The sequence below is a fragment of the Alkalimonas mucilaginosa genome, assembly GCF_036327005.1.
Taxonomy (GTDB): Bacteria; Pseudomonadota; Gammaproteobacteria; order Enterobacterales; family Alteromonadaceae; genus Alkalimonas; species Alkalimonas mucilaginosa.
The window spans coordinates 57,672-115,342 of record NZ_JAUGZK010000006.1; the positions used below are offsets into that span (position 1 = coordinate 57,672).

The 57,671-nt window shown below is 50.7% G+C and carries 51 protein-coding genes and 4 tRNA genes (2 of these 55 cut by a window edge); 18 read left to right on the top strand and 37 right to left on the bottom strand.

Going from position 1 to position 57,671, the window contains the following annotated elements:
• The 6 genes from tig to QWF21_RS09735 form a co-directional block, all read right to left on the bottom strand.
• Positions 1 to 163: the beginning of a trigger factor gene (tig, locus tag QWF21_RS09710; protein ID WP_330087856.1), read on the bottom strand. The gene continues 1,151 nt to the left of window position 1, outside the view; the window shows 163 of its 1,314 coding nt (coding positions 1–163); it begins with the start codon at positions 161 to 163; the stop codon falls past the left edge of the window.
• Between the two features lie 235 nt (positions 164 to 398).
• Positions 399 to 1,661 carry a glutamate-5-semialdehyde dehydrogenase gene (locus QWF21_RS09715; RefSeq protein WP_330087857.1) on the bottom strand — a complete coding sequence of 421 codons (1,263 nt, stop codon included), beginning with the start codon at positions 1,659 to 1,661 and terminating at the stop codon, positions 399 to 401.
• Positions 1,658 to 2,785: a glutamate 5-kinase gene (gene proB / locus QWF21_RS09720; protein WP_330087858.1), complete on the bottom strand. Its 1,128-nt coding sequence runs from the start codon at positions 2,783 to 2,785 to the stop codon at positions 1,658 to 1,660. Before proB ends, QWF21_RS09715 begins: the two co-directional genes overlap by 4 nt.
• A gap of 296 nt (positions 2,786 to 3,081) precedes the next feature.
• On the bottom strand, positions 3,082 to 4,101 hold the full coding sequence (locus QWF21_RS09725) for a malonyl CoA-ACP transacylase (RefSeq protein WP_330087859.1): 1,020 nt from the start codon (positions 4,099 to 4,101) through the stop codon (positions 3,082 to 3,084).
• The gene (locus QWF21_RS09730; protein WP_330087860.1) at positions 4,098 to 6,323 is read right to left on the bottom strand and encodes a thiamine pyrophosphate-dependent enzyme; all 2,226 of its coding nucleotides are present in this window, start codon (positions 6,321 to 6,323) and stop codon (positions 4,098 to 4,100) included. Before QWF21_RS09730 ends, QWF21_RS09725 begins: the two co-directional genes overlap by 4 nt.
• A 46-nt stretch (positions 6,324 to 6,369) precedes the next feature.
• Complete coding sequence (locus QWF21_RS09735) at positions 6,370 to 7,545, bottom strand: acyl-CoA dehydrogenase (RefSeq protein ID WP_330087861.1); 1,176 nt, start codon at positions 7,543 to 7,545, stop codon at positions 6,370 to 6,372.
• Positions 7,546 to 7,646: 101 nt separating this feature from the next.
• On the opposite strand from QWF21_RS09735, the gene QWF21_RS09740 reads away from it, so the two are divergent.
• Positions 7,647 to 8,522: a LysR family transcriptional regulator gene (locus tag QWF21_RS09740; RefSeq protein WP_330087862.1), complete on the top strand. Its 876-nt coding sequence runs from the start codon at positions 7,647 to 7,649 to the stop codon at positions 8,520 to 8,522.
• Positions 8,523 to 8,943: 421 nt separating this feature from the next.
• On the opposite strand, the gene QWF21_RS09745 is transcribed toward QWF21_RS09740, so the two are convergent.
• From QWF21_RS09745 to QWF21_RS09760, 4 genes are all read right to left on the bottom strand, one after another.
• Positions 8,944 to 9,020, bottom strand: a tRNA-Pro gene (locus tag QWF21_RS09745).
• Positions 9,021 to 9,035: 15 nt separating this feature from the next.
• Positions 9,036 to 9,111, bottom strand: a tRNA-His gene (locus QWF21_RS09750).
• Positions 9,112 to 9,139: 28 nt separating this feature from the next.
• Positions 9,140 to 9,216: transfer RNA gene (locus tag QWF21_RS09755), tRNA-Arg, on the bottom strand.
• A gap of 30 nt (positions 9,217 to 9,246) precedes the next feature.
• A tRNA-Pro gene (locus QWF21_RS09760) sits at positions 9,247 to 9,323 on the bottom strand.
• Between QWF21_RS09760 and QWF21_RS09765 the strand changes: the two genes are divergently transcribed.
• Positions 9,296 to 9,529, top strand: coding sequence for a hypothetical protein (locus QWF21_RS09765; RefSeq protein WP_330087863.1), 234 nt, complete (start codon positions 9,296 to 9,298; stop codon positions 9,527 to 9,529). The two genes, QWF21_RS09760 and QWF21_RS09765, sit on opposite strands and share 28 nt — an antisense overlap.
• Positions 9,530 to 9,556: 27 nt before the next feature.
• Entirely contained in the window at positions 9,557 to 10,417 is an 861-nt protein-coding gene (gene folD, locus QWF21_RS09770; RefSeq protein WP_330087864.1) for a bifunctional methylenetetrahydrofolate dehydrogenase/methenyltetrahydrofolate cyclohydrolase FolD, read from the top strand.
• 60 nt (positions 10,418 to 10,477) lie between these two features.
• Here the strand turns inward: folD and QWF21_RS09775 are convergent, their stop codons facing one another.
• Positions 10,478 to 12,049, bottom strand: coding sequence for a methyl-accepting chemotaxis protein (locus QWF21_RS09775; RefSeq protein WP_330087865.1), 1,572 nt, complete (start codon positions 12,047 to 12,049; stop codon positions 10,478 to 10,480).
• A gap of 166 nt (positions 12,050 to 12,215) precedes the next feature.
• Positions 12,216 to 13,616 carry a cysteine--tRNA ligase gene (gene cysS / locus QWF21_RS09780; RefSeq protein ID WP_330087866.1) on the bottom strand — a complete coding sequence of 467 codons (1,401 nt, stop codon included), beginning with the start codon at positions 13,614 to 13,616 and terminating at the stop codon, positions 12,216 to 12,218.
• Between the two features lie 121 nt (positions 13,617 to 13,737).
• On the opposite strand from cysS, the gene QWF21_RS09785 reads away from it, so the two are divergent.
• Together QWF21_RS09785 and QWF21_RS09790 are read left to right on the top strand one after the other, a co-directional pair.
• Positions 13,738 to 14,232, top strand: coding sequence for a peptidylprolyl isomerase (locus QWF21_RS09785; protein ID WP_330087867.1), 495 nt, complete (start codon positions 13,738 to 13,740; stop codon positions 14,230 to 14,232).
• On the top strand, positions 14,225 to 14,962 hold the full coding sequence (locus QWF21_RS09790) for a UDP-2,3-diacylglucosamine diphosphatase (RefSeq protein WP_330087868.1): 738 nt from the start codon (positions 14,225 to 14,227) through the stop codon (positions 14,960 to 14,962). Before QWF21_RS09785 ends, QWF21_RS09790 begins: the two co-directional genes overlap by 8 nt.
• 58 nt (positions 14,963 to 15,020) lie before the next feature.
• Here QWF21_RS09790 and QWF21_RS09795 read toward each other — a convergent pair whose 3' ends face one another.
• Together QWF21_RS09795 and miaE are read right to left on the bottom strand one after the other, a co-directional pair.
• Positions 15,021 to 15,191, bottom strand: coding sequence for a hypothetical protein (locus QWF21_RS09795; protein WP_330087869.1), 171 nt, complete (start codon positions 15,189 to 15,191; stop codon positions 15,021 to 15,023).
• Positions 15,192 to 15,291: 100 nt separating this feature from the next.
• Positions 15,292 to 16,065, bottom strand: coding sequence for a tRNA isopentenyl-2-thiomethyl-A-37 hydroxylase MiaE (gene miaE / locus QWF21_RS09800; RefSeq protein WP_330087870.1), 774 nt, complete (start codon positions 16,063 to 16,065; stop codon positions 15,292 to 15,294).
• A gap of 228 nt (positions 16,066 to 16,293) precedes the next feature.
• Between miaE and QWF21_RS09805 the strand changes: the two genes are divergently transcribed.
• Entirely contained in the window at positions 16,294 to 16,893 is a 600-nt protein-coding gene (locus QWF21_RS09805) for a Yip1 family protein (RefSeq protein ID WP_330087871.1), read from the top strand.
• A gap of 60 nt (positions 16,894 to 16,953) precedes the next feature.
• On the opposite strand, the gene purF is transcribed toward QWF21_RS09805, so the two are convergent.
• The 10 genes from purF to fabB all read right to left on the bottom strand — a co-directional run bounded on the left by purF (position 16,954) and on the right by fabB (position 29,163).
• Positions 16,954 to 18,471, bottom strand: coding sequence for an amidophosphoribosyltransferase (purF, locus tag QWF21_RS09810; protein ID WP_330087872.1), 1,518 nt, complete (start codon positions 18,469 to 18,471; stop codon positions 16,954 to 16,956).
• Positions 18,472 to 18,515: 44 nt separating this feature from the next.
• The gene (locus QWF21_RS09815; protein WP_330087873.1) at positions 18,516 to 19,004 is read right to left on the bottom strand and encodes a CvpA family protein; all 489 of its coding nucleotides are present in this window, start codon (positions 19,002 to 19,004) and stop codon (positions 18,516 to 18,518) included.
• A 58-nt stretch (positions 19,005 to 19,062) separates the two neighbouring features.
• Entirely contained in the window at positions 19,063 to 19,716 is a 654-nt protein-coding gene (locus QWF21_RS09820) for an SPOR domain-containing protein (protein ID WP_330087874.1), read from the bottom strand.
• Positions 19,713 to 20,999 carry a bifunctional tetrahydrofolate synthase/dihydrofolate synthase gene (gene folC, locus QWF21_RS09825; RefSeq protein ID WP_330087875.1) on the bottom strand — a complete coding sequence of 429 codons (1,287 nt, stop codon included), beginning with the start codon at positions 20,997 to 20,999 and terminating at the stop codon, positions 19,713 to 19,715. Before folC ends, QWF21_RS09820 begins: the two co-directional genes overlap by 4 nt.
• A gap of 19 nt (positions 21,000 to 21,018) precedes the next feature.
• Positions 21,019 to 21,879 carry an acetyl-CoA carboxylase, carboxyltransferase subunit beta gene (gene accD / locus QWF21_RS09830; protein WP_330087876.1) on the bottom strand — a complete coding sequence of 287 codons (861 nt, stop codon included), beginning with the start codon at positions 21,877 to 21,879 and terminating at the stop codon, positions 21,019 to 21,021.
• Between the two features lie 138 nt (positions 21,880 to 22,017).
• Positions 22,018 to 22,812 carry a tRNA pseudouridine(38-40) synthase TruA gene (truA, locus tag QWF21_RS09835; protein ID WP_330087877.1) on the bottom strand — a complete coding sequence of 265 codons (795 nt, stop codon included), beginning with the start codon at positions 22,810 to 22,812 and terminating at the stop codon, positions 22,018 to 22,020.
• Between the two features lie 129 nt (positions 22,813 to 22,941).
• The gene (locus tag QWF21_RS09840; RefSeq protein WP_330087878.1) at positions 22,942 to 25,467 is read right to left on the bottom strand and encodes a FimV/HubP family polar landmark protein; all 2,526 of its coding nucleotides are present in this window, start codon (positions 25,465 to 25,467) and stop codon (positions 22,942 to 22,944) included.
• A gap of 242 nt (positions 25,468 to 25,709) precedes the next feature.
• Complete coding sequence (locus tag QWF21_RS09845) at positions 25,710 to 26,729, bottom strand: aspartate-semialdehyde dehydrogenase (RefSeq protein ID WP_330087879.1); 1,020 nt, start codon at positions 26,727 to 26,729, stop codon at positions 25,710 to 25,712.
• Between the two features lie 30 nt (positions 26,730 to 26,759).
• On the bottom strand, positions 26,760 to 27,875 hold the full coding sequence (locus tag QWF21_RS09850) for a 4-phosphoerythronate dehydrogenase (RefSeq protein WP_330088012.1): 1,116 nt from the start codon (positions 27,873 to 27,875) through the stop codon (positions 26,760 to 26,762).
• 73 nt (positions 27,876 to 27,948) lie between these two features.
• Entirely contained in the window at positions 27,949 to 29,163 is a 1,215-nt protein-coding gene (fabB, locus tag QWF21_RS09855) for a beta-ketoacyl-ACP synthase I (protein ID WP_330087880.1), read from the bottom strand.
• 169 nt (positions 29,164 to 29,332) lie between these two features.
• Here fabB and mnmC point away from each other — a divergent pair, with 169 nt between their 5' ends.
• The 4 genes from mnmC (at position 29,333) to QWF21_RS09875 (ending at position 32,712) form a co-directional block, all read left to right on the top strand.
• Positions 29,333 to 31,195, top strand: a complete 1,863-nt coding sequence (mnmC, locus tag QWF21_RS09860; protein ID WP_330087881.1) for a bifunctional tRNA (5-methylaminomethyl-2-thiouridine)(34)-methyltransferase MnmD/FAD-dependent 5-carboxymethylaminomethyl-2-thiouridine(34) oxidoreductase MnmC — start codon at positions 29,333 to 29,335, stop codon at positions 31,193 to 31,195.
• A 62-nt stretch (positions 31,196 to 31,257) separates the two neighbouring features.
• Positions 31,258 to 31,887 carry a response regulator gene (locus QWF21_RS09865; RefSeq protein ID WP_330087882.1) on the top strand — a complete coding sequence of 210 codons (630 nt, stop codon included), beginning with the start codon at positions 31,258 to 31,260 and terminating at the stop codon, positions 31,885 to 31,887.
• On the top strand, positions 31,880 to 32,281 hold the full coding sequence (locus QWF21_RS09870; protein WP_330087883.1) for a response regulator: 402 nt from the start codon (positions 31,880 to 31,882) through the stop codon (positions 32,279 to 32,281). The genes QWF21_RS09865 and QWF21_RS09870 overlap by 8 nt, the downstream gene beginning before the upstream one ends.
• Before the next feature lie 83 nt (positions 32,282 to 32,364).
• Positions 32,365 to 32,712 (top strand): hypothetical protein, encoded by a 348-nt coding sequence (locus QWF21_RS09875; RefSeq protein ID WP_330087884.1) that lies wholly within the window; start codon positions 32,365 to 32,367, stop codon positions 32,710 to 32,712.
• Here the strand turns inward: QWF21_RS09875 and QWF21_RS09880 are convergent.
• On the bottom strand, positions 32,709 to 33,584 hold the full coding sequence (locus QWF21_RS09880) for a flagellar protein MotY (RefSeq protein WP_330087885.1): 876 nt from the start codon (positions 33,582 to 33,584) through the stop codon (positions 32,709 to 32,711). The genes QWF21_RS09875 and QWF21_RS09880 overlap by 4 nt on opposite strands.
• A gap of 115 nt (positions 33,585 to 33,699) precedes the next feature.
• Between QWF21_RS09880 and rnt the strand changes: the two genes are divergently transcribed.
• Positions 33,700 to 34,371, top strand: a complete 672-nt coding sequence (rnt, locus tag QWF21_RS09885; protein ID WP_330087886.1) for a ribonuclease T — start codon at positions 33,700 to 33,702, stop codon at positions 34,369 to 34,371.
• Between the two features lie 38 nt (positions 34,372 to 34,409).
• Here rnt and QWF21_RS09890 read toward each other — a convergent pair whose 3' ends face one another.
• Entirely contained in the window at positions 34,410 to 34,754 is a 345-nt protein-coding gene (locus tag QWF21_RS09890) for a Grx4 family monothiol glutaredoxin (protein ID WP_330087887.1), read from the bottom strand.
• Positions 34,755 to 35,000: 246 nt separating this feature from the next.
• On the opposite strand from QWF21_RS09890, the gene sodB reads away from it, so the two are divergent.
• From sodB to QWF21_RS09910, 4 genes are all read left to right on the top strand, one after another.
• A complete protein-coding gene (gene sodB / locus QWF21_RS09895; RefSeq protein WP_330087888.1) occupies positions 35,001 to 35,585 on the top strand; it encodes a superoxide dismutase [Fe] in 585 nt (194 codons plus the stop codon).
• A 206-nt stretch (positions 35,586 to 35,791) separates the two neighbouring features.
• On the top strand, positions 35,792 to 37,714 hold the full coding sequence (locus tag QWF21_RS09900) for a PrkA family serine protein kinase (RefSeq protein ID WP_330087889.1): 1,923 nt from the start codon (positions 35,792 to 35,794) through the stop codon (positions 37,712 to 37,714).
• 19 nt (positions 37,715 to 37,733) lie between these two features.
• The gene (locus tag QWF21_RS09905) at positions 37,734 to 39,002 is read left to right on the top strand and encodes a YeaH/YhbH family protein (RefSeq protein ID WP_330087890.1); all 1,269 of its coding nucleotides are present in this window, start codon (positions 37,734 to 37,736) and stop codon (positions 39,000 to 39,002) included.
• Between the two features lie 20 nt (positions 39,003 to 39,022).
• Positions 39,023 to 40,537, top strand: coding sequence for a SpoVR family protein (locus QWF21_RS09910; protein WP_330087891.1), 1,515 nt, complete (start codon positions 39,023 to 39,025; stop codon positions 40,535 to 40,537).
• Here the strand turns inward: QWF21_RS09910 and QWF21_RS09915 are convergent.
• Both QWF21_RS09915 and QWF21_RS09920 read right to left on the bottom strand, forming a co-directional pair.
• Complete coding sequence (locus tag QWF21_RS09915; protein WP_330087892.1) at positions 40,532 to 41,524, bottom strand: sensor domain-containing diguanylate cyclase; 993 nt, start codon at positions 41,522 to 41,524, stop codon at positions 40,532 to 40,534. The genes QWF21_RS09910 and QWF21_RS09915 overlap by 6 nt on opposite strands.
• 2 nt (positions 41,525 to 41,526) lie before the next feature.
• A complete protein-coding gene (locus tag QWF21_RS09920) occupies positions 41,527 to 42,546 on the bottom strand; it encodes a response regulator (RefSeq protein ID WP_330087893.1) in 1,020 nt (339 codons plus the stop codon).
• A 117-nt stretch (positions 42,547 to 42,663) separates the two neighbouring features.
• Here QWF21_RS09920 and tpx point away from each other — a divergent pair, with 117 nt between their 5' ends.
• Positions 42,664 to 43,275: a thiol peroxidase gene (gene tpx, locus QWF21_RS09925; protein WP_330087894.1), complete on the top strand. Its 612-nt coding sequence runs from the start codon at positions 42,664 to 42,666 to the stop codon at positions 43,273 to 43,275.
• Positions 43,276 to 43,333: 58 nt separating this feature from the next.
• Here the strand turns inward: tpx and adk are convergent, their stop codons facing one another.
• The 8 genes from adk to QWF21_RS09965 form a co-directional block, all read right to left on the bottom strand.
• Positions 43,334 to 43,978: an adenylate kinase gene (gene adk / locus QWF21_RS09930; RefSeq protein ID WP_330087895.1), complete on the bottom strand. Its 645-nt coding sequence runs from the start codon at positions 43,976 to 43,978 to the stop codon at positions 43,334 to 43,336.
• A 234-nt stretch (positions 43,979 to 44,212) separates the two neighbouring features.
• Positions 44,213 to 46,147: a methyl-accepting chemotaxis protein gene (locus tag QWF21_RS09935; RefSeq protein WP_330087896.1), complete on the bottom strand. Its 1,935-nt coding sequence runs from the start codon at positions 46,145 to 46,147 to the stop codon at positions 44,213 to 44,215.
• Positions 46,148 to 46,308: 161 nt separating this feature from the next.
• Positions 46,309 to 48,231 carry a molecular chaperone HtpG gene (htpG, locus tag QWF21_RS09940; RefSeq protein WP_330087897.1) on the bottom strand — a complete coding sequence of 641 codons (1,923 nt, stop codon included), beginning with the start codon at positions 48,229 to 48,231 and terminating at the stop codon, positions 46,309 to 46,311.
• 141 nt (positions 48,232 to 48,372) lie between these two features.
• Positions 48,373 to 48,975, bottom strand: coding sequence for a recombination mediator RecR (recR, locus tag QWF21_RS09945; protein WP_330087898.1), 603 nt, complete (start codon positions 48,973 to 48,975; stop codon positions 48,373 to 48,375).
• Between the two features lie 14 nt (positions 48,976 to 48,989).
• Positions 48,990 to 49,316 (bottom strand): YbaB/EbfC family nucleoid-associated protein, encoded by a 327-nt coding sequence (locus tag QWF21_RS09950; protein WP_330087899.1) that lies wholly within the window; start codon positions 49,314 to 49,316, stop codon positions 48,990 to 48,992.
• 54 nt (positions 49,317 to 49,370) lie between these two features.
• Positions 49,371 to 51,458: a DNA polymerase III subunit gamma/tau gene (gene dnaX / locus QWF21_RS09955; RefSeq protein ID WP_330087900.1), complete on the bottom strand. Its 2,088-nt coding sequence runs from the start codon at positions 51,456 to 51,458 to the stop codon at positions 49,371 to 49,373.
• A gap of 24 nt (positions 51,459 to 51,482) precedes the next feature.
• Positions 51,483 to 52,031, bottom strand: a complete 549-nt coding sequence (gene apt, locus QWF21_RS09960; protein WP_330087901.1) for an adenine phosphoribosyltransferase — start codon at positions 52,029 to 52,031, stop codon at positions 51,483 to 51,485.
• A 50-nt stretch (positions 52,032 to 52,081) separates the two neighbouring features.
• Positions 52,082 to 52,213: a hypothetical protein gene (locus tag QWF21_RS09965; protein WP_330087902.1), complete on the bottom strand. Its 132-nt coding sequence runs from the start codon at positions 52,211 to 52,213 to the stop codon at positions 52,082 to 52,084.
• A 226-nt stretch (positions 52,214 to 52,439) separates the two neighbouring features.
• Here QWF21_RS09965 and QWF21_RS09970 point away from each other — a divergent pair, with 226 nt between their 5' ends.
• Together QWF21_RS09970 and QWF21_RS09975 are read left to right on the top strand one after the other, a co-directional pair.
• On the top strand, positions 52,440 to 52,802 hold the full coding sequence (locus tag QWF21_RS09970; protein WP_330087903.1) for a TraR/DksA C4-type zinc finger protein: 363 nt from the start codon (positions 52,440 to 52,442) through the stop codon (positions 52,800 to 52,802).
• 241 nt (positions 52,803 to 53,043) lie between these two features.
• On the top strand, positions 53,044 to 55,908 hold the full coding sequence (locus QWF21_RS09975) for a TonB-dependent receptor domain-containing protein (protein WP_330087904.1): 2,865 nt from the start codon (positions 53,044 to 53,046) through the stop codon (positions 55,906 to 55,908).
• 99 nt (positions 55,909 to 56,007) lie between these two features.
• On the opposite strand, the gene QWF21_RS09980 is transcribed toward QWF21_RS09975, so the two are convergent.
• A protein-coding gene (locus tag QWF21_RS09980; RefSeq protein ID WP_330087905.1) for a 2OG-Fe(II) oxygenase family protein crosses the window boundary here: on the bottom strand, positions 56,008 to 57,671 show its 3' portion. It continues 148 nt past the right edge of the window; 1,664 of the gene's 1,812 nt are visible here — the last part of the coding sequence; the start codon falls outside the window, past its right edge; the stop codon is at positions 56,008 to 56,010.

Here is a 57,671-nt window from a genome sequence, read left to right on the forward strand (position 1 = left end):
GAATGATGGATACAGGCGCTTTGCCTGGACGGAAGCCGTCGATGCGCTGGCGCTTAGCCAGATCACGCAAACGGTTTTTAACTTCAGACTGAATGGCATCAGCCGGTACGGTAATGGTTAAACGGCGCTCTAAACCCTGAGTGGTTTCCACAGAAACTTGCATCTTGTTACCTCAAAATCAAATTCAGGCGCTTGATGTCACGCCGAAAAAATCGAGTCTGATTCTCGCCTGAGCCGCAGCTCAACAGACTTGTAGTTAAATAGGACGCGGCATTATAGCGAGCGTAAAACAGCAAGTCGAGCCCCCTGCTCCAGTTTCGTCATTTGCCCCTAAAATCAGTGCTTGCAGATAGCAACAAGCCGCCCGTAGGCGGCTTGTTGTAACTGAGCTCAACCTGTTAACGGGTCTGGCCCTGGCCGGTGACCACAAAACGCTCTGTGGTCAGCGCTTCCAAGCCCATTGGGCCGTACGCATGCAGCTTGCTGGTCGAGATGCCGATTTCAGCACCAAGGCCAAGCTCGCCGCCATCGGAGAAACGGGATGAGGCATTGTGCATCACCACGGCCGCATCGACCTGATTGATAAAGGTATCGGCACTGGCCTGATCCTGAGTACAGATCACCTCGGTATGGTAACTGCCAAACTGATCGATATGCGCCATGGCCGCATCCAGATCATCCACCACCCGGATAGCAATTTCCGGTGCCAGGTATTCCTGGCCAAAATCACCAGCGGCAATCGGCTCGGCACCATCAAAGTAACCAATGCTACGCTCACAGGCATGCACTTTGACCTGATGAGCACGGAAGGCTTCAGCCACCATTGGCAAAAAGTCGGCCGCCTGATGCTTATTGACCAACAGGCATTCCAAGGCATTGCAGACGCCAGGACGCTGCACTTTGCCGTTTAACAGTAATTCCAACGCCATATTCAGATCGGCACTTTGATCCACGTACAGGTGGCACACGCCTTTAAAATGCTGGATCACCGGTACCCGACTGTTGTCGGTGACAAAGCGGATTAAGCCTTCACCACCGCGCGGGATCACCAGGTCAATAAACTGATCTTGCTGAATCAAGTCCAGCATCAGTTGCCGATCCGGATCCGGCACTATGGTGATCACCTCTTCGGGTAACGAATGCTCGGCCAGTGCCTGATGCATGGCTTTGGCGATGGCCAGGCTGGTTTGAATAGCTTCACGACCACAGCGTAAAATGACCGCATTGCCGGATTTAAAACACAGCGCGCCGGCATCGGCGGTGACATTGGGCCGGGCTTCGTAAATCATACAAATCACGCCTAAAGGAATGCGGCGTTTCTCAATGCGAATGCCATTGGGACGTTCTTCAATAAAACGCTTGTTGCCTACCGGATCGGGCAAATGAATAATCTGTTCGATGGCCGCTGCCATCGCATCAATCCGATCAGCAGTCAGTGTCAAACGATCCTGCATGGCTGCACTGGTGTTGTTGGCTTTGGCCGTTTCCAGCTCAACTGCATTAGCCTCTAAAATAGCCGGGGTAGCAGAGCGAATGGCATTGGCCATGCTCTGCAACACGTAATTCTTTTGCTCTGTTGATAAATGCGCAACGGCTTTGGCTGCTTTGGCTGCCTGAGCGGCAAGAGTCGCCGCACTGGTTCCCAAACTAAGGGTACTCATAATCTCTCCAATAATGTCATCTCATCACGGTGAATCACTTCGTAGGTACTGCCGGGCAGGATATCCCCCAGCTGCTCTGCGATTGCACTGGTCTGCTGACCTTTGATGCTAAATAGCTCACGGGCACTGTAACGACTGACGCCTTTGGCAATGGATACTTTACCACTGCCGCAACGAACAATCACCGCATCGCCGGGTTCAAATTCCCCTTGCACATGCACAATGCCACTGCACAGCAGGGAAGCCCCCTGATGACACAATGCTTTCATGCAGCCATCATCCACCCAAATTTCGCCTTTGGCGCGCAGAGTATGGCGCACCCAATGTTTTTTACCGGACATCGGGTCTGTGTGGCCATAAAAAATGGTGCCCGGATTAAAGCCATCCAGCAAACGGGTAAAGGTATCCTGCTGGTGACCATCGACAATCAGGGTATCCACACCATGGGTGGTAGCCTTTTCGGCCGCCTGTACCTTGGTCCGCATGCCGCCTGTGCCAACGCTCGAGCTGGCCCCGCCGGCCAGGCTATAAATACGCTCATCAATGGTCCGTACTTCCGGGATCAGCTGGGCTGATGGATCCTTGTTGGGATCGGCGGTAAAAAGCCCGGTAATGTCCGAACAAATGATCAGCGCATCCGCATTGGCAACGGTGGCGACCATGGCAGCCAGGTTATCATTGTCTCCTACTTTGATTTCTTCAGTGGCAATGGTGTCGTTTTCATTGACGATCGGCAACACCTGATGATCCAATAAACGCCTGAAGGTATTACGCACATTGACATGACGCACCCGATCACTCAGATCACCATGGGTCAGCAATACCTGAGCACAAGGAAAATCAAAACAGTTGGACCAGAAATTCATCATCTGGTTTTGACCAACCGCGGCCATGGCCCGTTTTAAGGCAATGGGAACCCGGTGATGATTGAAATTAAAATGATGCCTGCCTGCAGCAACACTGCCTGATGAAACCAGGATCACCTCAATATCGCGGTCACGACATTGACGGATGAAATCAGCGATGGGGCCTAAATATTTTTCACTGCAACCGGCCTGGGGATCGGGGGCAATTAATGCACTACCGACTTTCAGCACTATCCTGCGCCAGGATGGGTTCAACATAGCTCCTCCGTTTTTGAAACCGTGGCTATGATAGCAAATTTTGTAACTCGGCACCACCGGCTTTCAGAAAGCAGCTAACTTATAGACACTATAACCTACAAAAATACCTATATTAAACATGAATTTACTCATGCAAAACTGATTATCGCTTATTTTTTGGCCAAAACAGCAGTATTATCCCGCTTCATTATTCTGTAATAAAATTACAAAAACCGCAGCATCCCGACTGCGGTTCTAAAGGATAGCAGTGGTTGAACAATCTAAGGGAGTGCTCAGGCACTGCAATAAAGCAGCAGTTACAGCACCAGGCTGCGCTGCTCGGCCAGCCCCATCGAAAGCAACAACGGGTCCTGTTGCTGGCGGGCACTGAAATCGGCTTTGCTGCCAAGCCCCTGCCAGTTCAGCCGGATCAGGCTTTGTGCCACCGCGCCCCCTAAGCTGCTGCCCGGCCCAAGCAGAATAAGTGCATCAGGAGCAAACTCCTTAACCGCGACTTCAATCGCCAGGCCAAAATCGTAACAGCCCTGCACCTGGCGATCCAGGGTGTAGCGTTTGAGCGCTGCGGCCTCGGTGCTATAAGGCTGCCAGATGTGGCCACAACCGTCGATTAACGGCAGCCTGGGCCGGTCAAAAGCGCTCTCAGGGATCGCGGCCATGGCTTTGCTGGCGGCCTCTGCCATCAATGGTGAGTGGAAGGCGGCATGGCCAGGTAACAGCAGCGGGAAACGCTCATCGACTTTGGGTAACCGGCTGAGCACAGCTTGCATTGCTGTTTCACTGCCTGCCAGCACCGCATAGCCGCCAAAGCGAATCGATTCGAACAGCTCACCGGCATAGTCGGCCAGCAGCGCCTTGACCAGCGCAATTTTTTCCGCGTCGGGTTGCCAATCGCTGTTGACCAGTGGGTAAATGCACTGACCTCCTGCTGCACCAGCGGTGAGTGTAGCCATCTGGCAGACATACTGCATCGCGGCCGCCGGGTGCCAGACACCGGCGCAGCCAAGGGCCGTGTACCAGCCCATCGAATTGCCGGTAATAGCCACCACCTCGTACTCTGCCGGATTGATGCTCTGATAATCCAACAGACCGGCACTGAAAATAAGGCCGGCAGCGTTTTCTGCCTGTTGATGCAGCCGGCTGGCATAATGCGCCGCACCATCCAGCTCAGCAATGCTAGCCAGACCAAGCTCAGCCCGCACTTTATCCAGCTCAGCAAGCACAGCGGCTTTATCGCCATGCCAGCGGCCAATGCTGCCAAGCTCCGGTTTGTTGTAACTGCCCCGCCCCGGGCAAACCACCACAGCGGTTTTTTTCATGCTCTGCGCTCCTGTGGTTCTGTGTTTGCCCCTGAACCCAGCATGCGCTGGATGCTGGCCATGATCTGCTCTTTCGATGGCAACACCTGATAGGCAGCAGCCCCGAGTGGAATAAAGCTGTCTTCGCCCGTGATCCGTTCCATCTGAAACTGTCCGGGTTTGGCTTCATGCAGCAAGGTCATCAGCTCTTCACTGACTGAGCCGCGGCGACGGCACTCATCAACCATCAACAACTTGCTGCAAGGCCCGATGGCGCTGAGGATGGCATCCAGCTGCAATGGGATCAGGCAGCGAAGATCCAACAGCCGCAGTGCATAGCCTTTGGCTCGCAAATCCAACTCGGCCTGGCGTGACAGATAATAGCCATTGCCGTAGCTCAGAATGCAGAGCTCCTTGCCATCACCAAACACCGCAGGCTCGCCTAAAGCGGGCAGTGGCGTATCCGGGCTTGGGTAATCACGCAGCCAGAGGCCATCGCCCGGCTGCAGCAGATCCCGCGTCATATAAAGTGCTATCGGCTCCAAAAAAACCACCAGCCGCTTTTGCTCGTGTGCCAGCCGCACCGCCTGGCGCAGCAGCAAAGCCGCATCTTCGCCATGGGACGGGCACAGTAGAATAAGACCAGGAATATCCCGGAACACCGCAAAGGAGTTGTCGTTATGAAAATGACCGCCAAAACCTTTCTGGTAAGCCAGGCCGGCAATACGGATCACCATGCCATTGTGGTACTGGCCATTGGAGAAAAACGGCAGAGTGGCCGCCTCACCCCGAATTTGATCCTCGGCATTGTGCACATAAGCCAGAAACTGAATTTCCGGCATGGCGACAAAGCCCTGCTGCGCCAGCCCTATTGCCAGCCCCAGGATGCTTTGCTCATCCAGCAAGGTGTTGATCACCCGATTGTAGCCAAAGGCATGCACCAAATGCTGAGTCACGTTGTACACCCCACCCTTTTTGGCAATGTCTTCACCACAGAGCACTATCTCAGGGTATTGCGCCATCAGATCGTGCAGCGCCCAGTTCAGCAGCTTGGCCAGATGCTGCGGTTTGCCTTGATTGTGTTTATCAAACGCAAATAAAGCCTGGCGCAGAGCCGCATCCGGTAGCGCTGGCAATGGCTGTGCTGGCCGCTCTGGTGCGATGGACGCCATCACCGCGGCGGCTGAGTTCAGTTTTGGCCGGCTGCTGGCCTGTTCGGCAATACGCTCAATGCGCTGATCCAGCGCCTGCACCCAGTCGCTTAGCTCAGTCGGGTTCATCCAGCCCTGCTCGAGGATCTGTGCCGTGCTAAACAGCAAAGGATCCAGCTCCAGCTCATCGGCAATCCGTTCTTTTTTGCGATAGGCCACTTCCGCATCGGAGCCGGCGTGGCCAAACAGTCGTACTGTGGCCAAATGCAGTACGGCTGGTTTGCGGTAGCGCCGCACATAAACGGCGGCTTGCTGCGCCACCTGATAGGTGCCGGCAAGATCGCGGCCATCGGCATGAAAATACATCAGACCTGGTCGGTTGTTCAGGTTTTGCTGCACCCAACCGGTGGGACTTGGGGTGGAAATACCCAGCCCATTATCTTCGCAAACAAAAAGCACCGGCACCGGCACCTGCTGAAAAGCAGCCCAACAAGCGGCATTCAAAGCCCCCTGGGTGGTGGAGTGATTGAGCGAGGCATCGCCAAAGCTGCAGTAAGCAATGCTGTCATGCGGCCAGCTGCCCTGGTGCTGCAAGCGCTTGGAAAGCGCAATGGCAAACGCCGTCCCAACGGCTTTGGGCAAGTGCGACGCTATGGTGCTGGTTTGGGGCGGTATATTTAGCGCCAGGCTGCCAAGTACCTTGTGGCGGCCACCGGAAATAGGATCCTCGGCCGAGGCGGCGAATGACAGCAGCATATCGTACAGCGGTGTCTGGCCTTCCACCTGCTTGCTGCGCTGAATAAAAAAGGCACCGCTGCGGTAATGCAGAAAAGCCGGATCGGTCGGGCGAAGCGCTGCGGCAACGGCGGCATTGGCTTCATGCCCGCTGCTGCCGATGGTGTAAAAACTCTGCCCCTTGGCTTGCATCAGCCGCGAGCGTATATCCAGCAAGCGGCTTTGCAGCTGGCTTTCAAACAACTGAAACAACAAGGCTGGGGCTAAATCACCCCGACTGGCAGCAACTTCGGGTAACTGCTGCTGCTCGATACGCTGCAGATAGGCCTGCAGCCAGGGATGCTGTGAACTGGCCATCGGAACTCCTGTTGGATCGTATTGGGGCCTAAGCCCCAAGGGACTGTTAACCGAAAGCCTGTAAACCAGTTTGGGAACGGCCTAAGATCAAGGCATGCACATCATGGGTGCCTTCGTAGGTGTTAACCGCCTCCAGGTTCATTACATGGCGGATCACATGGTATTCATCGGCGATGCCGTTGCCACCGTGCATGTCGCGGGCCTGACGGGCGATGTCCAGCGCCTTGCCACAGGAGTTGCGTTTAATCAGTGAAATGGTCTCCGGTGCCAGGGTACCGGCATCCATCAGGCGCCCAGCCTGCAAACAACCCAGCAGCCCCAAGCTGATGTCGGTTTGCATATCGGCCAGTTTTTTCTGCACCAGTTGAGTGGCTGCCAGTGGCCGGTTGAATTGGCTACGATCCAGGGTGTACTGACGGGCTGCATGCCAGCAGAATTCGGCGGCGCCGAGCGCGCCCCAGGCAATGCCATAACGGGCTTTGTTCAAGCAGCCAAAAGGACCTTTTAAGCCACTGACATTAGGCAATAATGCATCTTCGGTGACTTCCACCTGATCCATCACGATTTCGCCAGTGATGGAAGCACGCAGCGAAAACTTGCCTTCAATTTTCGGTGCGCTCAGGCCCTTTAAACCTTTATCGAGCACAAAGCCACGGATTTCACCGTCCAGTTTGGCCCAGACCACAAACACATCGGCAATTGGCGAGTTGGTGATCCACATCTTGCTGCCGTTTAGCAGATAGCCGCCATCAATTTTCTTAGCCGTAGTCCGCATACTGGCCGGATCCGAGCCTGCATCCGGCTCTGTCAAACCAAAGCAACCTACCCATTCACCGGTGGCTAGTTTCGGCAGGTACTTTTGACGCTGGGCTTCGGTGCCATAGGCATGAATGGGGTGCATCACCAGCGAAGACTGCACACTCATGGCGCTGCGATAGCCACTGTCGACCCGCTCCACCTCCCGGGCAACCAGGCCATAACAGACATGGTTTACGCCAGCGCAGCCATATTCTTCCGGTAAGGTAGCCCCCAGCAGGCCGAGCTCGCCCAATTCCGTCATAATGGCGCGATCGAAGTGTTCGTTACGGTTAGCCAGCAAAATGCGCGGCATCAACCGCTCCTGACAATACTGATGAGCGCTGTCGCGGATCATCCGCTCTTCTTCGCTCAGCATGTCGGATAAATGGAACGGGTCTTGCCAGTTGAATGGGGCTCTGCTCATGGTGTGTTTTCCTTAAAAAACAGATCGGTTACTAGCCAGATTAGCCAGCCTTGGTATAAAGTTAAAATATATTATTTTGGTATCTGGTATAGATTTAAACTATGGATATACGCCATCTGAAGTATTTTGTCGCGGTGTACGAACAAGGCAGTGTCAGCGCCGCTTCGCGCCAGTGCTTTGTAGCCCAGCCTTCGCTTTCGGCCGCCATTCGCCAGTTGGAGCAGCAACTGAATGTCACTTTGTTTCTGCGCCAGCCCAAAGGGGTTACCCCGACCGAGGATGGCGAGCGGCTCTATGGTCATGCCTGCCGGTTGCTGGGGCAGTTTCAGGCGCTGCAGCGCTCTTTTACCGAACCGGTCGATAAAATTCGCTTTCGGCTTGGCTTAATACGAGCACTCGGCGTTGAGCGGATGAGTGATTTATTACGGCAGTTCAGCCTGCAATTACCCGGTCTGGAGTTGCAGCTGGTGGAACCGGATGAACCTTGTGATGCCCGTATTATCAGCCCAGAGCTGTTAAAAAGTGGCGAGCAATTTCAGCCGATGTACCATGACCACTTTCAGCTGGCCTTGCCAGCCGGCCACCCGTTAGCGCTTAAACAACAGATCCATTTGCAGGATTTCTCCGGGCTGGCCCTGATTAAACGTACCCCTTGTGAGGCCTGGCAAAAGTTGTATCCAGAGTTGGTGCGTCAAGGCATCAAACCGGATATCCGGGCCGATATTCATACCATTGAATATGCGCTTGGTTTGGTATCCGCTGGAGTGGCTTGTGCTTTGGTGCCGGATTTTGAGCAATTGCAACAACGCCAGGATCTGGTACTGCGCCCTATTGCCATAACAGGGCTGGAACGGCGGATAGGCTTGGCCTACAGCCCGGTGCAGGCCAGTGGCTCAGCACTGGAGACGTTATTAAGGCTATGCCAAAAGCTGGCAATCCCCCTTGCTGACCAAACGCTAAGTCAGAATGAGGCCTAAGGTGCAAGCGCCCGGGGTTACGGACATTTTTCCGGGACACGCTGTGAATCCATCCCTGGACGCTCTTGACACGCCGTCCGGGCGTGTCATGTTCCCGGAAAAATTCCATCCACCCCGGACTTAACCAAGTCCTGGTGTTGTATTCAAGAAAAAAAGATTGTACTACGATGAGAAATAATAGGTGATGCAGGATTTGAACCTGTGACCCGTTCGGATCGAGAGTACCCAAACCAAGTGTAGAAAAGCTGAGGGAGAAATGGTCGGTGATGCAGGATTTGAACCTGTGACCCGTTCGGATCGAGAGTACCCAAACCAAGTGAAGAAAATCTGAGGGAGAAATGGTCGGTGATGCAGGATTTGAACCTGTGACCCGTTAGGATCGAGAGTACCCAAACCAAGTGAAGAAAATCTGAGGGAGAAATGGTCGGTGATGCAGGATTTGAACCTGCGACCCCTTGGACCCAAACCAAGTGCGCTACCAAGCTGCGCCAATCACCGACATTTCGAACGAGTTGGGGTGGATGATGGGGCTCGAACCCACGACAACCGGAATCACAATCCGGGGCTCTACCAACTGAGCTACAACCACCACAATGTAAACTTGCCTTGCACCCAAATGGCGCGCCCGATAGGATTCGAACCTATGACCCACGGCTTAGAAGGCCGTTGCTCTATCCAACTGAGCTACGGGCGCACATGTCAAACGCCTACGCGGGAGAGATAGTGGTCGGTGATGCAGGATTTGAACCTGCGACCCCTTGGACCCAAACCAAGTGCGCTACCAAGCTGCGCCAATCACCGACTGTGCTGCATCGCTGCAACGGGGCGGAATATTAACGCCCGGACAAGGTATCGTCAAACCTTTTTTTTGTCCAGACAATCAATTGCTGCTTATTTATACCAGGCGGGCGACAAAAGCAAAATTAACCACAAAACATTACGCCAACACCATTCGGTTGGATCAACCGCAAGTATCTGGTCATCCGCCGGTGGGTATGAGAAAATAACAGCATTCACTTTTGCTGAGAAAAGTTATGACCGCCCAGTTGATCGATGGTAAAGCCGTCGCCCAGTCGATAAAAGCCAAAGTCGCCGCCAAAGTACAAAGCAGAATTCAGCAAGGCAAACGTGCTCCCGGCCTTGCCGTGGTGCTGGTAGGCCAGGATCCGGCATCCCAGGTGTATGTTGGCAGCAAACGCAAAAGCTGTGACGAAGTTGGTTTTCGCTCCTTTTCTTACGATTTACCCGCTGACAGCTCCGAGCAACAACTGCTGGATTTAGTTGATCAACTGAACCAGGATCCAGAGGTGGATGGCATCTTAGTACAATTACCGCTACCAGCCGGACTGGATGCATCGCTGATTTTAGAGCGCATTCATCCGCACAAAGATGTCGATGGCTTTCATCCCTACAATATCGGCCGGTTGGCCCAGCGGATGCCGGCACTGCGCCCCTGTACCCCCAAAGGCATTATTGCGCTGCTGGAAAGCACCGGTCAGAACATTAAAGGCTTGCATGCGGTCGTAGTAGGTGCTTCCAATATCGTTGGCCGGCCAATGGGATTGGAGCTACTGCTGGCAGGATGCACCACCACCATTTGTCATCGTTTTACCCGCGATCTGGAATACCATGTGCGCCAGGCTGAGCTTTTAGTGGTTGCCGTGGGCAAGCCCGACTTTATTCCGGGTGACTGGATAAAACCCGGTGCCCTGGTGATTGATGTTGGCATCAACCGGCTGCCATCAGGCAAGTTGGTAGGCGATGTTGGCTTCGCTACAGCCGCCGAGCGCGCTGCTTTTATCACCCCGGTACCGGGTGGTGTTGGTCCTATGACCGTTGCCTGTCTGATTGAAAACACGCTGGAAGCCTGCGAGCGCTATCACGAGCAGCCTTAATCTAAGTACAAAAAAACGCAGCAACTTGCTGCGTTTTTTCAGAAAAGCCTTTGCTTTACTTTAATGCAGCCGGCTAAAACGCTGCACCAAATCTTTTAAATCATGCGCTGTACCTTGCAAGCGGGACACACTGTCGGCTGCATGCTGGCCTTTGCCGGTGCTGTCCTGTGCCAGTTCAGAAATACTCACCACCTGACGGTTAATATCATCGGCCACATGCGCCTGCTGCTCGACGGCAGTCGCCATTTGCATTGCCATAGCAGCAATGCTGTTAATGGCCTGACTGATGCCATCCAGCATTTTTTCTGCATCGGCTACCATAGCGACACCTTTGTCGGCATCGCCCTTACCTGCTTCGGCAACATGCACAGCCGCTTCGGCTTTACGGGTTAGCTCGGTGATAATGCCATGAATGTCTTTGGTGGACTCAGTCGTGCGTGCCGCCAGTTGCCGCACTTCATCAGCAACTACCGCAAAACCACGGCCCTGCTCACCGGCCCGGGCCGCTTCAATGGCCGCATTCAAAGCCAGCAAATTGGTTTGATCGGCAATTTGCTCAATAATTTGCGCGGCTTTAGCAATACTGCCAGTTTGTGCAGCCAGCTCCTGCACCGAATTGCTGATCTGATTGACCGACTGCTGCAGATGCACGATGGCACCACGGGTATCACCGGCAATTTGCAAGCCGGATTGTGCCAACTTGTCGGCATCATCGGCTTGCGAAGCTGTTTCCTGTACATGCACCGACACTTCGGCAATGGTGGTGGTCATTTCATTCATCGCCGTTGCCACCTGTTCGGTCTCTTGTTGTTGCCGGCCAATCTGGGCAATGGCTTGCTCAGACGTCACCTTGGCATCGGTAGAAAAACCAGACACCCGTTCAGCAGCATCTTCAATGCGCGTCAGTACGGTAGTCAAGTGCGCCTGCTCTGCCAAAATAGCAACCTCAAAAGATGCTTCTACCCCTTTGGCGTCGGTGTAAGACAACATGGCCAAAGGGTCCCGAAAAGCTTGAGGCAAAAGAGCGTCGAGCCGGCCAAGCCGGGCAGCACACTGCCACTGCGATAGCGCATACACCAACAAAGTTGTTGCAGCCAAAGAGACGGCGGCAGCCCCCACCCCAACCAATTGCCACAAGCCAAAAGCCAGCAGCAGCGCTGTCGCCGGCACCCAGCTCACTTGCAGCCAACGCTTTGCTTTTGCCAGCCAGGTATCAGTTGACTGACCTGTGCGAATACGTTCGTACAAAGCCTCTGCCCGCGCTACATCGTCACGCTTAGGGCAAACACGCACCGACTCATAGCCGATAACTTTGCCATTCTGATGCACCGGCGTCACATAGGCATTTACCCAGTAGTAGTCGCCATTCTTACACCGGTTTTTAACCAATCCCATCCAGGGCTTGCCTTGCTTTAAATACGACCACATGGCCTGGTATGCCCCTGTCGGCATATCCGGATGACGTACAATGTTGTGCGGCTGGCCAATCAGCTCTTCACGGCTGAAGCCACTGATTTCAACAAAGGCATCGTTGCAGTATTGAATCACCCCTTTGGTATCTGTGGCTGAAATCAGCTTTTGTTCTTTAGGAAATGTCCGCTCTCGCTGTGTCACTGGCTGGTTATTGCGCATACGCCTACCTTAAAATTAGCTTTAACTTTCTTCGCCGGATCAACAGTATACCACCTTTTAGGTAGTTTGCTCTGACAGGCTTACAGGCTCCATTAAGCCTAGCTGAAATAAAACAGGCCACCAGTTTTGCTGGTGGCCTGAATCCAAGGGGCTAAGTTCTTAAAGATTAGCTACGACGCCAACTGGTAACACCATTTTTATCTTCCAGAATAATCCCCATAGCGCTGAGTTGATCACGGGCCGCATCCGCGGCAGCCCAGTTTTTCTCCGCACGGGCATTATTCCGTTTGGTGATCAGAGCTTCGATATCGGCCACATCATCCTGTTGCTGAGCACCCGCTGTGCCACCCTGCAAGAATGCACCGGCATCGCCTTGTAAAATGCCCAGCACGCCGCCCAGCATATGCAGCAGACTTGCAAGTTGGCGTGCTTTTTCTACATCAGTGTCTTTGCAGCGATTGGCTTCACGCGCCAGCTCAAACAGTACCGGCAAGGCTTCCGGCGTATTAAAGTCATCATCCATCGCTTGCTGAAAGCGATCGACATACTGCAAGCTTTCGTCATCACTCAGCTCGACTTCTTCTGCTGGCGGCAAATCACGCAGTACCGTGTACAAACGGCTGAGTGCTGCATGCGCCTGTTCGAGGTTTTCGGTACTGTAATTCAGCTGGCTGCGGTAGTGGCTTGAAAGCAAGAAATAACGCACCGACTCGGCATTGTACTTCGCCAAGACTTCACGCACCGTGAAGAAGTTGCCGAGCGACTTGGACATTTTTTCTTTATCCACCTGCACCATGCCGGTGTGGATCCAGGTATTGGCGTATTTGCTGTCATGAGCACAGGTAGACTGGGCAATCTCATTTTCGTGGTGCGGGAACTGCAAATCCGAGCCACCGCCATGAATATCAAAATGCGATCCCAGGTGGCAGGCACTCATGGCTGAACATTCAATGTGCCAGCCTGGCCTGCCTTTGCCCCAGGGAGACTCCCAGCTGGGCTCGCCCGGCTTAGCTGATTTCCATAACACAAAATCCAGCGGGTCATCTTTGTTGTCATTGACATCCACCCGGGCACCGGCCTGCAGCATCTCCAGGTTCTGTTGACTCAACTTACCATAAGCATCGTACTTGCTAACATCAAACAGCACATCGCCATCTTTGCTGACATAGGCATAACCTTTGTCTTGCAGTGTCTGAATAAGCTCAATAATCGGCTGCATATGGCCGGTAACGGTTGGCTCAATATCCGCAGGCAATAAACCAAGTGCTTCGAAGTCTTCGTGCATGGCCTTGGTAAAGCGCGCGGTAAGTGCATCGCAACTTTCATTGTTTTCTGCTGCCCGCTTGATGATTTTATCATCCACATCGGTGATATTGCGCACATAGGTGACATCGTAGCCGGAAAAACGCAAATAGCGATTGATCACATCAAAAGCCACGTAGGTGCGGGCATGGCCAATATGACAGTAGTCGTAGATCGTGATACCACACACATAAAGACCCACTTTACCTTCGACCAGTGGTTGAAAGGTCTCTTTTTGTCGGGTAAGGGTATTGAAGATCTGCACTCGTGACTCCTGCCTGCTCTTTGAACGAAAGCGCTAGTTTAGCACCGCACCGCCCTTTCGCGCTATGTCGCAACAGGCAAAAAAAGGCTACAATGGCTTTTTTTCTTAGAAGGAAAATCCCATGGTTCAATTGCATACCAATTTTGGCGTCATTACGCTGGAACTCTTCGCCGACAAAGCACCTGCCACGGTCGAGAACTTTTTAAGCTACGTGAAAGACGGCTTTTTTGATGGCACCATTTTTCACCGGGTGATCCCGGGCTTTATGATCCAGGGTGGTGGCTTTACCAGCGATATGCAGCAAAAGCCCACCAAAGCAGCCATTAAAAACGAAGCCAACAACCAGGTAGCCAATACTCTTGGCACCATTGCCATGGCCCGTACTTCGGATCCACACTCAGCCACCTGCCAGTTTTTTATCAATGTGGCAGATAACGACTTCCTGAACTTCCGGGCAGAAAACAGCCAGGGCTGGGGCTACTGTGTATTTGGCAAAGTCAGTGCAGGCATGGATGTGGTGGAAAAAATCACGGCGGTACAAACTGGTCGCCATGGCCCTCACGCCGATGTTCCTACCGAGCCGGTGGTGATTGAGCGCGCTGAGCTGAATGGCTAAGCCGCACACACTGTTTATAGCCGATCTGCATTTAAGCGCTGAGCGAGCCGATATCACCAGCGCTTTCCTGCAGTTTCTTCAGCAAGATGCGGTACAGGCGGATGCGCTCTATATTTTAGGCGATTTGTTTGAAGTCTGGATTGGCGATGATAACCCGGAACCACTGCTCAGCGAGGTTGCCAGCCAGCTAAAGCAATTAAGCCAGCAGATACCGGTGTACTTTATTCACGGTAATCGTGACTTTTTGCTACGTGAGCGCTACGCGGAAAGTGCCGGCATGCAGTTATTACCGGCGCACAAGGTCGTTGAGCTGTACGGTACCCCTACCCTGATTATGCATGGTGATAGCCTCTGTACCTTGGATCTCGACTACCAAAAGTTTCGCCGCTGGTGGGATCAGCGCTGGTGGCAAAACCTGATGTTATCCATGCCGCTCTGGTATCGCCAACACCTGGCCAAAAAAGCCCGCCGTAAAAGTGCAGCGTATAAAGCAACGTTATCCGGTGCCGCCCATCAGATTATGGATGTGACCCCGGAAGAAGTGGTGCGGGTGATGGAAGAAGCTGGAGTGCGCCATCTGATCCATGGCCACACCCACCGACCCAAAGTACACCAGGTCCCCCTGGCGCAAGGGCCTGGCCAGCGCTATGTGCTGGGTGATTGGTACCAGCAAGCCAGCTATCTGAAAGTCAGTGCCGACGACTGGCAGCTGTTCTTTCAGGATCTGTAAGGCACGAGCTGTAAGATCCTGCATACAAAGCAACCAACCGTCGGAACTGGCGGCTCACTTAGTTGTAGCCGAGGATAGCGGTTGGCTCTAACTCTGGCCGCTCACTAAAAGGTTTATTACCAGCCAATAAGGATGGCGCCTCACCAAAATGGCGACGTGCTGGTTGGTAATGGTCTTTGGGTTGATTTGAACTGCGGGCAGTCTCTTGCGGTTGTGGTAGTGCATTCATGGTGTGTCTCCTTCACCGGTAGCGTACACAAGCATCATAATCCATCGATGCTGAAGCTAAGCTTAATCGACAACTGGTTATTTATCAAGCAGCACAGCTTTTAAGCAGCTACCGGCACCCCGCTGTGAAAACGAAACTCAACATCGGGCTGTAAAATCAGCGTCGCTTCAATCGCCGCCAGTTGCTGCACCCGTCCATCAATCGGCTCAGCACTGATGTCGGCGGCCAGTTGCAGGTAGTCCTGGTAATGACGCGCTTCCGAGCGCAGCAAAGAGATATAAAAACGCTGCAACTCGTCATCCAGCAAAGGAGCCAAAGCGGCAAAACGCTCACAGGAGCGGGCTTCAATCAAAGCCCCAATAATCAGTTTATCGACCAGCATGGCCGGATCCCGGCTACGCACATGCCGCAATAAGCCCGAAGCATAGCCGGCAGCACTCAAGGGCTGGATGGCAATACCACGCTGACGGATAAAAGCCAGTACCTGCTCAAAGTGATGCAACTCCTCTTTAATCAAGCGCACCATTTTATCCAGCACTTGCTGTTGCCAGGGCTGCGTTCCCTTAGCATGGAGTTCACCTATCAGCGCATTTTTGCTTTGGGTAAAATGGCCATCTCCTACTTTCCGATAGACAAAGTCCTCGTAAGGCTTCAGCCAAGCCAGCAAAGATTTAGCAGAATCGTTATCTGTGGCATAGCGGCGAATTAACAAAGCAGCACTTTGCGCTGCTTTTAGCTCGCAATGCATATGGTCAATCAACAAAGCCGGTAATTGCTCAGGCAAGGCAGCACGCTCAAGCCAGACATCCGGCGTTCGGCAGTGCAAAAACTGGTGGATGGGAGCCAGCAACACAGCTAGTTCGGCAGTATTCATCAATGCATCTACAGCTTTGTAAAAAAACGGCATTATAACGTTTTCAAGCTCAAGCAACCAGCTATCAGGCGGCCAAAACTGATCCGGATCAAATTTTGTGCAACATAACTTGACGACCGGACAAAATTTGGCCATAACTGAACTATACCTAGGAGGTACTCTGGTATAGCCCGATTGGTACAACAGTACCAATTGCTTAAGTTATAGGCAGTGTGAAGGATAATAATTATGATATTGAACCACCTATGGGGACTCTATGCCCACCCGAAAGAAGAGTGGCATACCATCGACCAGCGCCATGAAAGTTTTCGTTACAGCCTGGCGCATATAGTGATTATTGCGCTAATTCCATCCATCTGTGCTTATTATTCGGCCGTGCATATCGGCTGGAGTATCGGCGTTGGTGATACCATTAAATTAACCTCGGACAGTGCCCTGATGCTGTCAGTTGCCATGTACTTTGCCTTGATTGCTGGCGTCTTTGCGCTGGCCTTTCTGGCACATTGGATGGCGCATACTTTTGGCTCTGAACCAACCTATACCCAAACTCTGGAGCTGGCAGCCTATACTTCCACCCCCTTGTTTATGGTAGGCTTTGCTGCCTTGTACCCAGAGCTGTGGTTTGTGATGCTGGTCGGGCTGGCTGGATTGGCGTACTCGGTGTATCTACTGTATGTAGGAGTACCCATTTTGATGCATATTCCGGAAGAGCGTGGTTTTATTTACGCCAGCTCAGTGGTGACCTGTGGTTTGATTCTGCTGGTATGTGTACTAACCGGTACTGCCATCTTGTGGAGTTCCGGCTTTGGTCCGGCCTTTACACACTAATGAACCTTTACAGATAACACAAAAGCCGCAATTGCGGCTTTTGTGTTTTGCAGCAAACGCTTAATCTGCTTCGTTGTAGGTTTCCAGATTGGTCGCCATCGCCATGGCAGCATTGCGGTGCTTTGCCCCATCACTGCGCTGTTGATCCAACCGGTTCAGGTAATCCTGATCGATGTCATTGGTGACATAAACCCCATCAAATACCGAGGTTTCGAAACGCTTAATATCCGGATTGACCGAACGAACAGCCGCAATCAAATCTTCCAGTGATTGGAAGATCAACCCATCAGCACCGATGTTTTCACAGATACTGTCAACATCATGACCATGAGCAATCAGTTCATTGGCAGAGGGCATATCGATGCCATAGACATTCGGAAAGCGCACTTCTGGCGCGGCAGAGGCAAAGTATACTTTCTTGGCACCGGCATCACGAGCCATTTCAATGATTTGCTGCGAGGTAGTGCCCCGTACAATGGAGTCATCGACCAACAGAACATTCTTACCTTTGAACTCCTGTTGAATGGCATTCAACTTGCGGCGCACTGATTTTCTGCGCTCTACCTGGCCCGGCATAATAAAAGTGCGGCCAATGTAGCGGTTTTTTACAAAACCCTGACGGTAAGGTAAATCAAGCTCCTGCGCAATTTGCAGTGCAGCATCATTACTGGTTTCAGGAATTGGGATCACCACATCAATGTCCAGATGCGACCAATCACGTTTGATTTTTTCACCCAACTTGGTGCCCATAGCCACCCGCGAGGCATAGACCGAGATATTGTCGATGGTGGAGTCCGGCCGGGCAAAATAGACGTACTCAAAAATGCACGGGCTGTAGCCTGGGTTCTCAGCACACTGCTGGGTAAACAGCTCACCGTCTTCAGTGATATAGACCGCTTCACCCGGGTACACATCCCGCATTACGGTAAAACCATCGGTATCGAGTGCAACGCTCTCTGACGCCACCATGTACTCAGTACCCGCTTCCGTATCACGCTTACCGATCACCAGAGGTCGGATACCATTCGGATCGCGAAAGGCCACCAAACCATGGCCAATAATCAGAGATACCACGGCATAACCGCCGCGAACTTTACGATGCACCGCAGTAACGGCCTGAAACACATCCTCTGCCGTCAATGATAAGGTATTGTTCTGCTGCAATTCGTGCGCAAAGACATTCAGCAAGATCTCGGAATCCGAGGTGGTGTTGATATGGCGTCTCGCCCGACGGAAAATTTCTTCGGTCAGTTGCTCTGAGTTGGTTAAATTGCCATTATGCGCCATAGCGATGCCGAAAGGACTGTTGACATAAAAGGGCTGAGCCTCGGCAGTGCTGGAGGAGCCGGCCGTTGGATAACGAACATGACCGATGCCAATATTGCCGGACAGGCGCAACATATGGCGGGTGTGAAACACATCTTTCACCAGACCGTTCGCTTTACGCAAACGCAAGGTGTTGTTATCCACCGTCACGATGCCAGCAGCATCTTGTCCCCGGTGTTGCAACACCGTCAGGCCATCGTACAGCGCCTGATTGACCGGATACTTACCAACAATACCAACAATACCACACATGGAATTTTCCTCGCCTAAGACTAATCACCCACAACAAACAGGTATTAGGGCTGTTGCATAAAACTCGAGTGATGCTGCAAATAATCGAAGAACCACTCAATGATAAATCGGAATTCAGGAATAAGTTTGGAGTTCTGCCACCAATCGGTTTTACCGGCACCGGTAAAGGCATCGACAAAAAATAACACCGCACTGACCAGCAAGACACCGCGCAGAGCCCCAAAAATAAGCCCCAGCACCCTATCGGTACCACTTAGGCCAGTAGACTGCACCAACTTGCTGATTAAAAAATTAATTAAGGCACCAAGAATAAGAGAACATACGAAAAGAATAGCGATGGCCAGGGCGTTACGGAGAATTTCATCATCCAGGCTGGTGAAATAGGCTGCCAGGTGAGGGTAATAATAACTGGCTATAAAAAAGGCAAGGATCCAGACGATCAAAGAGACCGCTTCTTTGACAAAGCCACGCACCAGACTAATCACCGTTGAAAGGGCGATAATAGCCAGAATGACAAAATCAATCCAAACCATGTAATTCCAAAGGATGCCTGATCACGGCGCGCATTCTACCAAAGTCGCTGGCCCTTGCCTAATTATTTTCCAGCGGCTGGTAGTTGCTGATCACCAGACGATCATCACGGGCAATGGCTCTCAGTTCAGCTAAGCGCTGCTCCAACGCATCGCGGCGGAGATCCGGCCCGACAAAAACACTGGTCAACTGCACTCCCTGGCTATTGGTTACTTGCCGGGTATAGGTACGAAAACCAGCATCGTTCAGGCGTTTTACCAACTCTTCGGCATTTTGCACCCGGCCAAAGCTCCCCACCCGGACCGTCCAAGCTCTTTCCGTCAGTGCCTGGGTTGTATTATTTGCTGAGCCAGAGGCAGCCGTTGACGCTGGGGGACGCTGAGTGGTGGCTGTGCTGTTGTTCGCTTCGCCAACAGTCACCTGTGCATACTGCTGAGAAGGCAACTCATCGCTGTCAGTGGGAGTTGCCGCCGCATCTGAGGGCTCCAGATCAACCTGTGGTTCCGCCAGAGCCTGCTCACGCCGGGCTAGCACAGTGGCAGTATCCAACAGTTGTTGTTCCTGCACGCCCTGAAATTCTGGCCGGGCCGGAATTTGTTCAAAGTCGTCTTTCAGCACCTGTTTTTCACCATCCAGCAAATCTGGTAAAAACACCACGGCTGCAATCATTAAAATGCAGGCACCCAATAACCGTTGTTTAAAAGCTCGTGTCATTTTGCCTCCACAGGGGGTGTTGTCTGGCTCAGTACGGCAGACACAGTAACAAAAGAGCCGAACACCAGCAATAAATCATCGTGTTGCAACTGCGTCAGTAGCTGTCGATAACCGGCAGAGACATCGTCATAGCATTGCAGACTAGTGTCCGCAGGCACTATCGCCTGCAATAATGCGCTATCAGCCCCACGAGGTCCCGGCAAACTTACCAGCGCCCAGTGATCTACCCATGCAAGCACCGCATCCAGGGCCCTTGGTTTCACTTTATCCCGCATCATACCGCACAGTGCAAAGATCCGCTTAAACCGAGGCTTTAATTGCTGCAGTTGCTCTGCCAGATACTGAATGGACTGAGGGTTATGGGCAACATCCAACAAGACTGCGGGCTGTTGTTGCAACCACTGCATACGCCCGGGCAAAGTCACTTGCGACAACGCCTGACGAATGGTTTCCGGCTGTGGCAATAAATTCAGTTGTAATAGCGCTTTTAAGGCCGTGGCAGCGTTCTGTAATGGCACTGGCACCAGCGGCAATTCAGCCAGGGTTATAGCCTCACTTTGCCAATGCCAGGCTGTTGCCTGTTGCCGCCAATGAAAATCCACTCCGGCGCATTTGAGTTCAGTTCCAAGCTTAGCAGCGACCTCGATAACACTGGCTGGTAGCTGCAGCTCAGCAACCACCGCCGGTTTGTTAGCCCGAAAAATCCCTGCTTTTTCCCGACCAATGCTCTCACGATCACTGCCCAGCCAGTCCTGGTGATCCAGGTCGATGGTGGTTAATACACTCAGATCGGGCTCAACAATATTGGTGGCATCCAAACGCCCGCCTAAGCCCACTTCGATCAGCGCTACATCCGGTTGGTACGCTTTAATCAGATAAAAAGCAGCCAAAGTAGTGAATTCAAAGTACGTCAGCTCGATGTCCTGACGCAACTGTTCAATAAAAGCCAGCGCCTTCACCCAGTCGGCATCCGCGACATCCTGCTGGTTCACACGCAAACGCTCATTAAACCGCAACAAATGCGGCGAACTGTACACGGCTACAGTATGACCCTGCGCCAATAACAATTGTTCCATACAACGTGCGGTAGTGCCTTTGCCATTGGTACCCGCAATCAATACCACCCGGCCAGGTAACTGTTGCAAAGCAGCCCGCTCAGCAACCTGCCGCACACGGTCCAGACCAAGCTCGATCTGATGCTGCGGATGTTGTTGCTCAATAAAGCAAAGCCAATCGTCCAGAGTCTGGCACGATTGGCTGGTAAGGGAGGTGAAGGTGCTCATAAACCCCTGAGCAGTTGGGTTACTCCTGTTCCGGAGTGGGCAACTGCATAAATTTAGCCACAAGTCGGGCAATTGTATCGCGCATTTCGCGGCGGTCAACAATCATATCAATGGCACCGTGATCCAGCAGGAATTCGCTGCGCTGGAAACCTTCCGGCAATTTTTCCCGCACGGTTTGCTCAATAACCCGCGGACCGGCAAAACCAATCAGTGCTTTGGGTTCACCAATATTGATATCACCCAGCATGGCCAGACTGGCAGAAACACCCCCCATGGTTGGATCGGTCAGCACAGAAATATAAGGCAGCCCCTGCTCACTCAACTTGGCTAAAGCTGCGCTGGTTTTGGCCATCTGCATCAATGACAGTAAAGCTTCTTGCATCCGGGCACCGCCACTGGCAGAAAAGCAAATGTAAGGCACCCGATGCTCAATCGCGTACTCCACCCCTTTGACAAACTTGGCGCCCACTACAGAGGCCATGGAGCCGCCCATAAAGTTAAATTCAAAAGCAGACGCTACCACCGGCATGCCTTTAAGCTGACCATGCATTACCAACATAGCATCTTTTTCGCCGGTTTCTTTTTGTGCCGCGGTAATGCGATCTTTGTAACGCTTACTGTCTTTAAACTTCAGCAAATCCTGAGGTTCTAACTCTGCAGCCAGCTCTGTGGTACTGTTCGGATCCAGAAACATGGTAAGACGATCACGGGCACTGACTCTCATATGGTGATCGCATTTCGGACAAACGCCCAGTTGTCGATCCAGATCGGCTTTGTACAATACCGCATCGCAGGAAGAACATTTGGTCCAGACGCCCTCAGGAATATTACGGCGTGCAGAAGTCGAAGTACGGGGAAGGATCTTTTCTAACCAACTCATATCGATTCCTAATCAGCTTTTGGTTATTTAACCGGAAAGCCTTGCTTATTTGGTGTTAAATGCACCGAAATTCTGAAAAACGGTAGCTATTAAAGCATAAAAACGGCGTATGTTAATATAAAAAACTGGTCTTAGTAGTCAGTCCAGTTGCGCAGGCAAAAACAATGGGCCTGGTGCAGACTGCGGCAACGCATAGCTTTCCGGGTAGTCTACCTCGACCAGATACAGACCTCCAGCTTTGGCTGTTGCCGCTGCCTTGGTACGATCTTTACCGGCCAGTAATTCAGCCAGCCATGTGACAGGCTGCCGCCCCATACCAACCTCCAACAAAGAGCCGGTAATATTTCGGACCATATGATGCACAAAGGCATTGGCTTTGATATCCAGCACCACGTAAGGGCCGACCCGCTGCACCTTCAGATGATGCACAAAGCGGTTTGGGCTCTTTGACTGGCACTGTATCGCCCGAAAAGCACTGAAGTCATGCTCACCAAGCAGGCATTGTCCGGCCTGATGCATACGTGCTGCATCCAGTGGCTGGTGGTAGTGGCTTAAGCCTGCCTGTAGAATTGCCGGCCGGTATCGCTGGTTAAGAATAATGTAGCGATAGCGCCTTGCCGTAGCAGCAAAGCGGGCATGAAAATATTCAGGCACCGCTTTGGCCCAACGCACACTGATACCTGCCGGTAAGTGGCTGTTGGTCCCCATTATCCAGCCTTTATCCGAACGTACGGCACTGCTATCAAAATGCACTACCTGCCCGGTCGCGTGCACCCCGGCATCAGTACGACCGGCACACTGAGTGAGTATTGGCTCATTGGCAACTTTTGACAAGGCCTGCTCCAGATGTTGCTGTACGCTGGCGACTTCCTGCTGACGTTGCCAGCCATAAAACTCCGAGCCATCGTATTCAATACCAAGCGCAATCCGCATGCTCACCTCATAAAAGAAACATAAAAAACCAGGCAAGGTCGCAACCGCCTGGTTTAGTGATACAAGGATTATACCCTATGCAAGTAATCCCTGCCCAGCCATGCTAAGCGGACAGGGTTCCCGAGGGTATTAGTCTTTTTTGGTGTTTGGATGCAACTGACTGACTTCCTGTTTAATCGCTTCCGGTGCATCCGAGTTCATCACCTCTTTGATGACTTGCTCTGCACTTTCGACATCATCCATTTCAAGATAGGCATGGATCAAATCCAACTGAGCTGCGTATTCATCATCCAATCCGGCCACGGCATCAAGCCCCGGCCCCTGCGGCTCATCTTCCAGCTCAGTATCAAACTCTGGCTCTTGCGGCTGCAGTGATTTGTCCGCCGCTTGAGCCAAAAGCTGGTCAATATCCTGAAAGTCGTCATCGGACACCAGGCGTTCAGTTGCGGTTGCTTCATCGGTAAGAGGCTCGGTTACATCCGGCGTGCCATCTTCATGCTCCGAGACTCGCTCCGCCATTTGTTCCAGCTCGGACAGCAGTTGGTCGAAATCCGTTGTATCGTCATCATCCAGTTGGATCCCTTCGATGGCATCTTCGGACATATCCTCCGCTGGCTCTTGCTCTGCCAGAATGGCATCGTCAAAGTCGCCATCCGCTGTATATTCGGCTTCACTGGTGTCCGAGCCACTGGCAGGCTCTTCAGCACTCAGCTCCAGTTCAGGATACTGTTCCAGTACTTCACTCGGGTTTTCAACGGAGAGACTGGCGGCCGAAGGTGGCTGCACCGAGTTATCATCTTGCTCGGTCAGGTTTGGAGCTTCCTGTTCAGGCTCAACTGGCACATCCGATGGGAAATCATCTTCAAGATCCGCATAGTCATTCAGGTATTCAGCCTCCGTTGCAGCCTCCAGTTGCTGCTCTTCCAGCTCGTCAGAGCTGTCGCTGGTGCTGCTATCTGCTAATAAGGCGTCTATATCGGCATCATTCATGTCTTCATCAAAAGCATCGGTAGACAGCTCTTCTGCCAGTTCCTGCTCTGGTGGCATCGTTTGCTCATCCAGCTCCTGCTCCAGACTTTCTTCAACCAGACTTTCAGCAAATGCATCCAGCTCTGTACTGTTAAATTGTACCAGTTCTGTATCTGCAGTTTCTGTGGGTTCATCCGCCAGTAAATCCGTCAGATCTGCCGACAGCTCCTGCTCTGGTGAAAAGTCAGTGTCAGAAACCAAATCCTCTGCTAAGCCCTCAATTTCCGGCTGTTCCTGGTCGGTCTCAAGCTCTGTATCTATCCCGGCCGTGAGCTCCTGATCCGTCATGAGCTCCTGTTCGTCTTCTGGAATATCCAGCTCAATTTCTTCCAGCAGCTCATCCTCCAGCTCATCCGAAGTATCATCCAGCACGGACTCAGTCTCATCAGACTCTGCAAATAAGGAGTCGAGATCGCTGCCAGATAAGATATTATCCGGATCAAAGGCATCCGAAGCATCAGCCTCATCCAGCTCAGTAGTTCCTGCTGAGGCAGTATCTGAGGACAAATCTGTGTCGAGTAACGAATCATCATCCAACAAGGCATCATCGTCATCAAACAAACTATCCTCCTGGATGCTGCTATCATCCAACAGCACTTCATCATCCAGCAGATCATCCGTTAAATCGACCGGACTATCGTCCATCTCTTCATTAAAGGCATCATCCAGCAACGAGTCGTCCAGGCTAAACAAGGAGTCGTCAATATCCAGATTGTCATCGACCTCAGGCAATGGCGATTGGTAGTTCGCCGCCGTTTTAGGCTCGGAGGTAGCGGCTTCGATAGTTGCCTCAGCACGCTTACTACGCCGCTTAATCCAAAATAGTAAACCCAGCAATACACCCAGTGCAGGCACCGATGCAGACAACACCCAAAATGCCGGATTGGCGGCAAGCTGTTGCCAGGATGCGGCAAAGCCACGCTCAGCATCCGCTTCCAACTGAGCTTGCTGCTGTGCCATCCACTCGGCTTGCAAACGGACCATCTGTTCCAGCTCACGCTGCATTTCGGCATCTTGTGCCATCTGTTCTTTCAGCGCATCCAACTGCTGCTGTAGCGATCCCAGGCTATGCTTTAAGCTTTGGTTGTCTTCCATAATGCTTTCAACCAACAACATAGACTCGCCAAAGCGGTGGCGAAGTTGCTGCAGCTGTTGTTGCTGCTCTTGCTCCAACCGCTCGACGGCTTGCTGCAATTGCTGGCTGGGCGCTTCTGCCGCAGGTTCGGCTGCAGTTTGTCTGGCCGCTCGCATCCGGCGGGCCCAGCTTTCATCATCGGCACTTGATTTTTGCCGGGCTACGGCAGGGTCGACAGCACGGATCTCACGTAAATTAGGCACTTCCAACATGGCGCCTGTACGTAGATGGTTGAAATTATTATCTAAAAAAGCATGTGGATTTTTCAGGTACAGGGCATACATCACCTGATACATATCCGTACCCTCGGGCTGCACTTGCTGCGCCAGCCGCCATAAGGTATCTGTCGGTGTAATTGGCCCTAATTGCTGCAGACGACTTTGCTGATCCGTAGCTCTGGGCCCACGAATGCTGGTGCCGCCATCACTGGCGACAGCAAGTGTCGAAATATTGACAAGACAAATCAGAAAAAGAATTCGCCAGAGCTGCATGTATGCTTCCTAATCCAACCGGCCGGGCCGGGGTTTACCAGGGAATCACTGCTTTCCCACCGCCACGGAATAATTCCCGCATCGAATGCTTACTAATCGTTGACAGAACCTATGCAAACACCATTCCATCCGTTCTTTAACGGCACTATAAAACAGAACTTAAGTTGCTGCCAGCCAAGCGACAGCTGCAGACCAAAAAAAAGCCAACACAAGGTCGGCTTTTTCATGCTCAGATCCAGAGCTTACAGGTAGTCACGGATCAAGTGCTCAGCAATCTGAATGCTATTGGTCGCTGCACCCTTGCGGATGTTGTCTGCCACCACCCACAGATTAAGTCCCAGCTCATGCGAAATATCCTTACGCACCCGCCCGACAAAGACTTCATCATGACCAGCCGCATGGCTGACCTGAGTTGGGAAATCCTCGTTTTGCTCCAGCAACACCACACCAGGCGCATTGGCCAGCAACACCTTGGCCTGCTCAGCATCAAGCGGCTGGCGGGTTTCAATGTGAACGGCTTCGGCATGACCATAAAAAGCCGGTACCCGAACCGCAGTAGCATTGACCGCTATGCTGTCATCCCCAAAGATTTTCTGGGTTTCCCAGTGCATCTTCATCTCTTCTTTGGTGTAGTCATTGTCCAGGAACACATCGATTTGCGGAATCACATTAAAAGCGATTTGACGACTAAACTGACCTTTTTCTTCAATAGGACGGCCATTCATTAACTGAGCCGTTTCATGCGCCAGCGCTTCCACCGCCTGCTGGCCTGCACCACTGACCGACTGATACGTAGCCACATTAATACGGCTGATGCCAACAGCATCGTAAATCGGTTTCAATGCCACCAACATCTGAATCGTAGAGCAATTCGGATTGGCGATAATATTGCGGTTGCGAAAATCTGCCAAAGCAGCTGCATTCACCTCTGGCACCACCAGCGGAATATCCGCCTCGTAACGGTAATGCGAGGTATTGTCGATCACCACACAACCGGCATCCGCTGCCTTAGGGGCATACTTCGCTGATACACTGCCGCCTGCTGAGAACAAGCCAATTTGAGCCTGTGTCCAGTCAAATTGCTCAACATCCAGTACGGTTACCTTTTTACCACGGAAAGTGACCTTGCTGCCGGCAGAGCGACTGCTGGCCAAAGGGAATAATTGATTGACTGGAAAGTCACGCTGTTCCAGAAGTTCGATTAAGTGCTGACCAACCAGGCCGGTAGCACCCAAAACGGCAACATTGTACTGCTGAGCCATAGTATCTCTTCCTCTTCTTGCTAATGCTCGCTATGTTCGGCTAAAGCCAATTTGATACAGCCAGTCAGGCACCCCTGCCCCTGACAGCTGAATGGTGCTGCATTCGCGCCGGGCTGGATAATTCTTTCTGAGCCAGTCAAACCCTTGCTTGTGAATGTGATGACGTAATAATGCGTCATCCCGTCGTACATCATATACCAATCTGAACAGATTTTGGACATCTGGAAGCCCAAAATTTTCAGTTATTTGCACTGCAGAGATTGCAGGTCTCGGACAAAAGTCGTCAAGCTTGTGTTGGACAGGTATTGCCAACTGCCGGCACAGTTGCTGATACAGGTATTCGGTGCCCCTGGCTTTGCCTTCCAGGCTATGACCTGCAATATGAGCTGTCGCAATATCCAGATAAGGTAACAATGGTAATAAAATAGCCGGCTCCTGCTCCCAGACATCCAGTACCAACGGTCGCTGCCCACCACTTTGTGCCTCAGCCAGCAATGCCTGATTATCAAACACAGCACCACGGCATGCATTTAATAAGGCACAATCCGGTTTTAGTTGCTGCAAGCTGGCAGCATTCACCAGATGATGGGTCGGGTAAGGCCCAGAAGTGCTATGGGGTACATGAAAACTCAGTACATCGGCCTGCGCAATGATAGTTTCAAAAGCCAGGTGTGGGAAATCCGGCTCTTGCTCTGCTCGTATCGGATCGCACAGCAGTACCTGGCAACCCAGCAACTGCAGCACCTCGGTCAGAGCCTGACCAATAGCGCCTACACCAACGATACCAATCACTTTATCGGTTAATGACCACTGATAACGTTCAGCCAAACAGAACAGGCTGCTTAGGATGTATTCAACCACGGCTCTGGCATTGCAGCCTGGCGCACTGCTAAAAGCAATGTTCTGCCTGGCCAGATACGCCAGATCAATGTGATCGGTACCAATGGTGGCAGTACCCACAAAGCGTAACCGTGTTGCTCTTGCCAGCAGATCCTGGGTCACTGCTGTAATGGAACGCACCAGCAACACATCGGCATCGTGCAATTGCTCTGGCTGCACAGAGCGCCCCGCAAACATACGAACCTCACCCAAGCCGGCAAAAAACTGCTCGGCATACGGCATGTTGTCATCGGCATAAATGATCATCAGGGCTTGCTCCTTGCGCATAAAAAAACCACCGGCCAGCGGTGGTTTTTTCGAAAAGTCACCTGTGGCTATTCTACCCCTGGTAGCGTTTCATCACCAGCGTTGCATTGGTTCCACCAAAACCAAAGCTGTTTGACATCACGGTATTCAGCTCGCATTGGGTCATGTTGGTTACGATGTTCAAACCTGCTGCCGCTTCATCCAGTTGCTCGATATTGATCGAAGGTGCCACAAACTGGTGTTTCAGCATCAGTAAGGAGTATATCGCCTCATGCACGCCGGCAGCACCCAGTGAATGGCCAGTCATGGCTTTGGTTGCACTGATAGCTGGCGACTGACCAGCAAAAACTTGCTGAATCGCAGCCAGCTCTTTGACATCCCCTACCGGGGTACTGGTGCCATGCGTATTGACGTAATCGATCGGGCCATCCAGCTGTTGCATGGCCATCTGCATGCAGCGTACCGCGCCTTCACCGCTTGGGGCAACCATATCAAAGCCATCCGAGGTAGCGCCGTACCCTACCACTTCGGCAATAATAGTAGCACCGCGTGCCAACGCATGTTCCAGCTCTTCTACTACCACCATGCCACCGCCACCACTAATGACAAAACCATCACGATTCGCGTCGTAGGTACGGGAAGCTTTTTCCGGCGTCTCGTTGTATTTGGTGGACAAAGCTCCCATCGCATCAAACTCCATCGCAAGCGTCCAATGCAGCTCTTCGCCACCACCGGCAAAAACGATGTCTTGCTTGCCCAGTTGGATCAGTTCGACGGCGTGACCAATACAGTGAGCACTGGTGGCACAGGCAGAACTGATGGAGTAATTAACGCCCTTGATTTTAAACGGGGTAGCCAGACAGGCGGAGCAGGTACTGGCCATGGTTTTAGGCACCGCATAAGGACCAACCCGCTTGACACCTTTTTCACGCAAAATATCTGCCGCTTCCACCTGGGTTTTGGACGAGGCTCCGCCAGAACCAGCCACCAGGCCAATGCGGGGGTCTGATATCTGCTCGGCAGTCAGGCCGGCATCGGCCATAGCTTCTTGCATGGCGATGTAGGCATAGGCAGAGGCATCCGCCATAAAGCGCATGGCTTTGCGATCAATCAGGCTGGAAGGATCAATTTTCAGATCACCCCAGACCTGTGAACGTAAGCCCATATCGGCAAACTCCTGAGAAAAAGTGATGCCTGAGCGTCCAGCCTGCAGCGATGCCAACACTTCCTGCTGATTGTTGCCAATGCTGGACACGATGCCCATGCCGGTTATTACGGCTCTTTTCATGGTTTACTCCTGTCACGGTACTCGCAGTACCGACCCTGATTGCACTATAATTTGTGGCTATTTTACGAATTTTTGCCTGCCAAGTGGTCCGCTTTCAGCGAACACCTGTACACTGACGGCTATTTTGTCGTCTTGGCAGCAAAACTACAAGTATTTTGCCAGGGTTCTGATGAAAGTAGTTCAACACGCTAAGATCCATTTTAATGCTCAGGGTACACCTGTCGCTGAAAGCTTTGACGATGTCTATTTTTCCAATGATGGTGGCCTGGCAGAAACCGACTATGTGTTTTTACAACACAACCAGTTGCCTGAGCGCTGGTTAAAACATCCGGCTGCATTTTTTCATATTGCCGAAACAGGTTTTGGTACCGGCTGCAATTTTTTGTTGGCCTGGCTCAGGTTTCGTCAATTCCGCCAACAGCACCCGAGTGCAGGCTGTAAACGTCTGTATTTCACCAGTTTTGAGAAGTTTCCTCTTAGCCAACAGGATCTGGCCCAGGCTCTTGCCCCATTGACCGCACTGAGTGAGCCAGCAGAAGCCTTATTGACACAATACCCACCAGCAACTCCGGGATGTCACCGGCTGATATTTGACCACGGTGCTGTGATATTGGATCTCTGGCTCGGCGATGTGCTGGACACTTTGCCTGAACGCGACCCGGCAATTGCCGTCGATGCCTGGTTCCTGGATGGCTTTGCTCCCAGTAAAAATCCGGAGATGTGGCAGGATGCTCTTTTTCAACAACTGGCCAGACACAGCAAGGCAGGTACCACAGTAGCAACCTTTACTGCTGCTGGAGTAGTGAAGCGTGGCTTATTGCAGGCTGGCTTTCATGTCACCAAAGTCAAAGGCTTTGGCCGAAAGCGTGAGATGCTGACAGCGTATTTTCCCGGACTTGATGACCAGCCTTCACTACCGGCACCAGCCCGGGAAGTCACCATTCTTGGCGGGGGCATTGCAGCCATCAGCCTGAGTCTGGCCCTGCTGGCTAAAGGTATTCGGGTACAACTGTTTTGTGCAGATGCAAGCCCGGCACAAGGTGCTTCCAAAAATCGTCAGGGTGCACTCTACCCTAATCTGCATGCGGAGCTGTCAGCTCCCAGCCTGATCCAGGCCAGTTGCTTTGGTTTTGCACGCCAGTTTTTTTCCCGTTGCCAGAGCACTTTTGAGTTTCCACATAGTTGGTGTGGTGTACTGCATCAGGCTTGCACCCCTCAGTTGCAAAAACGGCTGGATAAATTGGCAAGTTACTGGCCGGCAGAGTTGGTGCAAGCGGTGACAGCGCCGCAAGCCAGCGAGCTGGCTGGCCTGACCTTGCCTTTTGCGGGCATTTGGTACCCAAACGCTGGCTGGGTAAGTCCACAGCAATTTTGTCAGGCGGCGGCTCACTACCTGGCAACTCAGCCGGGTATGCAGATCCACTACCAGTGGCCGATTGAGCAACTGAAGGCAAGCAACAACGGTTGGTGCCTACACAGCAGTAACCGTCCGGTTCAGCAGGCGGAACATCTGGTTGTGGCCATGGGCCACCAAAGCAATCAATTGCTAGGGATGCAGCCTCTGCCACTGCGCGGTATTCGCGGCCAGGTTAGCTACGTTGCAGCAGAGCCCCTGAGCCAGTTAAAGACAGTACTCTGCCACAAAGGCTATATCACACCCAGTTGGCAAGGATTGCAGGCCATTGGCGCGACCTTTGATCGCAGTCGCAGCAGTGACGAAATACTACCAACTGATGATGCGGATAATCTGGCATTGGTTAACAACAGCCTGCAGCAACCGGCCTGGATGTCGGCCATTCAGGTGATTGAATCGCGGGCCGGTGTTCGCGCGACAGTGCCAGATCACCGGCCACTTTATGGCCCCTGGTCTATACCAGAGGGAAGCTGCCAGGTGCTGACCGGAATGGGAGCACGTGGCCTGTTGTTTGCCCCCCTGCTGGCAGAGGCTTTGGCAGCTAAGCTGGCACAAGAGCCAAGCCCGTTGCCACTCAATTGGCAACAGATGCTAAGTGCTGCACGTTTTCAGTGCTAAAAACTTGTTTCCGGTATAAATTTACCGCAATATAACCATAAGCTTAGCAGCAAGGTATCCCGATGTCGGAAACCACTCGCTTGATCCTGGCCGAGGATGATGAGTTTTTAAGGCAATTACTGCAGATGCACTGTGAGGCGCTGGGCGCAAAGGTCACTGCCGTAGCCAATGGTGAAGAGGCGGTCAGCCTGGCGCTTAGTTATGAGTTCGATGTGCTACTGATGGATATTCAGATGCCAGTCTGTGACGGTATTCAGGCGATGACCTTGCTACGACAACTGGGTTACGAGCGTCCTATATACGCCATGTCAGCCGATCCAGTCTCCGCGGATGGTTTCACTGCAGTACTCACCAAACCATTGCAAGAACAAGATGTATACCAGCTGCTGCAACAACACAGCTACAAAGCACCAGTCCCACTGGTGGTGGCACCGGAACTGCTACAGCAATTTTTGCACAGCTTGCCTGGGCTACACACTCAGTTAAGCCGTTGCCACCTGGAGCAGAACTGGCAAGAGCTGCAACGACTGAGTCATAAGCTTAAAGGCTCAGCCGGTAGTTTTGGTTACCCTGAAATCAGCACCGCCGCCAATCGGCTGCAACAAGCTATAGAGCAACAACAACCGGTAACTTCCTTCGCACCACTGGTTACTAAATTAAGTCAGCTGTTGCAGGAAGCAAGCCATGGCTGAACACAAAATTTTACTGGTGGATGATGTGGACTATACCCGTCAACTATTGCGTAATAACATTATGGCGATTTGCCAAAGCGGCAAAGTTAGTCATAAAAGCTATACCTTTTTCAATGCAAGCAAAGCAGCTGCGGCGATGGACTTATTTAGCCTGCAGTTGCCGGCTATTGTCTTCTTAGATATTGAGTTACCGGATGCATCTGGTCTGGAGCTGTTAAAAAAATTCAAAGCGCTGAAGCCGGACTGCTTTATTGTGATGGTTAGTGGCGTCAGCACCCTCGACAATGTCAGACAGAGCATGGCCGATGGTGCTGCCAGCTTTATTGTTAAACCCTTTACTGGTGATAAAATTCTGGCGGCTCTGCGATTGTACGAGCGTTTTCGTGCACAATAATCCGTTGCCGTCGATGCTGCTGCTCCCCGGCGGAACTCTCCATGCTTAAGGCCTTGAATTAAAGAGAATAAGGAAGAAAAACCATGACGCATTATTTCACTCGACCTGCCATGCTGTTGGCTTTACTACTGATGGTACCGGTGGCGTCAGCTGCCGTTGACTTTGAGCAATGGCCCAGACCGCAAGATGCGCGTGAGTTTGCCCGGCTGGATGATAAGTTGCCTGCTGTTCTGACCTATTTCAGTCGCCAAAGCCAACAGCAACTGCAACAGTTTTACCTGGATGCTTTAGGCGCCCCAGCCGAGCAGAAAAGTCGCTACGGCCAGTTGGAGCTGGTGTATGTTCAAGCTGAGCAGCAGATCCGGCTGATTATCTCCGAGCAGCAAGACTGGCGTCAGGTCGATATGATGGTACAGGCCACAAGTCATTAAGGCCGGTTCATCTGCACTACTACGCGCCGGTTAATGGCTCTGTCCTGCAGTCGCTGATTGGGTGCCACATTGCGGCGCTGACCGAAACCTTCCACTTCGATCCGCGCTTCAGCCAGCCCAGCCTCGACAAAAAAGCTTTTTACCTTTTCAGCCCGGCGCACCGACAGCTCCTCATTCATCCAGCGGCCACCATAAGTATCGGTATGCCCCTGGATCTGCACCACTTCAATCGCATCATCATGCTTCAGATACTCGGCAATCACCGCCAAGCGTCGTCTGGACTCACGGGTAAGTTGATCGCCCCCCACCTCATAACTCAATACAGTAAAAGCAATGTCATCGAAGCGATAAGGCAACAAGGCAGACACACACTGATTGAATTGCTGATACACAGCAGGAAACTGCACCGGGTTTAAACTGGCCACGACTTTATTTTCTGGCCGATACCAGTCAGAAAAATAAAAGGTCGGTTGGTAGCCGCGCTCCAGCTCATGCAACATGGTCCAGGCTGACTCTTTGGGTAAATCACCGTCAAATTGCTTTAATAACCGCATGCTGGTAATTGCCCGGGCTTGCTCACCAGGCCGCCAGTGTGGTGGTAAAGACAGCACTTCAGCCAACGCATAACCATCAGGTTGCTGTAGCATTTTCAGCTCAAACCAAAGATTGAGCTCTTTGCCGGCTTCACTGTGGAATATGGCTTCACCAAAACCAGGGATCGAATGGCTGATTTCGCAGCGTAGCGGTGTGTTGTGCCGTAACTGCCACTCCGACTGCTCCAGGCCGGCAGAATATTGCCGGATATAACTTTGCCCGGCAAACGCCAACGGACTGCAAAGCAAAAAAACCGAGAGTGAAAGCATAAACCGCATACAGCGATATCCTTGGTAATAAATCTGAGTAAAAACCTAGCAAACACCATGCCGGGACGAGATTTACACTGTTTTTTTTGGCATACTGCGACTTTTAATTATAGCAGGCGGCTCTATGGCACAATCAACTACTTTGCTGGCACAACGCTTTCGGGGTTATTTCCCAGTAGTGATTGATATCGAAACTGCCGGCTTCAATGCCAAGACCGATGCTTTACTGGAAATCGCCGCCACCTTGCTGACGATGGATGAACAGGGTATGTTGCAGCCGCTTCAAACCCTGCATTTTCATGTGGAGCCATTCGCTGGAGCCAATCTCGAACCCAGTGCGCTGGCTTTTAATGGCATAGATCCAGACCACCCATTGCGTGGCGCTGTCCCAGAGCGTGAAGCCATTACCGAAATTTGCAAAGCTGTGCGCAAGGCGCAAAAAGCGGCAGGTTGTCAGCGCTCTGTGATCGTGGCACACAACGCAGCTTTTGATCAGGGCTTTTTTAATGCGGCCTGCGAGCGCATCCATTTAAAACGCAACCCATTTCATCCTTTTGTCTCTTTTGATACCACCAGCCTGTCCGCGCTGGCACTCGGGCAAACCGTGCTGTCAAAAGCCTGTAAGCAGGCTGGCATTGACTTTAACAACAAGGAAGCGCACAGTGCCTTGTACGATACGGAGCGGACAGCAGAGCTGTTTTGTTACATCGTCAATCAGTGGCAGCAACTGGGTGGCTGGCCATTGCCCAAAAGCTTAGAGCCTTCGACAGAAGAATCTGCCGGTACCCCAGCATAAAAAAAACCGCCGCGGCGGTTTTTTTATGCTAATTGGTGTTATTCACCAGCGGTTTCACTCTGGCTTTGCTGAACCGCAGCTTCTTTGATCAGCGGTTGCAGTTCACCACGCTGAAACATTTCCAGAATGATGTCACACCCACCTATCAGCTCACCTTGGACCCAAAGCTGAGGAAAGGTTGGCCAGTTCGCGTAAACCGGCAGCTCGGCACGAATATCCGGGTTTTGCAAAATATCGACGTACGCAAACTGCTCACCACAGCTGATCAGCGCTTGCGAAGCCTGGGCAGAAAAGCCACAACTTGGCAATTTAGGTGAGCCTTTCATGTACAACAGTATTGGGTTTTCAGCAATTTGCTGCTTGATTTTATCCAGGGTTTCCATGGCATATCCTCGTATCAATTCGGCTGTGTCACTATTGTACCTTGTTCCCATTGGGAATTCATGCTCTGCCCCTTGTTTTTCCTGCAACCGACCCAATCTTGCTAGGCGGTAGTAATAAAAACACAGCAGTGTTGTATAAAACCAGCGCCTATTGCAGCGCTTCAGACTGGTTAATGCTTGAGTGTTTTACTCAGGTATTGTAGTCTAACCCGTGCAGACACTCTTAACAACGCAATGGAGAATAAAATGGCTTTTGAATTACCCGCCTTGCCGTATGCTAAAAATGCACTAGCTCCTCACATCTCTGAAGAAACCCTGGAGTACCATTATGGTAAACACCACAACACCTATGTGGTAAAGCTGAATGGTCTGATTGAAGGTACTGACTTTGCCGGTAAATCACTGGAAGAGATTGTTCGTACTTCAGAGGGTGGTGTATTTAATAACGCAGCTCAGGTTTGGAACCATACCTTTTACTGGCACTGCTTAAGCCCAAATGGCGGCGGTGAGGCCACTGGTGCTCTGGCTGACGCCATCGCTGCGAAATGGGGCTCTTTTGCTGATTTTAAAGCGGCCTTCAATGATAAAGCAGTTAATAACTTCGGTTCCAGCTGGACCTGGCTGGTGAAAAAGGCCGATGGTAGCCTGGACATCGTCAACACCAGCAATGCTGATACCCCGCTGGCTCACGAAGGTCTGACGCCGGTATTAACGGTTGATTTGTGGGAACACGCTTACTACATTGATTACCGCAATGCTCGCCCTACCTACCTGGATGCATTCTGGGCACTGGTTAACTGGGACTTCGCCAGCAAAAACTTTGCTGCCTAAGCGCTACTAATTGTGCAAAAGCCCGGCCAGCATGCCGGGCTTTTTTGATCCTCTGCCGCTGACAGCCGTATAGAAATACACACCATTGTTGTTTTTTAACGGTAAATAAATCCATCTTTTTTCGACGAATTCTGAGCGAACTTATTTTTTACTGTCTAACCTTAAAGGAACTGGTACCTATTTTCGTCAGTTGATCGGAGGTGCATATGAGCATTGTTGAGCACTATAAGTCCAGATACGAAGCCACCAAAGAAGAGGAGTACAGCATTCAAGAGTTCCTGCAGCTGTGCAAAACCGACAAAAGTTGTTTTGCCAGTGCTGCCGAGCGCTTGCTGTTGGCTATCGGTGAGCCTGAACTCATTGATACATCGCAAGATCCACAACTCAGTCGCTTATTTTCCAACCGTGTTATTAGCCGCTACCCTGCCTTTGCCGACTTTTATGGTATGGAAGATGCCATCGAACAGATCGTGTCTTACCTGAAGCACTCCGCTCAGGGGTTGGAAGAAAAGAAACAAATTCTGTATCTATTAGGGCCTGTAGGCGGAGGAAAATCCTCACTGGCTGAAAAGCTCAAGTATCTGATGCAACAGGTGCCAATTTATTACCTGAAAGGCTCGCCGGTATGTGACCATCCGCTTTGTCTGTTCGATGCCGATGAAGATGGCCAGTTGCTGGCGGAGGAGTTTGGCATTCCACGGCGCTATCTATCTACCATTATGTCGCCCTGGGCCAGCAAACGACTGCACGAGTATAATGGCGATATCAGCCAGTTCCGGGTAGTCAAACGCCATCCATCCATTTTGAACCAGATTGCCATTGCTAAAACTGAGCCCGGCGATGAGAACAATCAGGATATTTCGGCGCTGGTAGGCAAAGTCGATATCCGCAAGCTTGAACACTATGCTCAGAACGATCCGGATGCCTACAGTTACTCCGGAGCCTTGTGCCGGGCTAATCAAGGCCTGATGGAATTTGTTGAAATGTTTAAAGCGCCTATCAAGGTGCTGCATCCACTCTTAACAGCAACCCAGGAAGGCAATTACAACGGTACGGAAGGGCTGGCTGCCCTGCCCTTTGATGGCATGATTTTAGCGCACAGCAATGAGTCGGAATGGCAGAGCTTTAAAAACAATAAAAACAATGAGGCTTTTTTAGATCGGGTTTACATTGTGAAGGTACCTTATTGCCTGCGGGTATCCGAAGAACAGAATATTTACCATAAACTGATCGACAACTCCGAGCTTCGTGAAGCACCTTGTGCGCCTGGTACCTTATCCAGCCTGGCACAGTTTGTGGTGCTATCCCGGCTAAAAGAACCGGAAAACTCCAGCATCTACTCCAAAATGCGGGTATACGATGGTGAAAGCCTGAAAGACACCGATCCAAAAGCAAAATCGTATCAGGAATACCGGGATTACGCCGGTGTCGATGAAGGTATGACCGGGCTGTCCACACGTTTTGCTTTTAAGATCCTATCACGGGTGTTTAACTTTGACTCCACCGAAGTCGCAGCCAACCCGGTGCATTTATTTTATGTGCTGGAGCAACAGATCGAGCGAGAACAATTCCCGACCGATATGGCCGAACGCCTGTTGGAATACTTAAAAGGCTATCTGACACCCAAATACGTCGAGTTTATCGGCAAGGAAATCCAAACGGCTTATCTGGAGTCTTACTCAGAGTATGGGCAGAACATCTTCGATCGTTACGTGATCTATGCCGATTTCTGGATCCAGGATCAGGAGTACCGCGATCCGGAAACAGGCCAATTGTTTGACCGGGCTGCTCTGAATGCAGAACTGGAGAAAATTGAAAAGCCTGCCGGTATTAGCAACCCGAAAGACTTCCGCAATGAAATCGTGAATTTTGTGCTTAGAGCCAAAGCGAAAAACAACGGCAAAAACCCGGTCTGGACCAGCTACGAAAAGCTGCGTACCGTGATAGAGAAGAAAATGTTTTCCAGTACCGAAGAGTTGTTACCGGTCATTTCGTTCAACGCCAAAACCTCGACCGAGGATCAGAAAAAACACGACGACTTTGTCAATCGCATGATGGAGAAAGGCTACACCCGCAAGCAGGTCCGACTGTTGTCGGAGTGGTACCTGCGGGTGAGAAAATCGCAGTAAAACAGGTACCGGAGGCAGTATGGTGCATTTTATTGATCGACGACTGAATGGAAAAAACAAGAGTGCTGTCAACCGGCAGCGCTTCTTGCGCCGTTACAAACAGCAGATCAAGAAGGCAGTATCCGATGCCATCAGCAAACGCAGTGTCACCGATATTGATAGCGGTGAAAGCATTACCATCCCCAGCAAAGATATCACGGAGCCGATGTTTCATCATGGCAAAGGCGGCCACCGTGAGATTGTTCATCCGGGTAACGATCAGTTTAGCCCGGGTGATCGGATTAAACGTCCCGATGGCGGACAAGGCCAGGGCAGTGGTCAGGGCGATGCCAGCGCCGATGGAGAAGGCAACGATGACTTTGTGTTTTCCATCTCCAAAGATGAGTATCTGGATCTGTTGTTTGAAGATCTGGAACTGCCAAATCTGAAGAAAAATCAACTCGATAAGCTAGTGCAGTACAAACAGGTACGAGCCGGCTACCGCGCAGAGGGGGTGCCAACCAATATTGATATCGTGCGTTCGCTGCGCGGTTCGCTGGCAAGACGTATCGCCATGTCGGCCGATAAAAAGCGTACCCTGACAGAGCTGGAAGCGCAGTTAGAGGCTTTGCAGCATGAGGCGGTGCCAGATCAACATCAATGCCTGCAGCTCGAACAACAAATCGCGGTTTTAAAGCAACGCATTGCAGCGGTGCCTTTTATTGACAGCTTTGATCTGCGTTACCGTAATTACCAGAAAAGGCCCGAGCCAACCAGCAAGGCCGTAATGTTTTGTTTGATGGATGTCTCCGGCTCGATGGATCAGGCCACAAAGGATATGGCCAAGCGGTTTTATATTCTGCTGTATTTGTTTTTGAGCCGAAGCTACAAAAATGTCGAAGTCATTTATATCCGCCACCACACCCAGGCTAAAGAGGTAGATGAACAGGAGTTTTTCTATTCACAGGAAACGGGAGGTACCATAGTATCCAGTGCCTTGAAGTTAATGCACGAGATAGTGCTAAAGCGCTTTAACCCGGAGGAATGGAATATCTATGCCGCTCAGGCTTCTGATGGCGACAACTGGACTGATGATAGCCCGTTGTGCCAGCAAATTATGCGCAATCAGATCCTGCCGCTGGTACGTTACTATGCGTACATAGAGATCAGTTCACGGGCGCACCAGAGTTTATGGCAGCAGTACGAAGCCCTGTTACCTGCGTTCGAGAACTTTGCCATTCAACCTATCCGTGATGTGGCGGATATCTACCCGGTATTTAGAGAACTATTTAAGAAACAAGCAGCTTAACCTTCAGCGGAGGTATTGCAATGGCCAAGGCACAACGAAAACCTGTCCCGTTATCCGATGGGCCTGACTGGACCTTTGAGCTGTTAGAAGAGTACCACCAGCAGATTGCTCGGGTGGCAGCACATTACCAGTTGGATACCTACCCTAACCAGATAGAAGTGATTACCGCAGAGCAAATGATGGATGCCTATTCCAGCATCGGCATGCCGTTGGGTTACCACCATTGGTCCTATGGTAAAAAATTTATTCAAACCGAGCAGAACTACAAACGCGGCTATATGGGGCTAGCGTATGAAATTGTGATCAATGCCAATCCCTGTATTGCTTATCTGATGGAAGAGAACACCATTACCATGCAAGCGCTGGTGATGGCCCACGCCTGTTATGGCCATAACTCCTTTTTCAAAAATAACTACCTGTTTAAAACCTGGACCGATGCATCCTCCATCATTGATTACCTGTTGTTTGCCAAAGAGTACGTCAGTCGTTGCGAGGAAAAATACGGCATCAAAGAAGTTGAAGAAACGCTCGACTCCTGCCATGCCTTGATGAACTATGGGGTAGACCGCTACAAAAGGCCCCAGAAAATATCCATGGAAGAAGAACAAAAGCGCCAGGAGGAGCGGGAGGCTTATCTGCAATCTCAGGTGAATGACTTGTGGCGCACAATTCCAAGCAAACCCAGCTCCGAAGTGGAACGCAATAAGCGCTTTCCAGAGGAGCCCCAGGAAAATATCCTGTACTTTATTGAAAAGAATGCCCCACTGCTAAAACCATGGCAACGTGAACTGGTGCGCATAGTGCGTAAAATTTCGCAATACTTCTACCCACAAAAACAAACCCAGGTAATGAACGAAGGCTGGGCGACCTTCTGGCATTACACCATTTTGCAGCATTTGTATGATGAAGGCGTGGTTAGTGAGCGCTTTATTCTGGAGTTTTTGCACACTCATACCAATGTGGTAGCGCAGCCTCCTTACAATAGCCCTTACTACTCTGGTATCAATCCCTACGCTTTAGGCTTTGCGATGTTTACCGACTTGCGCCGGATCTGCGAGGCTCCTACTGATGAAGATAAAATCTGGTTTCCGGATATTGCCGGCTCCCCCTGGCTGGATACCCTGCATTTTGCTATGCAGAACTTCAAGGATGAAAGCTTTATCAGCCAATACCTGTCACCCAAAGTGATCCGTGATTTCCACCTGTTTGCCATTGTTGATGATAGCAAGGACCCCAGCCTGGAGGTGGCTGCCATCCATAATCAGGAAGGTTACCAGAGTATTCGCCAGATGCTGTCTGCTCAATACAATTTGAGCCAGCTGGAGCCTAATATTCAGGTGTTCAATGTGGATGTGCGCGGTGATCGTTCATTAACGCTGCGGTATATTCCACAACGCGGCATTCCGCTGGAGCCCAAAAGCACCGAGGAAGTGATGAAACACCTGCATCGGCTTTGGGGTTTCCAGGTTAGCCTTGAGCAGCAACATGAAGACGGTAGCATTAGCGAGCTGTGTCGCTGCCCAACGACATTATGAGATGCCGGGGGCGACTGGCTCAACCGGCATCTGGCTTGCCAGCGTCACCTGGTTACGGCCATTGGCTTTTGATAGGTACAATGCTTTATCAGCGCGCTCTAACCACTGCCGGTGGTTTTCCATCTGCGGCCATGACTCTGCAACGCCAATGCTAACTGAGCACTGGATGACTGTATCCTGATAAGTGACCGGTGTTTTATCCACTAATTTACGTAAGCGCTCTGCAAAGTACAGCGCTTGCGCTTCCGGCGTATCAACCAGCAATACGGCGAACTCTTCACCACCATAGCGTCCGGCAATATCCGTTTCACGCAAGTTTTTCTTTACCAGAGTGGCTATTTCACGGATCACTTCATCCCCCGCAGCATGGCCATAATCATCGTTAACCCGCTTGAAGTGATCAATATCAATCATCAGCAGGCTGCTAACATGCTGATAGCGTTGGATCCGCTTGTATTCCTGCACCAAGGTATTCTCCCAGCTCCCCCGGTTGTGCAACTGAGTAAGAAAGTCGGTCTTTGACAGTTGATGCAAGCGATGATTCATTGACTCGAGTTCAAGCCGACTAACTGCGACATCGGTGACATCGTAAATGATCAAACAAAGATGGGTTACTTCTCCCCGGGTATTCGATAACGGGAAAATAGTGCTGTTCTGATACATAAACTCAGCAGAGCCTGTGATCGGCCGATAATTGCGAAACTTAAAAATATAAGGCCGCTGCTCCCATATCGTGAAAGCTCGATTTTTCAGCAGCAACACAGGATCACATTTACGTCGCAGCCAGTCTTCATCAATTTCTGGAAACAAGTCAAACAGATAACGCTCGCGTACCTGCCGCGGGCTAAGGCCGCTGTGGCTTTCCATAAAGCCATTCCAAACCTGGATCCGGTAGTCGCAATTGACGACCACCAAGCCAACATCAACGGTTTGGAACATCTCCATCAGCCAGTGAATTTCAGAAACGTCAACCTGTACATCTGCCATAACTAGTCTTCCAATAGAAACTCTACTTTATGTTTTAATGTCTTTACACTGTCCTCGGTAAACAGCAACAGCAAATCACACATAATGTTGTAGTTCTCAATGCCATAACTTATTTCTATGGCTAAGGTTTTACGCCAGCGCCCAGAGTTTGCCTTGATTAACTCACTGACAGCAGCATGTTGCCCCAGCACCACAGGATGCCCCTGGCTAAAGCCCATATCCAGCTGTTCAGCAAGACCTTTCAGTACAGAGCCTATCAGAATATTGGCAATATCCATCAGTAGCTCAAGTTCAACCTGATGCGTCAGTTTGCCGTGGTAATTCATCAGCTTTGCAATATCTTTAAAGCTGGAATCGGTTAAAATCAGTAAGGCTTCCCCTGAAACTCCACCACCAATAAAACCCTGACAAACCGCAGAAGTACTGCTTTCATCTTCCACCGAGGCCAGTGCCATATGCAGCTCACTGACTTCAATCAGATTCACGTTAGGAATGGGTAATTTGACAAAGACATTTAGTAAGCGAGCCAGTAAATCCCCGGCCTGCCCCATCGCCACATTGGTCAGCTCCTGAAACACATCCCGCAGCTCTGCATCCACTTCAATGGATTTGGATAGCTGCTTTGTTGTCACTTCGGCTTTAGCCGGTGCAGCCTTACGATCAGCGGCCACGGTATCCAGCAGAGCCGCTATTTTTTTGTTATCCACCGGTTTTTTTACAAAATCAGTAGCTCCTAACTGCATCACACGCTCGAAGGCTTCAGGCTGCACATCACCGGATACCACGATCACCTTGACGCTGGATTGCATTTCCTTTAGCGCGGACAGCACCTGATAGCCATCCAGCACCGGCATATTTAAATCCAGAAACAGCAGATCCACCGCATGTGATTTCAGCAATTGCAAAGCCTCTGCACCATGGGCTGCAAACTGGATATTACTTTGCCAACTTTCCGGCAAAGATCGCGCCATTTGCTTTCTTGCCAGATTGGAGTCATCGCAAATTACTACCGCAGGGATCATAGGCTCTTCATTTTTCAGTGTCTTTGCCTACAGTTTATACGCAGGTCGAGTAAATAGCCATCATGCTGCGGGAAGGTTCTGTGCTAGGCTTAAAAAAACCTTTAGGAGACATCAACCATGAAAAAAATCCCTCTGCTTTTCGGCACTTTTATCTGTAGCAGCCTATTCAGTGTGGCAACACAAGCCATCGACTTAACCGCTCAGCTACCCAGCCGGTTGAGCGACGTACGGGCCGGGCAGCAGCAGGTTGTGTTACAGGGGCATCCCGTCGAGGTGGGCCAGCAAGCACCTGATTTCCGGGTGGTGGACCAACAATTCAAAGCTGTGTCTTTGGCTGATTTTACAGGGAAGCCTGTGCTGATCAGTGTGGTGCCAAGTGTCGATACCGGCACTTGTTCATTGCAAACCAAGCGTTTTAATGAAGAAGTAGCCAGGCTGCCAGCCGACGTGGTGCTGCTGACCATCAGTACTGATTTGCCCTTTGCACAGCGCCGCTTCTGTGAGCAAGAAGCTGTAGACGCATTGCAGGTGTTATCCGATGCGGTCTGGCGTGATTTTGGCAGCAATTATGGTTTACTGATCAAAGATATGGGTTTGCTGGCCAGAACGGTACTGTTGATTGATCAGAAAGGTGTAATCCGGTATATCCAAAAAGTAAAATCACTGGCCAATGAACCGGATTATCAGGATGCACTGGACGCATTAAATCTGATGCTGGCCAAGGATTAGCACAAAGCAGCTGATAAAAAGCGATGCTACGAACATCGCTTTTTATCAGCTTGAAACCTCAGGCCAGCAGATCGGTTAGCTGGCTGGCAATGGCATCTACCTTCTGAGTACCATCCAGGTGATGATAGCGGGTTTTACCAGCATCCGCAGCCGTCCGGTAAAAATCAACCAGAGGCTTGGTCTGATCATGGTAAATAGCTAAGCGCTTACGCACTGTGTCTTCAGTGTCATCAGCGCGGATCACCAGCTCTTCCCCTGTTTCATTGTCTTTCCCTTCCACCTTCGGAGGATTGTACACTACATGGTAAACCCGGCCGGATGCAGGGTGCACCCGACGGCCGGCCATCCGCTCAACAATGACATCATCCGGTACATCAAATTCAATCACATGATCAATAGCAATACCGTGCGCATCCATGGCTTCTGCCTGCGGAATCGTACGAGGGAAGCCATCCAGTAAAAAACCTTTTGCACAATCCGGCTCTGCAATGCGCTCTTTTACCAGACCAATGATGATATCATCGGATACGAGTTGACCAGCATCCATCACTTGTTTGGCTGCCAGGCCCAACTCAGTTCCTGCTTTGATTGCCGCCCGCAGCATATCGCCGGTAGAAATTTGCGGGATGCCAAACTTGTTCATCAGAAACTGAGCCTGAGTCCCCTTTCCGGCACCTGGGGCACCCAACAAAATAATCCGCATACAACACCCTCATGTGTTCTAAATTTTTCAAATATGGACGCTCGGGATCTTTACACAATGCCGGCACTGAAACAAGAAATTTGTCCGCATCGGTTGGCAGGGCGTTCAGGCCACTCGCTTTTAGTCGAATGAGCTGAGCAGGGCTAAATCAGCAAAATAAAGTGCCAGACCTCACGACCTGGCGCTTTTTTTCAGTCAAGGTTACTACTTTGGTCGCATTCGCTACCGCCAAATTTAAACTTTAAACCGTCGCACGATGCGCTGCATTTCTTCAGCCAGTTTTGACAGGTTTTCACTGGCCAAAACTGATTGCTGCATATTCTCTGAAGTTTGATAGGAAATATCGCTTATTTTATGGATATTCTTATTAATATCACGCGATACCGTGGTTTGCTCTTCAGTGGCACTGGCAATTTGCTGAGCCGTTTGGTTGATCAACTCAATCGCATGACTCACCTGAGCCAGAGCATCGCCAGCTTGCTGAGCACGCTCTGAGGTTTTAGTAGTAGCATTCGCACTTTGCTCAGAGGCATGCACCGCTTTGTCAGCACCTTGCTGCAGGCGTTCAATCATTCCCTGAATTTCCAGCGTTGAGTCCTTGGTACGACTGGCCAGACTGCGGACCTCATCGGCTACAACAGCAAACCCCCTGCCAGACTCTCCGGCACGGGCCGCTTCTATAGCGGCATTTAAGGCCAACAGATTGGTTTGTTCGGCAATGCTTTCAATCACCTGCAAAATATTACCAATACTATCACTGTCCGACTTTAGCGAATGAATGATGGTCACCGCAGCTTGCATATTGCCACTTAGGGCAGTCAAATCAGCAATGGTTGCCTGCACCACCTCCCTGCCCCCAACGGCTGCCTGGTTGGCCGTTTGTGCGGCATCTGCTGCTTCCTGGGTATTGCGGGCGACTTCCTCCAGGGTAGTGGTCATTTCATTCATGGCTGTCGCTGAGTTATTGATTTCCTGATGCTGTTGCTCAATGCCATCATTGGTTGCATCATTGGTCTGGGCCAGCTCGGTCGAGGATGACGCCACCTGCTCTGCGTATTGACTCACTTCGGTGAGCATACTACGTAAACTCTGTTGCATTTGAGCTATATCGTATAGCAAACTACTGCTGTCATCTGACTTCAATTGAATTCGCTGCGTTAAATCCCCTCGGGCTACCTCTTTCACCATTTTGGCAGCGTATTCAGGCTCACCTCCCAACAAGCGGATAATTGAGCGAACCACCAGTAGGACGATCAGCACAGCAACAACCAGAACCACCACTGCAATCAACACCACTTGCCACAACATCGCACGAGCGGATGCCAGGGCGGCATGCTGATTCGACTCTGCGACCAGCCCCCAACCTAACAGGGGGATGTAGTTGTATGCCCCCATCACTGTCTGGCCTCTGGCATCGGTGTAAATACCGCTGCCACTTCGGCCATTCGCCAAAGCGCGAGCTGCTTCAGTTTCCAGGGCGCGGCCTGGATCTGGTATTGAAGGTGATGGTGTTATCCCCAGCCCTTGCCGGCTCAGAATAAATATTTCGGTGTAAGAGGTTCTGGGCAGAGCTGCGACTTGTTGATAGATCGTCTCTAGCTGAACGGCACCACGCATCACGGCAACGACCTGATTGTTGTGACGGATTGGCGTCGCTATGGTGCTGACGGTATTCCCTGTTGCCCTTGAAACCACTGGCTCTGAAAATACATCCTCACCGCGCACAGCCCGGCGAAACCAGTCTCGGTCTGCTACCATAAAAGCCTGCGCTTCGTCATCGCTCAATACTCTGGCTCTACCGTTCTCATAGCTTACCCCAAGTAAACCTCGACCATCAGGCATCACCACAAAAATGGTATCCCAGGTTCCCTGCAATTGAGCAAGATCGCGCAATAAGCCTTGTAAAACCGACTTATCCAGCTGTTTTGCTGCATCTACTGTTGCCAGATAACGCATATCGCTCTGACGCATGGTTAACCAACGCGTCATTGCCATGGTACTGGTTTCTCCTCGCCCCTCCAGCGTCTGCATAATGTTGCTGACACGGGTGTTGTAGTACTGCAGGTAAAAAAAGCTACTCAGCAATACGATGGTAACAAACAACATGGAGACCATAATGCAGGTTAAGCGAAAACCAAAAGAGAAGTTATTCCACATTTGTTTCATCATGTCGGTCCTGTATCTTTAAGTAATTCTGATTATTATAGTTTATCTAGTATAGACGAGGGCTTATGAAGTGCCAGCGGATAGGCTGGTTACCGGCTTTACGAACTGATATAAAAAAACGCGAGCACCTGGCCCGCGTTTGTACCGGATAAGCTACTTTGTTGTTAGCGTGTCAGCGACAGCAATAACTTATTTAGCCGTCCAACAAAGGTAGCCGGGTTTTTCAGGCTACCACGCTCGGCTAGCAAAGCTTGCTCCAACAAGACTTCAGCCCACTCCTTAAAGCGACTTTCATCCTGCTCATCCGCAACATGTTTCACCAGCTCATGGTCCGGGTTGATTTCAAAAATCGGCTTTACTTCCGGCACTTTCTGGCCTACCGACTCCATCAATTTCATCATCTGAGTGCTCATATCAAACTCATCGGTCACGACACAGGCCGGACTATCGGTTAAACGATGACTTACTTTGACGTCTTTGACCTGCTCACCAAGCGCCGTCTTAAAGCGTTCAACGGTGCTGGCAAAAGCTTCTTCCGATTGCTTTTGTGCTTCTTTATCGGCTTCATCATCCAGTTTGGAGAGGTCCAGCCCACCTTTGGCGATGGAGCGGAATTTCTTCTGCTCAAACTCAGTCAGGTGTTGCATTAACCACTCATCGATCCTATCTGATAGCAGCAGGACTTCAATGCCTTTCTTGCGGAACACTTCCAGATGCGGGCTGTGCTTAGCTGCTTCAAAGTTATCCGCCACCAGGAAATAAATTTCCTCCTGGCCTTCTTTCATCCGGCCAATGTAATCACTCAGTGAAACATTCTGCACCGCATCGTCATTATGGCTGGAGGCAAAGCGCAGCAAAGCAGCAATTTTCTCTTTGTTGGCAAAGTCTTCCGCCGGGCCCTCTTTTAACACCTGACCAAACTCAGTCCAAAATTGCTGGTATTGATCGCTGTCTTTAGCCAGCTTTTCCAGCATCTTCAGCGCCCGGCTGGTGCAGCCTTTGCGCAGCGCCTGGGTGGCTTTGGTATCTTGCAGAATTTCGCGTGAAACGTTCAGTGGCAAATCGCTGGAATCAAGCAGACCTTTGAAGAAGCGCAGATAGCTCGGCATAAACTCTTCGGCATCGTCCATAATAAAGACGCGCTGTACATACAGCTTTAAACCATGACGTGCTTCGCGGTTCCACAAATCGAATGGGGCTTTTTTCGGGATATACAACAAACTGGTGTAGTTGCTGTTGCCTTCTACTTTGTTATGGCTCCAGCTAAGTGGCTCGGTCCAGTCATGCGAAATGTGCTTGTAGAACTCCTGGTACTCTTCGTCACTGATGTCCGATTTATCCCGGGTCCAAAGTGCAGTAGCTTTATTAATCGCTTTCCAGTGACCAGGTACCGCCGGGATAGTCTCTTCGTCGGTGTCGCCTTTTTGTTCAGGCTGCTCATCTTGCCACATTTCAACCGGGATGCTGATGTGATCCGAGTACTTGGTAATGATGGACTCAACCCGGTACTTTTCCAAAAATTCATCTTCACCATCACGCAGATGCAAAATAATGTCGGTGCCACGACTTGCTTTATTACAGGCTGCCAGGCTGTACTCACCCTCACCAGCAGACTCCCACTCCACGGCTTGCTCCGGAGAGGCACCGGCCTTTAAGGTCCGCACAGTCACTTTATCGGCAACAATAAAGGCGGAGTAAAAGCCAACCCCGAACTGGCCAATCAAGTTGGCATCTTTGCTTTGATCACCCGATAACTGCGAGAAAAACTCTTTTGTACCCGATTTAGCAATAGTCCCGAGGTGCTCCATCACTTCCTGCTCGGTCATGCCGATACCATTATCGCTGATGGTTAGCGTTTTTGCGTCTTTATCCATGCTGATGCGAACACGCAAATCACCGTCGTCACCATACAAACCCGGTTCAGATAGCGCCAGGAAACGCAGTTTATCCGCCGCATCAGATGCATTGGATACCAGCTCACGCAGGAAGATCTCTTTATTGGAGTAGAGTGAATGAATCATCAGGTGAAGCAATTGCTTTACTTCAGCCTGAAAACCATGCGTTTGCTTTTGAGCAGTTTCAGCCATAGCAACAAAGTCCTCTTTCATTTAGTCATTAGCACTGATTGAATGCAGAAATCATCGGTAAGCTGATGTACTGCATTGGCGCCGGACCTGCCAGCGCCGAAGTGGTATTTATATGGGGAAGTGAAGCGAGGATTTCAAGCGTTAAAAACTCTTTCTGCCACTAAAAGCATGCGATAAGGTCGAGCCATCCAAATACTCCAGCTCACCACCGACGGGCACACCTTGTGCCAGACGCGAAACAGTTACCTGATGCCGATGGCAAAGCTCCGCAATGTAATAGGCGGTGGCATCCCCTTCCACCGTTGGATTGGTGGCCAGAATCAACTCCGCAATGCCGCCTTGTGCCAATTGTTGTTCTAATACATTCAGGCCAAGCTCCGCCGGCCCAATACCATCCAGCGGCGATAACTGCCCCATCAACACAAAGTAACGGCCGTCAAACTGCCCGGTTTGCTCAATGGCCTGTAAGTCGGCAGAGGAGCCAACCACACAAAGCAAAGGCGACTGACTTCGGACATCATCGCTGCAAATAGCACAAAGCTCAGCTTCGGTAAAGGTTCGACAGCAACGGCACTGGCCTATGTGCTCCATAGCATTCAGTAACGCATTACCAAGCTTTTTACCAGCTTCACGGTTGCGCTCCAACAGTTGAAAAGCCATACGCTGAGCGGTTTTTGGCCCAACACCAGGCAACACTTTTAATGCATCAATCAACTGCTGTAGCAAGGGGGAACTGGCAGGCATCTTCATTGCTTTGCTTAAAATGGCATTTTAAAACCTGGCGGCAACTGCATGCCCCCAGCAACCTGGGCCATCATTTCCCGGTTGGTCTCTTCAACCCGACGCACCGCATCATTGATGGCTGCTGCCACCAAGTCTTCCAGCATTTCCTTGTCATCCGCCATCAGGCTGTCATCCAGATGCACCCGCTTGACCTGATGCGAACCTGTCATGGTCACTTTAACCATACCGGCACCAGACTCACCAGTCACTTCCATGCTGGCAATTTCCTGCTGCACTTTTTGCATTTTTTCCTGCATGGCTTGCGCCTGCTTCATCATGTTACCCATACCACCTTTAAACATGCGTTGTCTCCTTGATTGTCGCCCTTTCGTGGGCGCAGCATACACAAAATAAATTTAATTAACCACCAGGCTGCCTTCAATAAAGTCGGCCGCCAAATTCTGACGTAGTGTCTGCAATACCGGGTCTTGCTGCATCACCTGCTCCGCATAGCGATAACGGGCCTGGTCCAACTGCTGCTGAATATCCCGAGGACAGCTTGCCACCTCGGGTTGATAGCGGATCTGCACTGCGGTTGCTTCCGGAAATGCCGCCAGTACCAATTGCTCTATCCGAGCCCGAAAATCATCCGTTTCCAGGTGCCGCTCCGATCTGGCGACGGTTAGCTCCAACATCTGGCCGTGCAGGGCTGGCACAGAATGCAACAAATACAAACGATACAAACCACTCGCCTTTACTTGCTCAATTCGTCCGGCCCAGTCATCAATTTGATGGGCAAAACGATAGGCAAAACCTGCCGCATCCAGTTCCTGCTTCAGCAACTGCTGCGCCTGCGGGCGCTCAGGCTTTTTTCCAGCATCTTCCCCATGGTCGTCCGTTGCTGCATGCACCGGTTCAGGGGCCAGTGAGCGAGGCTGCTCGCTGGCACTGACAAAACCAGGATGCTCCGCCTTTGCACTCAAGCTCACCTGCTGCGGGGTGCTATTTGCGCTCTGCTTTGCTGCAGGAGAAGCCACAACTGCGCGCGCACTTCCGGATGGTGGCAGTTGCACCCCGCGTCTAGCCATGATACTGGCTGTGATTGCATCCATCGGCGGTTCAGTTATCGCCGCTGCGACTGGTTGTTCTGCCGTTGTCTCAGTCGCTGCAACCATCTGATGTATGACAGTTGTTTCCGCCTCGCCCAAAGGCTCTGGTTCTGGCTCTATCAGGCTATCTGGTACTGCCCCTTCACTGGGACTGGCCGGGCTCTTTGTTACTGGCAACTCCGCTGGTCCTGAAAGAGCAGGCATGGGCGATGCGGCAGGCTTTGCAGTGGTTGCCATGGACGCAGAGCCCATTCGATTGCCGCCATTTCTCCCAGACCGGGGTGTCGAAGCTGTGGTTGGCATATCTGCACTGGCCGGCACAAAGAGCAAAGCGCGGAGCAATGCCATTTCCAGGCCACTACGGCTATCCGGCGCATAAGGCAGTTCACGCTTACCACTGATCAATAATTGGTAATACAGCTGCAAGGTTTCAGCACTCTGCGTCGCCGCCAGTTCTGTCACAAAAGCGGCTTGCTCAGCGGCCAGGCCGGCGGCATCAGGTTGAAACTGGCTAATTGCAGCGAAATGCAACAAAGACAAAATATCATCCAGCACCTGTTCCGGCTGGCTGCTTTGCAGCATCAGTTCATCCAGTTGCTGGCGCATCATGGCGACATCTTGCTGCAGTATAGCCTGAAGCAGATGCTGCCCCCAGTGCTGCGGCAATAACCCAAGCATATCACGCACTGCAGGTGCTGTGATGCTACCATTGGTTTGCGCAATGGCTTGATCGGTCAGGCTAAGTGCATCCCTCACACTGCCACGGGCTGCTTTCGCCAGCAGAACCAGCGCCTCTTGCTCTGCCGAAACCTCCTCGGACTGCAACACCATGGTTAGCTGCTGCTGAATTTCGGCTTCTGTTAAGGCTTTCAGACTAAATTGCAGGCAACGCGATAGGACGGTAACCGGCAGTTTCTGCGGATCCGTAGTCGCCAGTAAAAATTTAACATGCGGGGGCGGCTCTTCCAGCGTTTTCAGCAGCGCATTAAAACTGTGCCGAGATAACATATGTACTTCATCGATGAGGTACACTTTAAATCGCCCACGGGTAGGTGCATATTGCACATTGTCAAGCAAATCACGAGTATCTTCGACTTTGGTGCGCGATGCTGCATCGATTTCCAGCAAATCCACAAAACGGCCCGCTTCAATCTCCTGACAGCTGCTGCACCGACCACAAGGCGTCGCACTGACCCCCTGTTCACAATTGAGACTTTTGGCAAAAATACGGGCGATGGTGGTCTTCCCCACCCCACGAGTACCGGTAAAGAGGTAAGCATGATGCAGACGCTCAGAAGTAAGAGCGTTGCTCAGGGCTGACTTGACATGCTGCTGTCCCAGCAATTCACTGAATTGCTGCGGACGCCACTTTCGTGCCAGCACCTGGTAACTCATGCTTTCTCCTTGCTCACGGCCATGTTAATGGCCGTCATAGTCCACCAATGACAGTACTTCGAGGCCTAATTTTTCCAGCCGTTCAATACCACCAAGCTCAGGTAAAGCAATCACAAAAGCAGCATGTGCCACTTCCCCGCCTAAACGGCGGATCAACTGAGTGGTTGCTTCAATGGTGCCACCAGTTGCCAACAAATCATCCACCATCAGCACTTTATCGCCTTGCTGAATTGCATCCAAATGCAACTCCAGGATATCTTCACCATACTCAAGCTGATAGCTTTGCTGGATCCGCTCTCGCGGCAGCTTGCCGGCTTTTCGTACCGGTACAAAGGCAACACCCAGAGCATAAGCCAGGGGCGCACCGAAGATAAAACCGCGTGATTCAGTACCCACCACTTTGCTGATGCCATGCTCAGAGAAATGTTGTTTTAACGCATCAATTACTTTGGCAAAAGCCGGACCATCCTGCATCAGGCTGGTCACATCACGAAATAAAATGCCTGGTTTCGGGTAATCCGGAACCGTTTTAATCACTTGCTTTAGTTGCTCCGTCAGGGCTTTGTTTATCATGGTCTTTTTTATGTCCTATAAAATAGCAGGCAGCTTAGTGCTTATTGGATTTAGCTAAACAACTGCAACCAACGCACTATGGGACCTTGCAGCAGCAAGCCTACAAACACCAACAAAAAAACCACAAACTGCTTTAAGTTAAAGCTTTCTTTGAAATTGTCGTCTGCCACTTGATACCTCATCGAATTCGTTGCAAAGAACGCATTATTCTAGCGGATCAAAGACAGATGCACTATCCCTTTCGTTGCAAAGCCGCTAGCAAATCTGCGCTGGTAAGCAGGGATTAGCGAAATAACCTGCAAGCAGTTCCGGTTGGGGCAAAGCACTATCTTTTGATGTACATCACAACATGCCAGCGGCAACTGTATCATACTCAGGCCATATGATGGCTTTCAATAAAGGTGCGCTATGTCCATCCGCCTTAACCACTTACGTACCCGTCTGCTGGAAGAGCAACTACAATTGCAGACTCAGATCATGCATTTTTTAAACAATCAGCAGAACCCCGATTACCAACAACTAAGCCTGAAACTACAACAACTGCCTCTCCCCCGCTGGCCTGAGCTTTTGTTGCATTGGCATACGCCGGATCTAAAGCCGTTAAGTCTTCGACTGGAAGCTGTTCAGGCTGCACTGAGCCAAATGGAAATCGGCTTGTATGGCATTTGCAGTGATTGTGAAAGCAGAATTGATGCACAGCGACTGGAGCAAGATCCAGCTGAACAACGTTGTTTTCGCTGCACCAATCATAAAACACAGATTACATCATAAGCACTAAACCAATTTGTTACATTTAAAACAGCACGGAATAAGAGATGCTGAAATAACAATACTTTATGTTAATTTACCTAAGTTAGATACAATATAGTCTGTATATCCCCGCAAAATATGTAAATTTGTTGACCTCCCTGCGTAGATGCGCTATGAATTTAGCTGGGCTAGATATTATTTAGTTCCAAGCAAGTTGAAGCCTAATTATAGAATCATAAATTAATGATCCAGGGAGAAATACATGTATACACATAAATTAAGCAAAGCCGTGCGCTTGGCTATTGCTTTGGGGGCTACGGCGACAGCAGTTTCAGTTCCAGCTGTTGCTGTAGAAGTAGAGCAGTCGGCTGACGTTGAACGCATTCAAGTCACCGGTTCGCGTATTCGTCGTACTGATATGGAAACTTCAAGTCCAATTCAGATTACTTCATCCGAAGAAATTAAGCTGTCCGGCTTTACACGTGTTGAAGACTTGATGAATAGCTTACCGCAAATAGAAGCAGCTCAAACTGCATTTATTGCGAATGGTGCCAGCGGTACAGCGACACTCGATTTGCGGGGCCTGGGCGCAACCCGTACATTGGTTCTGGTCAATGGCCGCCGGCTGCAGCCTGGTGGCCTTAGTACCCAATCTGCCGATATTAACCAAATACCAGCTGCTTTAGTTGAGCGTGTTGAAGTTCTAACTGGTGGAGGCTCTGCCACCTATGGTGCGGATGCCGTTGCTGGCGTTGTCAACTTTGTTATGAAAGATGATTTCGAGGGTATTGAGATTGTCGCTGGTGCTTCTGGCTACCAACATAAAAACCGGAACAAATACCTTCAGGGATTAATGGATAATGCCGGGTTTGAGTATCCCACCGGCAGCACAGGCATCGATGGTCGCACCTACAACATTGATTTAACTATGGGTGGCGGTTTCGATGGCGGCAGAGGTCATGCGACTGTCTATGCAACCTGGCGTAAAGTAGAAGAACTGCGGCAAGGTGCCCGGGACTATTCGTCTTGTGCCTTTAATAATGCAGGTACTGCCTGTGGTGGCTCAGCCACATCGCCAATCCCTAACTTCTTTATTTCGCCCTATCGCGAGTTAACAGAGGGCGCAGGCCCGGAACCAGACTACGACCATGAAGTATTCTGGATGCAAACTGCAAACGGCTTCGCTCCGTATGCTGACAATTTGTATAACTACGCTCCGATCAACCACTTTATGCGGCCAGATGAGCGCTATACATTAGGAGCTTTCATTAATTATGAGCTAAGTGATCGCTTCCGTCCTTACGCTGAAGTGAGTTACATGCATAACCGTACTACAGCACAGATTGCGGAGTCTGGTACTTTCTTCCGCGGCTTTGCGTTTGACATCACAAGCCCTGCCTTTACCGAAGCACAACGTGAGCAATTAGCAGCGGAGTTTGGTCCTGATGTCACTCAGGTATGGGCTGAAATTGGTAAACGCAACTCGGAAGGTGGACCTCGGCAAGATATCCTGGAACACAGCTCTTACCGCTTAGTGATAGGTACTGAGGGTGCTCTGAACGACAACTGGATGTATGATATATCCTTGCAGTATGGCTCAACCTCATCCAGCTCAGTGTACATGAACGACTACTACACGCCGAAATTCGCTGATGCACTAGGCGCAATAGGTTCAAATTGTACTGGCAGCTGTATCCCAGACTACCTTGTTTTCCAGCCGGGCGGTGTTACCCCTGAATCGGCAGCTTTATTGGGCGGCACAGGTATTCGTGCAGGGATAACGACGCAAACAATTGTGAATGGCTTTGTGACAGGCGACTTAGGTGTAACAGTGCCAAGCCACTCTTATCCTATCGCTGCAGTTCTTGGTTTCGAAAATCGGGAAGTTAGTTTCGAGAACAACTCAGATGAAGTATTTGCTCAAGGTCAACTTGCTGGCCAGGGCGGCCCGATCCCCAGCCTGAAAGGTAGTTACAATGTAAAAGAAATCTTTGGTGAGTTGAGTATCCCATTGCTGGAAGATATGCCTGCAGTACGTGATTTAACTCTGGATTTAGGTGCCCGCTATTCGCACTACAATACCTCAGGTGGAGAAAGCACCTACAAAGTGGGTATTGATTGGACACCTGTTGATAACTGGAAAGTTCGTGCCAGTTACAACAGAGCAGTACGAGCGCCAAATGTTTCAGAGTTGTTTGAGTCTACCAGCATTGGTCTATGGAGCGGTGCTGATCCATGTGCAGGTACCTCACCAACCCTGAGCCAGGAGCAATGTGCATTAACTGGTATGGATGCTAGCCAATATGGGAACGCTGGCACAGAAAGCCCTGCATCGCAATACAATGGTTTGTTTGGTGGCAACGTCAACCTGAAACCTGAAATCGCCGATACCTATACCTTTGGTATAGTAGCCAATCCGATTGAGGGCTTTAACTTCAGCATTGACTACTTTGATATTGTTATCGACGAAGTGATTGGCTCAGTGAATCCTGAGTTGCAAATAACACAGTGTGCCCTGACAGGCATTGCAGCCTTCTGTGATAACATTGTTCGGGACAATACTGGCGGCCTTTGGCGTGGAGACGCAGGCTATGTGATTGCCCCAGACATCAATTTAGCAAGCCGTCATTGGCGTGGTATTGATGTAAGCTCTAACTATCAAACAGATTTGTTGGGGGGTACCTTCACCGCTAAGTTGATTGGTAGCTATAGCCTCAAGAAAGAGTATGAGCCACTGCCAGGCCTTGATTCAGCCATCTATGACTGTTCAGGTAAAATCAGCACGGCATGTTTCCCTCAGCCAAAATGGCGTCATACAATGACCTTGTCATACAGCACAGGTGATTTCTGGACTGCACAGGCAAAATGGCGTTACTTCGGGGGCGTTGACTATGTGGGCTCCGTTGATCAGATCATTGGTAGCGGCATTGCCTCACAAAGCTACTTTGATGTAAATGCAACCTTTGAATTAACTGATTATGCAGCTTTACTCATCGGTATGAATAATATTTTTGATAAAGAGCCACCAATGGTAGGTGCTACACTTGCACAAAATGCAAACACTGTTGCGGGTTACTACGATACATTGGGTCGTTATCTGCATGCGAGCATCACGTTGCGCTTTTAATGATTTAATCAGTCATTAAGCGAAAAGCAGTGAGGTAACTCACTGCTTTTTTTTATTTCTTTCAACCAAGCCAACAGATAAAACAGCCTGCGACCAACATCATATGGGTGCAATATCACATGGTAGCGTTATTCTTGGCTTATCTGTGCAAAGCGGGTTTGTGCCATGCCAGTAATAGCTTGGAAATATAATGCTCATTCCCTGCTCAGGGCAGACAGTCTTGATAATGGACTCTTTATCGCCCAAGGCTAAACAAGACTCTCCAAATTTAAGCCAACCAGATTTTGCTGGGTCCTCACGGCAGATTGCCGGCGGCACCTCAAGGTAAGTGCAAACAGATAACCAGCCGGCAGGATGGATATGATTGCTATGGTAACCATCACGTAAAAGCTGTACAGACCAACTACCACTAAAGTTGAATTTTCCAGTATTTCTTCGCAGCAGTGGGTGGCGCTTGTCTTGAGGCAAACGATCCAGGTAACATTGAATCGCATTTCTTAATGCGTTTTGATACTGAGTTATCAATGGGTGCTGAGATGAAAATAATCGACCTACCGTTTGAGTTCCATTTCGAACACTTTGATCAATCGGCTGGTTTTTGGCATTGTGCAGCCCCGAAATAAGCAGCTTTAGCTCGTCCATAAAATCGGTTAGTGTTGCGTAGCCAGCAGGAGCCTCAAGCTGCAAGGGCCGGACAAACTGTTCGGTATTGTACAACCAATCATACTGTTCATTCCCAAGTAATCGCCAGCACAAGGCCTGATAAGCAATTATTTCCTGATTATCTGGCGCAGCTTTCAGAGCTAAATCAAGCAGGCTTAACGCTCGCTTGTACTGCTCCGTCCTTATATAAATAGCGGCTTCATCAATCAGATAACGGGTATGGGATGGCCTTTTCTTTCTTGCTAACTTAAGTTTAGCTAAAGCTTGCTCATAAGCTCCTTGCGATGTTGATACTAAGCTTTGAAAATAAAGAATGTCTGGCTGCTGCTGATTTGATTTTTCTAAATCAGACAAGATCTGTTCTGCTGCAGTTAGATGCTTACTGGATATTAGATGCTCAACCTCGGCCAGCCATAACCGGAGAGGATTAGAGACTTGGGCTCTGGCTTGAGCAAAGGATACTAAAAACTTACGCTCATCACCATTTTCCCACAATAGCTTATTCAGTGCTTTATGCGCATCCAGAAAATCGGGGGCCAGGCTGATGGCACCATTTAATGCTGTTTCCGCTTCATGGTACTGCTGCAAATCATAATAAATACAACCGATCAGGTAATGGATCTCTGCAGACTTTGGAAACTGCTCCCTTAAATTTTCCAGTAAAGCCAGAGCCTCCCTTGGTTCACTTAACTCTCGTAATAACTGCGCATGCTGCAAACGCAACTGAAAATTCGAGCTGTCTATCCGAAGCCCAGCCATGCAATAAGCCAACGCATCTTCATACTGATAGACTTTTTCAGAGTAGGTAATAAGCAGGCTGTAGAACCTGGCCTGTTCAGCACCCAGGGGCAATTGTTTGCTTAAAAGGAGAATGGCGTGCTTGTACCTGTGCTGCGCTCCGAGCAAAACTGCGTAGTTAAACGCAGTATCATGATTGCGAGGCTCGAGTGATAATGCCTTTTTGTACATGGACTCCGCCAAATCATTACGGTTTGTCCCTGCAAGAAAGTTGGCGTAGTTGCCCAGAAAGTAGCTATTATTGGGGGAACACTGCAGACTTTTCCGGAAATATACATCTGCTTTAGCAGGTGATGCATGCT

Coding starts and splice junctions, on each gene's coding strand:
- QWF21_RS09715 (WP_330087857.1), bottom strand. CDS start 1,661: ATGAGTACCCTTAGTTTGGGAACCAGTGCGGCGACTCTTGCCGCTCAG.
- proB (WP_330087858.1), bottom strand. CDS start 2,785: ATGTTGAACCCATCCTGGCGCAGGATAGTGCTGAAAGTCGGTAGTGCA.
- QWF21_RS09725 (WP_330087859.1), bottom strand. CDS start 4,101: ATGAAAAAAACCGCTGTGGTGGTTTGCCCGGGGCGGGGCAGTTACAAC.
- QWF21_RS09730 (WP_330087860.1), bottom strand. CDS start 6,323: ATGGCCAGTTCACAGCATCCCTGGCTGCAGGCCTATCTGCAGCGTATC.
- QWF21_RS09735 (WP_330087861.1), bottom strand. CDS start 7,545: ATGAGCAGAGCCCCATTCAACTGGCAAGACCCGTTCCATTTATCCGAC.
- QWF21_RS09740 (WP_330087862.1), top strand. CDS start 7,647: ATGGATATACGCCATCTGAAGTATTTTGTCGCGGTGTACGAACAAGGC.
- folD (WP_330087864.1), top strand. CDS start 9,557: ATGACCGCCCAGTTGATCGATGGTAAAGCCGTCGCCCAGTCGATAAAA.
- QWF21_RS09775 (WP_330087865.1), bottom strand. CDS start 12,049: ATGCGCAATAACCAGCCAGTGACACAGCGAGAGCGGACATTTCCTAAA.
- QWF21_RS09785 (WP_330087867.1), top strand. CDS start 13,738: ATGGTTCAATTGCATACCAATTTTGGCGTCATTACGCTGGAACTCTTC.
- QWF21_RS09790 (WP_330087868.1), top strand. CDS start 14,225: ATGGCTAAGCCGCACACACTGTTTATAGCCGATCTGCATTTAAGCGCT.
- QWF21_RS09795 (WP_330087869.1), bottom strand. CDS start 15,191: ATGAATGCACTACCACAACCGCAAGAGACTGCCCGCAGTTCAAATCAA.
- miaE (WP_330087870.1), bottom strand. CDS start 16,065: ATGAATACTGCCGAACTAGCTGTGTTGCTGGCTCCCATCCACCAGTTT.
- QWF21_RS09805 (WP_330087871.1), top strand. CDS start 16,294: ATGATATTGAACCACCTATGGGGACTCTATGCCCACCCGAAAGAAGAG.
- purF (WP_330087872.1), bottom strand. CDS start 18,471: ATGTGTGGTATTGTTGGTATTGTTGGTAAGTATCCGGTCAATCAGGCG.
- QWF21_RS09815 (WP_330087873.1), bottom strand. CDS start 19,004: ATGGTTTGGATTGATTTTGTCATTCTGGCTATTATCGCCCTTTCAACG.
- QWF21_RS09820 (WP_330087874.1), bottom strand. CDS start 19,716: ATGACACGAGCTTTTAAACAACGGTTATTGGGTGCCTGCATTTTAATG.
- folC (WP_330087875.1), bottom strand. CDS start 20,999: ATGAGCACCTTCACCTCCCTTACCAGCCAATCGTGCCAGACTCTGGAC.
- accD (WP_330087876.1), bottom strand. CDS start 21,879: ATGAGTTGGTTAGAAAAGATCCTTCCCCGTACTTCGACTTCTGCACGC.
- truA (WP_330087877.1), bottom strand. CDS start 22,812: ATGCGGATTGCGCTTGGTATTGAATACGATGGCTCGGAGTTTTATGGC.
- QWF21_RS09840 (WP_330087878.1), bottom strand. CDS start 25,467: ATGCAGCTCTGGCGAATTCTTTTTCTGATTTGTCTTGTCAATATTTCG.
- QWF21_RS09845 (WP_330087879.1), bottom strand. CDS start 26,729: ATGGCTCAGCAGTACAATGTTGCCGTTTTGGGTGCTACCGGCCTGGTT.
- QWF21_RS09850 (WP_330088012.1), bottom strand. CDS start 27,875: ATGATCATTTATGCCGATGACAACATGCCGTATGCCGAGCAGTTTTTT.
- fabB (WP_330087880.1), bottom strand. CDS start 29,163: ATGAAAAGAGCCGTAATAACCGGCATGGGCATCGTGTCCAGCATTGGC.
- mnmC (WP_330087881.1), top strand. CDS start 29,333: ATGAAAGTAGTTCAACACGCTAAGATCCATTTTAATGCTCAGGGTACA.
- QWF21_RS09865 (WP_330087882.1), top strand. CDS start 31,258: ATGTCGGAAACCACTCGCTTGATCCTGGCCGAGGATGATGAGTTTTTA.
- QWF21_RS09870 (WP_330087883.1), top strand. CDS start 31,880: ATGGCTGAACACAAAATTTTACTGGTGGATGATGTGGACTATACCCGT.
- QWF21_RS09875 (WP_330087884.1), top strand. CDS start 32,365: ATGACGCATTATTTCACTCGACCTGCCATGCTGTTGGCTTTACTACTG.
- QWF21_RS09880 (WP_330087885.1), bottom strand. CDS start 33,584: ATGCGGTTTATGCTTTCACTCTCGGTTTTTTTGCTTTGCAGTCCGTTG.
- rnt (WP_330087886.1), top strand. CDS start 33,700: ATGGCACAATCAACTACTTTGCTGGCACAACGCTTTCGGGGTTATTTC.
- QWF21_RS09890 (WP_330087887.1), bottom strand. CDS start 34,754: ATGGAAACCCTGGATAAAATCAAGCAGCAAATTGCTGAAAACCCAATA.
- sodB (WP_330087888.1), top strand. CDS start 35,001: ATGGCTTTTGAATTACCCGCCTTGCCGTATGCTAAAAATGCACTAGCT.
- QWF21_RS09900 (WP_330087889.1), top strand. CDS start 35,792: ATGAGCATTGTTGAGCACTATAAGTCCAGATACGAAGCCACCAAAGAA.
- QWF21_RS09905 (WP_330087890.1), top strand. CDS start 37,734: ATGGTGCATTTTATTGATCGACGACTGAATGGAAAAAACAAGAGTGCT.
- QWF21_RS09910 (WP_330087891.1), top strand. CDS start 39,023: ATGGCCAAGGCACAACGAAAACCTGTCCCGTTATCCGATGGGCCTGAC.
- QWF21_RS09915 (WP_330087892.1), bottom strand. CDS start 41,524: ATGGCAGATGTACAGGTTGACGTTTCTGAAATTCACTGGCTGATGGAG.
- QWF21_RS09920 (WP_330087893.1), bottom strand. CDS start 42,546: ATGATCCCTGCGGTAGTAATTTGCGATGACTCCAATCTGGCAAGAAAG.
- tpx (WP_330087894.1), top strand. CDS start 42,664: ATGAAAAAAATCCCTCTGCTTTTCGGCACTTTTATCTGTAGCAGCCTA.
- adk (WP_330087895.1), bottom strand. CDS start 43,978: ATGCGGATTATTTTGTTGGGTGCCCCAGGTGCCGGAAAGGGGACTCAG.
- QWF21_RS09935 (WP_330087896.1), bottom strand. CDS start 46,147: ATGATGAAACAAATGTGGAATAACTTCTCTTTTGGTTTTCGCTTAACC.
- htpG (WP_330087897.1), bottom strand. CDS start 48,231: ATGGCTGAAACTGCTCAAAAGCAAACGCATGGTTTTCAGGCTGAAGTA.
- recR (WP_330087898.1), bottom strand. CDS start 48,975: ATGCCTGCCAGTTCCCCCTTGCTACAGCAGTTGATTGATGCATTAAAA.
- QWF21_RS09950 (WP_330087899.1), bottom strand. CDS start 49,316: ATGTTTAAAGGTGGTATGGGTAACATGATGAAGCAGGCGCAAGCCATG.
- dnaX (WP_330087900.1), bottom strand. CDS start 51,458: ATGAGTTACCAGGTGCTGGCACGAAAGTGGCGTCCGCAGCAATTCAGT.
- apt (WP_330087901.1), bottom strand. CDS start 52,031: ATGATAAACAAAGCCCTGACGGAGCAACTAAAGCAAGTGATTAAAACG.
- QWF21_RS09965 (WP_330087902.1), bottom strand. CDS start 52,213: ATGAGGTATCAAGTGGCAGACGACAATTTCAAAGAAAGCTTTAACTTA.
- QWF21_RS09970 (WP_330087903.1), top strand. CDS start 52,440: ATGTCCATCCGCCTTAACCACTTACGTACCCGTCTGCTGGAAGAGCAA.
- QWF21_RS09975 (WP_330087904.1), top strand. CDS start 53,044: ATGTATACACATAAATTAAGCAAAGCCGTGCGCTTGGCTATTGCTTTG.